Annotated in this window: 55 protein-coding genes and 2 pseudogenes (2 of these 57 running past the window's edge); 42 read left to right on the forward strand and 15 right to left on the reverse strand. The window is 50.7% G+C overall.

Annotation, left to right across the window (positions count from 1 at the left end; all coding sequences use genetic code 11):
* From SPTER_RS23050 to SPTER_RS23070, 5 genes are all read left to right on the forward strand, one after another.
* Positions 1-120: the 3' portion of a DUF1257 domain-containing protein gene (locus SPTER_RS23050; protein ID WP_144352525.1), read on the forward strand. Its footprint begins 261 nt before the window's first position; only the last 120 of its 381 coding nucleotides appear in the window; its start codon lies beyond the left edge, outside the window; the stop codon is at positions 118-120.
* A 27-nt stretch (positions 121-147) separates the two neighbouring features.
* Positions 148-1,695 carry an AAA family ATPase gene (locus SPTER_RS23055; RefSeq protein WP_144352526.1) on the forward strand — a complete coding sequence of 516 codons (1,548 nt, stop codon included), beginning with the start codon at positions 148-150 and terminating at the stop codon, positions 1,693-1,695.
* A 20-nt stretch (positions 1,696-1,715) separates the two neighbouring features.
* Complete coding sequence (locus SPTER_RS23060; RefSeq protein WP_144352527.1) at positions 1,716-1,916, forward strand: DUF2997 domain-containing protein; 201 nt, start codon at positions 1,716-1,718, stop codon at positions 1,914-1,916.
* Positions 1,913-2,497 (forward strand): 4Fe-4S single cluster domain-containing protein, encoded by a 585-nt coding sequence (locus tag SPTER_RS23065; protein ID WP_144352528.1) that lies wholly within the window; start codon positions 1,913-1,915, stop codon positions 2,495-2,497. Before SPTER_RS23060 ends, SPTER_RS23065 begins: the two co-directional genes overlap by 4 nt.
* Before the next feature lie 232 nt (positions 2,498-2,729).
* Entirely contained in the window at positions 2,730-3,200 is a 471-nt protein-coding gene (locus SPTER_RS23070; RefSeq protein WP_246105407.1) for a GNAT family N-acetyltransferase, read from the forward strand.
* 155 nt (positions 3,201-3,355) lie between these two features.
* On the opposite strand, the gene SPTER_RS23075 is transcribed toward SPTER_RS23070, so the two are convergent.
* Positions 3,356-3,736: a hypothetical protein gene (locus tag SPTER_RS23075; protein ID WP_144352530.1), complete on the reverse strand. Its 381-nt coding sequence runs from the start codon at positions 3,734-3,736 to the stop codon at positions 3,356-3,358.
* Positions 3,737-4,384: 648 nt separating this feature from the next.
* Complete coding sequence (locus SPTER_RS23080; protein ID WP_144352531.1) at positions 4,385-4,657, reverse strand: hypothetical protein; 273 nt, start codon at positions 4,655-4,657, stop codon at positions 4,385-4,387.
* Positions 4,658-4,841: 184 nt separating this feature from the next.
* On the opposite strand from SPTER_RS23080, the gene SPTER_RS23085 reads away from it, so the two are divergent.
* The 12 genes and pseudogenes from SPTER_RS23085 (at position 4,842) to SPTER_RS23130 (ending at position 17,896) form a co-directional block, all read left to right on the forward strand.
* Positions 4,842-5,096, forward strand: a complete 255-nt coding sequence (locus SPTER_RS23085; RefSeq protein ID WP_144352532.1) for a hypothetical protein — start codon at positions 4,842-4,844, stop codon at positions 5,094-5,096.
* Positions 5,096-5,224, forward strand: a complete 129-nt coding sequence (locus SPTER_RS25760; protein WP_281289477.1) for a hypothetical protein — start codon at positions 5,096-5,098, stop codon at positions 5,222-5,224. The genes SPTER_RS23085 and SPTER_RS25760 overlap by 1 nt, the downstream gene beginning before the upstream one ends.
* Positions 5,221-5,370, forward strand: a pseudogene (locus tag SPTER_RS24955) (hypothetical protein); the annotation flags it as partial. The gene SPTER_RS25760 and the pseudogene SPTER_RS24955, both read left to right, overlap by 4 nt.
* A gap of 46 nt (positions 5,371-5,416) precedes the next feature.
* The gene (locus SPTER_RS23090; RefSeq protein ID WP_144352533.1) at positions 5,417-5,611 is read left to right on the forward strand and encodes an H-type small acid-soluble spore protein; all 195 of its coding nucleotides are present in this window, start codon (positions 5,417-5,419) and stop codon (positions 5,609-5,611) included.
* Between the two features lie 183 nt (positions 5,612-5,794).
* Complete coding sequence (gene cydD / locus SPTER_RS23095) at positions 5,795-7,516, forward strand: thiol reductant ABC exporter subunit CydD (RefSeq protein WP_246105408.1); 1,722 nt, start codon at positions 5,795-5,797, stop codon at positions 7,514-7,516.
* Positions 7,509-9,236 carry a thiol reductant ABC exporter subunit CydC gene (gene cydC, locus SPTER_RS23100; RefSeq protein ID WP_144352535.1) on the forward strand — a complete coding sequence of 576 codons (1,728 nt, stop codon included), beginning with the start codon at positions 7,509-7,511 and terminating at the stop codon, positions 9,234-9,236. Before cydD ends, cydC begins: the two co-directional genes overlap by 8 nt.
* Before the next feature lie 43 nt (positions 9,237-9,279).
* Positions 9,280-9,960 carry a DUF2225 domain-containing protein gene (locus SPTER_RS23105; RefSeq protein ID WP_144352536.1) on the forward strand — a complete coding sequence of 227 codons (681 nt, stop codon included), beginning with the start codon at positions 9,280-9,282 and terminating at the stop codon, positions 9,958-9,960.
* 325 nt (positions 9,961-10,285) lie between these two features.
* Entirely contained in the window at positions 10,286-13,528 is a 3,243-nt protein-coding gene (locus SPTER_RS23110) for an ATP-binding protein (protein WP_170233378.1), read from the forward strand.
* An 82-nt stretch (positions 13,529-13,610) separates the two neighbouring features.
* A complete protein-coding gene (locus SPTER_RS23115) occupies positions 13,611-14,285 on the forward strand; it encodes a response regulator transcription factor (RefSeq protein WP_144352538.1) in 675 nt (224 codons plus the stop codon).
* Positions 14,286-14,972, forward strand: coding sequence for a response regulator transcription factor (locus SPTER_RS23120; RefSeq protein ID WP_144352539.1), 687 nt, complete (start codon positions 14,286-14,288; stop codon positions 14,970-14,972). It begins immediately after the preceding gene.
* 198 nt (positions 14,973-15,170) lie between these two features.
* Complete coding sequence (locus SPTER_RS23125; RefSeq protein ID WP_144352540.1) at positions 15,171-15,392, forward strand: hypothetical protein; 222 nt, start codon at positions 15,171-15,173, stop codon at positions 15,390-15,392.
* A 47-nt stretch (positions 15,393-15,439) separates the two neighbouring features.
* Positions 15,440-17,896, forward strand: coding sequence for a diguanylate cyclase (locus SPTER_RS23130; protein ID WP_144352541.1), 2,457 nt, complete (start codon positions 15,440-15,442; stop codon positions 17,894-17,896).
* A 106-nt stretch (positions 17,897-18,002) separates the two neighbouring features.
* Here the strand turns inward: SPTER_RS23130 and larA are convergent, their stop codons facing one another.
* Complete coding sequence (gene larA / locus SPTER_RS23135; RefSeq protein ID WP_144352542.1) at positions 18,003-19,262, reverse strand: nickel-dependent lactate racemase; 1,260 nt, start codon at positions 19,260-19,262, stop codon at positions 18,003-18,005.
* 240 nt (positions 19,263-19,502) lie between these two features.
* Between larA and SPTER_RS23140 the strand changes: the two genes are divergently transcribed.
* The 4 genes and pseudogenes from SPTER_RS23140 to SPTER_RS26015 form a co-directional block, all read left to right on the forward strand.
* Positions 19,503-20,129 (forward strand): DUF3793 family protein, encoded by a 627-nt coding sequence (locus SPTER_RS23140; RefSeq protein ID WP_144352543.1) that lies wholly within the window; start codon positions 19,503-19,505, stop codon positions 20,127-20,129.
* A gap of 153 nt (positions 20,130-20,282) precedes the next feature.
* Positions 20,283-21,446 (forward strand): type III PLP-dependent enzyme, encoded by a 1,164-nt coding sequence (locus SPTER_RS23145; RefSeq protein WP_144352544.1) that lies wholly within the window; start codon positions 20,283-20,285, stop codon positions 21,444-21,446.
* A 113-nt stretch (positions 21,447-21,559) separates the two neighbouring features.
* Positions 21,560-22,036, forward strand: coding sequence for a helix-turn-helix domain-containing protein (locus SPTER_RS23150; protein ID WP_170233379.1), 477 nt, complete (start codon positions 21,560-21,562; stop codon positions 22,034-22,036).
* Between the two features lie 11 nt (positions 22,037-22,047).
* Positions 22,048-22,356, forward strand: a pseudogene (locus SPTER_RS26015) (transposase); the annotation flags it as partial.
* A gap of 136 nt (positions 22,357-22,492) precedes the next feature.
* On the opposite strand, the gene wrbA reads toward SPTER_RS26015, so the two are convergent.
* Positions 22,493-23,104 (reverse strand): NAD(P)H:quinone oxidoreductase, encoded by a 612-nt coding sequence (gene wrbA / locus SPTER_RS23160; protein WP_144352547.1) that lies wholly within the window; start codon positions 23,102-23,104, stop codon positions 22,493-22,495.
* Positions 23,105-23,419: 315 nt separating this feature from the next.
* On the opposite strand from wrbA, the gene SPTER_RS23165 reads away from it, so the two are divergent.
* A complete protein-coding gene (locus tag SPTER_RS23165) occupies positions 23,420-24,235 on the forward strand; it encodes a methyl-accepting chemotaxis protein (protein ID WP_144352548.1) in 816 nt (271 codons plus the stop codon).
* Positions 24,236-24,342: 107 nt separating this feature from the next.
* On the opposite strand, the gene SPTER_RS23170 is transcribed toward SPTER_RS23165, so the two are convergent.
* From SPTER_RS23170 to SPTER_RS23205, 8 genes are all read right to left on the reverse strand, one after another.
* Positions 24,343-25,200: a 3-hydroxybutyryl-CoA dehydrogenase gene (locus SPTER_RS23170; RefSeq protein ID WP_144352549.1), complete on the reverse strand. Its 858-nt coding sequence runs from the start codon at positions 25,198-25,200 to the stop codon at positions 24,343-24,345.
* Between the two features lie 12 nt (positions 25,201-25,212).
* Positions 25,213-25,632, reverse strand: coding sequence for a MaoC family dehydratase (locus tag SPTER_RS23175; protein ID WP_144352550.1), 420 nt, complete (start codon positions 25,630-25,632; stop codon positions 25,213-25,215).
* Positions 25,633-25,663: 31 nt separating this feature from the next.
* Positions 25,664-26,863, reverse strand: coding sequence for an electron transfer flavoprotein subunit alpha (locus tag SPTER_RS23180; protein WP_144352551.1), 1,200 nt, complete (start codon positions 26,861-26,863; stop codon positions 25,664-25,666).
* Between the two features lie 12 nt (positions 26,864-26,875).
* A complete protein-coding gene (locus tag SPTER_RS23185) occupies positions 26,876-27,661 on the reverse strand; it encodes an electron transfer flavoprotein subunit beta/FixA family protein (RefSeq protein WP_144352552.1) in 786 nt (261 codons plus the stop codon).
* Positions 27,662-27,772: 111 nt separating this feature from the next.
* The gene (locus SPTER_RS23190; RefSeq protein WP_144352553.1) at positions 27,773-28,912 is read right to left on the reverse strand and encodes an acyl-CoA dehydrogenase; all 1,140 of its coding nucleotides are present in this window, start codon (positions 28,910-28,912) and stop codon (positions 27,773-27,775) included.
* 74 nt (positions 28,913-28,986) lie between these two features.
* Complete coding sequence (locus tag SPTER_RS23195; RefSeq protein WP_144352554.1) at positions 28,987-30,168, reverse strand: acetyl-CoA C-acetyltransferase; 1,182 nt, start codon at positions 30,166-30,168, stop codon at positions 28,987-28,989.
* A gap of 38 nt (positions 30,169-30,206) precedes the next feature.
* On the reverse strand, positions 30,207-31,760 hold the full coding sequence (locus tag SPTER_RS23200; RefSeq protein ID WP_144352555.1) for an acyl CoA:acetate/3-ketoacid CoA transferase: 1,554 nt from the start codon (positions 31,758-31,760) through the stop codon (positions 30,207-30,209).
* Between the two features lie 362 nt (positions 31,761-32,122).
* Positions 32,123-33,523, reverse strand: a complete 1,401-nt coding sequence (locus tag SPTER_RS23205) for a GntP family permease (RefSeq protein ID WP_144352556.1) — start codon at positions 33,521-33,523, stop codon at positions 32,123-32,125.
* 422 nt (positions 33,524-33,945) lie between these two features.
* Here SPTER_RS23205 and SPTER_RS23210 point away from each other — a divergent pair, with 422 nt between their 5' ends.
* The 5 genes from SPTER_RS23210 (at position 33,946) to SPTER_RS23230 (ending at position 40,193) form a co-directional block, all read left to right on the forward strand.
* Positions 33,946-34,686, forward strand: coding sequence for a beta-ketoacyl-ACP reductase (locus SPTER_RS23210; protein WP_144352557.1), 741 nt, complete (start codon positions 33,946-33,948; stop codon positions 34,684-34,686).
* Positions 34,687-34,953: 267 nt separating this feature from the next.
* Positions 34,954-36,720, forward strand: a complete 1,767-nt coding sequence (locus SPTER_RS23215) for a sigma-54 interaction domain-containing protein (RefSeq protein ID WP_144352558.1) — start codon at positions 34,954-34,956, stop codon at positions 36,718-36,720.
* 316 nt (positions 36,721-37,036) lie between these two features.
* Positions 37,037-38,242 carry a CpaE/TadZ family protein gene (locus SPTER_RS23220; protein ID WP_144352559.1) on the forward strand — a complete coding sequence of 402 codons (1,206 nt, stop codon included), beginning with the start codon at positions 37,037-37,039 and terminating at the stop codon, positions 38,240-38,242.
* Between the two features lie 157 nt (positions 38,243-38,399).
* On the forward strand, positions 38,400-39,533 hold the full coding sequence (locus SPTER_RS23225) for a sensor histidine kinase (RefSeq protein WP_144352560.1): 1,134 nt from the start codon (positions 38,400-38,402) through the stop codon (positions 39,531-39,533).
* Positions 39,534-39,773: 240 nt separating this feature from the next.
* The gene (locus tag SPTER_RS23230; RefSeq protein ID WP_144352561.1) at positions 39,774-40,193 is read left to right on the forward strand and encodes a TadE/TadG family type IV pilus assembly protein; all 420 of its coding nucleotides are present in this window, start codon (positions 39,774-39,776) and stop codon (positions 40,191-40,193) included.
* 64 nt (positions 40,194-40,257) lie between these two features.
* On the opposite strand, the gene ppnP is transcribed toward SPTER_RS23230, so the two are convergent.
* A complete protein-coding gene (gene ppnP, locus SPTER_RS23235) occupies positions 40,258-40,575 on the reverse strand; it encodes a pyrimidine/purine nucleoside phosphorylase (RefSeq protein WP_144352562.1) in 318 nt (105 codons plus the stop codon).
* Positions 40,576-40,762: 187 nt separating this feature from the next.
* Between ppnP and SPTER_RS23240 the strand changes: the two genes are divergently transcribed.
* The 7 genes from SPTER_RS23240 (at position 40,763) to rsmI (ending at position 46,959) form a co-directional block, all read left to right on the forward strand.
* Entirely contained in the window at positions 40,763-42,256 is a 1,494-nt protein-coding gene (locus SPTER_RS23240; protein WP_144352563.1) for an aminotransferase class I/II-fold pyridoxal phosphate-dependent enzyme, read from the forward strand.
* 10 nt (positions 42,257-42,266) lie between these two features.
* On the forward strand, positions 42,267-42,944 hold the full coding sequence (locus SPTER_RS23245) for a dTMP kinase (RefSeq protein ID WP_144352564.1): 678 nt from the start codon (positions 42,267-42,269) through the stop codon (positions 42,942-42,944).
* A 131-nt stretch (positions 42,945-43,075) separates the two neighbouring features.
* The gene (locus tag SPTER_RS23250) at positions 43,076-43,528 is read left to right on the forward strand and encodes a YaaR family protein (protein ID WP_425474301.1); all 453 of its coding nucleotides are present in this window, start codon (positions 43,076-43,078) and stop codon (positions 43,526-43,528) included.
* On the forward strand, positions 43,529-44,557 hold the full coding sequence (gene holB, locus SPTER_RS23255) for a DNA polymerase III subunit delta' (protein WP_144352565.1): 1,029 nt from the start codon (positions 43,529-43,531) through the stop codon (positions 44,555-44,557).
* The gene (locus SPTER_RS23260; RefSeq protein WP_144352566.1) at positions 44,529-45,338 is read left to right on the forward strand and encodes a PSP1 domain-containing protein; all 810 of its coding nucleotides are present in this window, start codon (positions 44,529-44,531) and stop codon (positions 45,336-45,338) included. Before holB ends, SPTER_RS23260 begins: the two co-directional genes overlap by 29 nt.
* Complete coding sequence (locus tag SPTER_RS23265; protein ID WP_144352567.1) at positions 45,338-46,087, forward strand: tRNA1(Val) (adenine(37)-N6)-methyltransferase; 750 nt, start codon at positions 45,338-45,340, stop codon at positions 46,085-46,087. Before SPTER_RS23260 ends, SPTER_RS23265 begins: the two co-directional genes overlap by 1 nt.
* Positions 46,088-46,158: 71 nt before the next feature.
* Positions 46,159-46,959, forward strand: coding sequence for a 16S rRNA (cytidine(1402)-2'-O)-methyltransferase (rsmI, locus tag SPTER_RS23270; protein ID WP_144353056.1), 801 nt, complete (start codon positions 46,159-46,161; stop codon positions 46,957-46,959).
* Between the two features lie 6 nt (positions 46,960-46,965).
* Here the strand turns inward: rsmI and SPTER_RS23275 are convergent, their stop codons facing one another.
* Positions 46,966-47,214 carry an AbrB/MazE/SpoVT family DNA-binding domain-containing protein gene (locus SPTER_RS23275; protein ID WP_144352568.1) on the reverse strand — a complete coding sequence of 83 codons (249 nt, stop codon included), beginning with the start codon at positions 47,212-47,214 and terminating at the stop codon, positions 46,966-46,968.
* 286 nt (positions 47,215-47,500) lie between these two features.
* Between SPTER_RS23275 and metG the strand changes: the two genes are divergently transcribed.
* From metG to rsmA, 6 genes are all read left to right on the forward strand, one after another.
* Positions 47,501-49,435 (forward strand): methionine--tRNA ligase, encoded by a 1,935-nt coding sequence (gene metG / locus SPTER_RS23280; protein ID WP_144352569.1) that lies wholly within the window; start codon positions 47,501-47,503, stop codon positions 49,433-49,435.
* A gap of 1 nt (position 49,436) precedes the next feature.
* Positions 49,437-50,204 carry a TatD family hydrolase gene (locus tag SPTER_RS23285; protein WP_144352570.1) on the forward strand — a complete coding sequence of 256 codons (768 nt, stop codon included), beginning with the start codon at positions 49,437-49,439 and terminating at the stop codon, positions 50,202-50,204.
* 231 nt (positions 50,205-50,435) lie between these two features.
* Complete coding sequence (locus SPTER_RS23290) at positions 50,436-51,425, forward strand: resuscitation-promoting factor (RefSeq protein ID WP_246105410.1); 990 nt, start codon at positions 50,436-50,438, stop codon at positions 51,423-51,425.
* 368 nt (positions 51,426-51,793) lie between these two features.
* The gene (locus SPTER_RS23295) at positions 51,794-53,512 is read left to right on the forward strand and encodes an ABC transporter ATP-binding protein/permease (protein ID WP_246105411.1); all 1,719 of its coding nucleotides are present in this window, start codon (positions 51,794-51,796) and stop codon (positions 53,510-53,512) included.
* 131 nt (positions 53,513-53,643) lie between these two features.
* The gene (gene rnmV / locus SPTER_RS23300) at positions 53,644-54,213 is read left to right on the forward strand and encodes a ribonuclease M5 (protein WP_144352571.1); all 570 of its coding nucleotides are present in this window, start codon (positions 53,644-53,646) and stop codon (positions 54,211-54,213) included.
* A gap of 1 nt (position 54,214) precedes the next feature.
* Positions 54,215-55,069 carry a 16S rRNA (adenine(1518)-N(6)/adenine(1519)-N(6))-dimethyltransferase RsmA gene (gene rsmA, locus SPTER_RS23305; protein ID WP_144352572.1) on the forward strand — a complete coding sequence of 285 codons (855 nt, stop codon included), beginning with the start codon at positions 54,215-54,217 and terminating at the stop codon, positions 55,067-55,069.
* Positions 55,070-55,103: 34 nt separating this feature from the next.
* Here the strand turns inward: rsmA and SPTER_RS23310 are convergent, their stop codons facing one another.
* Positions 55,104-55,910 (reverse strand): glycosyltransferase family 2 protein, encoded by an 807-nt coding sequence (locus tag SPTER_RS23310; RefSeq protein WP_246105652.1) that lies wholly within the window; start codon positions 55,908-55,910, stop codon positions 55,104-55,106.
* 180 nt (positions 55,911-56,090) lie between these two features.
* On the opposite strand from SPTER_RS23310, the gene yabG reads away from it, so the two are divergent.
* Both yabG and SPTER_RS23320 read left to right on the forward strand, forming a co-directional pair.
* Positions 56,091-56,966 carry a sporulation peptidase YabG gene (yabG, locus tag SPTER_RS23315; RefSeq protein ID WP_144352573.1) on the forward strand — a complete coding sequence of 292 codons (876 nt, stop codon included), beginning with the start codon at positions 56,091-56,093 and terminating at the stop codon, positions 56,964-56,966.
* 339 nt (positions 56,967-57,305) lie between these two features.
* Positions 57,306-57,671: the beginning of an N-6 DNA methylase family protein gene (locus SPTER_RS23320; protein WP_144352574.1), read on the forward strand. 1,395 nt of this gene lie beyond the right edge of the window; the window shows 366 of its 1,761 coding nt (coding positions 1-366); its start codon is at positions 57,306-57,308; its stop codon lies beyond the right edge, outside the window.

Genomic DNA, 57,671 nt, shown 5'->3' on the forward strand with positions numbered 1-57,671 from the left:
CAGCAGCAGTACGCGCTGGCTACGGTTATGCAGCAGGTTAACCGGCAGGGCTTTAATGTTGTGGAGCAGCAGCAGGATGCCAGCGGCCAGATCCGGCTGGTTGTCAGACGCTGGGTATGAGGGCGGCGATGAAGGAGGCGGAAGTAAATGAATCACTTTGCCGAGCAATTTGATACTTATATAAGAGCGCGGGTAACACTGATTGTTATCGTAACCCCTGAGGAAGAACGGGCTATTGAGCATGTTAAGACAGTGTGCGAGCAGAAAAACCGTACCTGCCTGTCCTGGGATGTTGCCGACGGCTTTGTTGTATTGACCGGCCGGACCGGGCTTGACCTAAAGTGCAGGGACCCGCTGGTCGCCCTTGATTTGATGGAAAAGACCGGCATGGATAATACGGGGACCATCTTTGTGTGTAAGGATTTCCACGATTTTTGGGCGAACCCGCCGGTGCGGCGTAAACTGCGCAGTGTGGTACAGCGCCTGACGCAGACCCGGACGTCCATCGTAATTACAACTCCCACCGGCCAGATTCCGGACGAGCTGCAGGATGAAGCGGTAATTATTCATTTACGCCGTCCCAATGGGGAAGAGCTTGATGCGGTTTTGGAAGGGTTGCTGAAAGGGGCCAATGTTAAGATCAATCTCACCGAGCCCGGCCGGGAAAAGGTGGTCCAGGCCGCAATGGGGATGACTGCCGGCCAGGCCCGGCGGGTATTTTCTAAAGCCATTGTTACCTGTGGCTGCCTGGATGACCGCAGCATTACGCTCATTACCGAAGAAAAAGCCCAGCTGGTCCGGCAAAGCGAGGCGCTGGAGTTCCTGAGCACCACGGAAACCGCCGACAGCGTGGGCGGCCTGGGGGTGTTAAAAGACTGGCTGCGCCTGCGGGAAAAAGCGTTTACGAAGGATGCCCGTGACTATGGCCTGCCTGCCCCCAAGGGGATTGCGATGGTAGGAATCCCGGGTACGGGCAAAAGTCTGACCGCGAAAATGATCAGCGGTTTGTGGCAGCTGCCTCTGCTCAGACTGGATGTGGGGGCTTTATTTGGCTCCTATGTCGGGGAGTCGGAGGACCGGACCCGCCGGGCTTTGCATATTGCCGAAACGATCGCTCCCTGCATTTTATGGGTGGATGAAATAGAAAAGGCTTTTGCCTTTGGTTCAGGCGATGCCGGTACCAGCCAGCGGGTATTCGCCACCCTGCTGACCTGGATGCAGGATAAAAAAGAGCCCTGTTTTGTGGTGGCCACGGCCAATAATATCGCGGCGTTACCGCCTGAACTGATGCGTAAAGGCCGCTTTGATGAAATCTTCTTTCTTGATTTGCCCCATATGGCGGAACGCCGGGAAATTTTTATCACCCATCTTAAGCGGCGGAACCGGTCACCCCGCGACTTCGACCTCAAGCGTCTGGTGAAAGAAGCGGACGGTTATGTGGGGGCTGAGATCGAGCAGGCCATTATTGATGCCATGTATCTGGCCTTTAGTGACCGAATGCGGGAGATTACCACCGAGGATATTGTGATATCGCTTAAGCGTCAGGTGCCGCTGTCAGTTTCCCAGCGGGAAAATATTCAATACCTCCGGCAATGGCTGCAGGAAGGCCGGGCCCAGTCGGCGTCTTATCCCGGCGAGGTTGCCGGTGAACCGGGTCCGGGCCAGGTGTTACTGGAAATCGAAACCAGGGATTAAGCGGGAAAGGGTGGTGTGTTATGGAAAAAGAGGAACTGGAAATAACGATTGCCGCCGACGGCAAAGTCAATATTAAAGTGGCCGGGGCCAAGGGCGGCAAGTGCCTGGATATTACCAGACCCCTGGAAGAGGCCCTCGGTGAGGTCAAAGTCCGGGAAATGACGCCTGAGTATTACCAGCAGCCGGAGGATCTCACTAAAGTTAAGGACAACCGGCGATGAATACCGCCGGCGGGGGTTTGCCGGGCGGCCTGATTAACATGGCCGCCTTTTTGCCAGCATCCAGCGTTAACGGACCGGGGCGGCGCGCCGTAGTCTGGGTGCAGGGCTGCCACCGCCGCTGCCCGGGCTGCTTTAATCCGGAGATGCTGGCGCTTACAGAAAACCAGCTGGTGACGGTAGCGGAACTTGCCGGCCGGATTCTGGCGGCCGGCGGCATTGAAGGGGTTACCTTTTCCGGCGGCGAGCCTTTTCGGCAGGCCGCGGCCCTGGCTGAACTGGCGGCGATTATGGTTAAACACGGCTTAACGGTAATAGTCTTCACCGGTTATGAATATGAGGAGCTTACCCAGGCCGATAATCCCGACTGGAATAAGCTGCTGCAGGTAACAGACCTGCTGGTGTCCGGTCCCTATCTTGAGCACCGGCCCTCTTGCTCTTATCTGCGGGGTTCAGCCAATCAGGAACTGGTTTTTCTTAGTCCCCGCTTGCGGGATCACCCCGATATTAACAAGCAGGCGGGCCAGGCGCGGGAGTTTATTATTGATGCCGCCGGCAACATTATTATTACCGGTTTGGGCTGATTATGGTGCTGTTTATTTTATAAAAAATTACCGACTTGCCACAGCCAGGCTTTACTTTTTTTTGATAATGTTAGATAATGAAGGATACCATACTTAGATAATAAAAATTGGCGTTGATACATATATTTGCTAAGGAAGGTGTGGTAGTGTGAGGTGTGGCTGTGTGCTTCAGGGCAAAAAAGTCTGTATGCGGACTGTACGGGAAAGTGATCTTGAATTAATTTATAGATTAATGACAGATGTATCCGAAAAGGGTATGTACTGGTTGCTCGATATTCCGGCGGAGCCGGCCTTTCGCCGGGGGTTTGCCGACAAAGGGTTCTGGTCGGAGAATTTTGGCCGGATGCTGATTACCGATAAGGAGCAGGCGGGGAAGATTGTCGGCGAGATTATCTACTTTAGGAATGCCGATTACCGGGCCGGCTATGAGGTCGGCTATCAGGTTTTCCGGCGTGAGGACCGGGGGCAGGGCTATATGTCCGAAGCCCTGGCCTTGTTGTCGGCTTTTTTGTTTGAGTCCAAACCCATTCCCCGTTTGCAGCTTACCCTGGTCGCCGGCAATGAGGCCAGCCGCAAGGTAGCCGAGAAATGCGGCTACCGTTATGAAGGCACCCTGCGCAAGGCGGCTTTTCTGGCCGGCGAATATGTCGACCTTGAGATGTTTGGTTTGCTGAGAGAAGACTGCCCGCCCCTGCGGCTGTAAAGCCTGGCCGTGACTGCTCAAAGGGCGCGTTCTTTTTTACCGGGCAGATTTTAGATAGTTTAGAGCCGGGTTCAGGGGCCAAGACAGTGTATACAGCTGAGGGGATGCCGGCCGGCATCCCCTGTTTTTACGAGCTGTGTGATCCGGCCGGATAATCAGGCATTGCTGCGGCCAGGCTGCTGCTGCAGGATGGCCATAAATTCCTGCTGCACATGGCTGCTGTCCCGCAGCCCCTGCCGGTAGGCAATTTCCGCTGTCTGCCCGGACTTAAGCGCCGTAAGGGCCTCGAAATCCATGACCAAACCGAGCAATTCCGGCTGCCGGGCCTTCAACTGCCGGGCCAGTGTCAGCAGCCGGTCCAGGGCGGCGCTGACTTCCCGGGCCGTTTTACTGTAGCGGGCATTCCTGGTACCGGCCAGGTTGAGGATATGGTCCACTCTGGTAAAGATGTACTGGTCAAAAGCCTCGTTTAACATTCTTTTTAGCACCGTCGGGCCGTCCGGTCCCCGGCGCCGGGCTTTCTTTTTATTAGACACATGTATACCCCCCATACTTAAGCTGGGGCGGAAGGCTGCGGGCAGCACCGCCGCCAGCTTTTTTTACAGGGGAAATTAAAAAACGCATGCGCAGGTTTTTACCCTACACATGCGTTTGGCGTTGATGTCTGCTAAAAGCCCCAATAGCAATAAGCCGGACATAGCCGACCGGTCAGCCAGGGCGGTCACACCGGCAAGCGGTTGGTGCCCTGCCGCGGCAGTTGCGTATCAAGAAAGGCTGAATGCTTTGCTGCGTCCAGTCGCACTCACAGCCCGGCGCCGCCGGCGGCATCCCGTTAACCCCCGCGCCTGCTCCCCTGCTTGTGCTGGGGCGGAAGCCCGGTGTATAATAGAAATGTCGTCGTGGACAGTCTGACTGTTACGTGTAGGTGCTCTGTACACCTTGCGCGGGCCCGGAGGTGCTTGCGACACCTTCAGGTCACGGCGACTTTTTAATTTCCACCTATTTTTAATTATAGCCTGTTTGCAGTAAAATGCAAGTACCGATGAATAGCCGGCAGGGAGTTTCTAGCGGCGATGGGGGCACCTTTTAAAAGGAATTCCCTGATACTATGGCCCGAACCGATGAACGATTAGCAAGATTGAGCGAGGAACCGGCCTCTCCCGTGGCATTGGCAATATTCAAGCTTAAACAGGACGACGCGATAGGGAGCGAATTTTCATTTCATGTTCGCCGGTAACTTCGGCCAAAGACTTTAAATCTTCATGGATAGAATCGACTTTTTTGCTGGTTAGTTCGAGAAGGTGGTATACGTCCTTTTGTTGGACTTCGCCATATTGCTCCATTTTGGTTTCTAAGCGGGTAAGGTCGGCTTTTGTTGCCATGTCTGACTTAATAGAGATAACCTCTTTCTCTATACCATCAAGCCGGACAAGTATTTGTTTTAACAATTCTTCCATACTGACACTTCCTTTAAGGCTATTATAGACTGCTGGGGCGGGGCAGACAAGCCAGAACTATTGTTTGCGTCAATTTTTATTATAGCATAATAATCTGGACATTCATGTTTTGGGGTTAGTTTTATTGAGGTAATTTTCAGGATTTAATTTCGACAAAAAAATACAAAATTCCAACCAACGGTCGATGCTGGCGGCCAAGGCCGGAAATGAATACACCGGCGCGGTCCTGGAGATCAGGCGGTTCATTGCTGACGGCGACGACCAATACAGTAAAAATTTTGCGGACAAGCTGAATCAGGTTATGGCCCTGGAAGCACAGCTGCTGGAGCTGACCGGCGCCGGTCAACGGCCGGAGATCGAGAAGCTGATCCAGGATACGGCCAGCTACAAACAGGGGGTAGCCGACCAGCTTATATTGCGGTCGGCATTATCTCATTAGTGGCAGCTATCGTCCTGAGCGTTGCCCTGACCACAATGATTATCCGGCCTGTGCAGGCCGTGACAGGCCAGCTCGATAAAATGGCGGCAGGCAATTATTTACGGCGGTCCGGACGGTTGAGGGTGTGAGCAAGGCTACGGCCGGTCAAACCCAGACTGTGTCTGCCGCTACCGAGGCGCAGGCGGCCTCGATGCAGGAAATTGCCTCATCCAGCCAGGTGTTGGCGAAAATGGCGGAAGAATTGCAGGCCGCGGTAAAAAAAATTGCCGTATAAACCAGTCGGCCGGGGAAAATACTACTCTAAGAAAAGGGGTGGTAGAATGAAAGCCACAAGGGCTGAGGAAATCTTAAAATCCCAGGAGATTATCGGCGTAAAATACCGCAACAATGATGTCTGGATTGAGAGTGTGGATAAAGAACGCAGTACCGCTTATGTTACCTATCTGGAACAGCATAATACAGTTCATGTTGCTATCGGCCAGCTGGAAGAAACAGGGCCGGTAAAACCTCAGTAAGAGGCTGGCCGGTACTGGTCTTGGCCGGCCGGCGGCAGGTGTGTTTTATCAGGATTAGATTACTTCAGAAGCAGGAATCGGGCCGGTAGTTGTAGTATATATTTATGCAGGTTCATAATTAAACCGCCTTTTATCGGCGGTTTTCTCTTTATAGGCAGGTGAAGGAAGCTGATTGACAGATATTTGGGCAAACAGGCTTGGCAGCAGCGCGGGCTGTTGGTTAGGGTTGCCGGCTTAGGGATAAGCAATGGCCTGTTAGCGATTGGTCAGGCCTATTACTTAGCGGGGGTAATCGATATGGTTTTCCTGGGCGGACAGGAGTTAGCCGCGGTTGCGGGCAGCTTATGGCTGCTCGCCGGTTTGGCCTGTGTGCGGGCCCTTCTGACATATTTGGAAGGGGTGCTGGCATTCGAGCTGGCAGCAAGGGTAAAAACAGACCTCAGGGAACGCCTGACACGCCATTTGTTCAGTCTGGGGCCGGTGGCTCTTGCCAATCAGCCGGCCGGCGAGCTGCTTACTGTCATGAGCGAAGGAATAGAAAATCTGGAAGCCTATTTCGCCAAATATTTGCCGCAATTATGTAAAGCCTGTTGTATACCGGTATTGATTCTGGCGGTGGTGTGGCCGCTTGACAGGGCTACGGCCGCCATCATGCTGGTGACGGCGCCCCTGATACCGGTATTTATGGTCCTCATCGGCAAAGCGGCTGAGCGGATGAATCACCGGCAATGGGAGACTTTAAATAAGTTGAGTGCACACTTTCTGGATGTGCTGGCCGGGTTGACAACCCTGAAACTATTTGGCAGGAGCCGTGAGCAGATTGCCATTATTACCAGAATCAGCCGGGAGTTCCGGGATGCCACTATGGATGTGCTCCGGGTCGCGTTTTTGTCGGCCCTGGCGCTGGAGCTCTTAGCTACGATCAGTACGGCCTTGGTGGCGGTAGCCCTGGGACTCAGGCTGCTGTACGGGGAGGTCGCTTTTATGCAGGCTTTTTTCCTGCTGCTGCTGGCACCGGAATATTATTTGCCCCTGCGGCTGCTGGGCAGCCAGTTTCACGCCGGCATGGCCGGGAAAACGGCGGCGGCTGATATTGTCCGCTTGCTGTCCCTGACGGGCGGGGAACGGGTTCCCGGGACTGAACGGCTGCTGTCTCCCCAGCAGGTTTCGCTGGCCTTTAACAGGGTACATGCGGCTTACCAGGCGGGGAGCCGGCCGGCCTTAAGGGGTATCTCCTTTACCCTGGCAGCCGGGCGGCATTTGGCTATTGTTGGCCCGAGCGGCGCCGGCAAAAGCACGGTGGCCGCCCTGCTGCTGGGCTTTATAACGCCTGCGGCCGGCAGCATTCTTGTTAATGGACAGGATCTCGCGACGCTGCGTTCCTCTGAGTGGCTACGCCATGTTGCTTATGTTCCCCAGCGGCCGCACTTATTCCAGGGGACGGTGGCGGACAACATCCGGCTGGCCAGGCCTGATGCGCCAATGGCGGCTGTTATGCAGGCAGGAAAGGCAGCCGGAGCCCACGAGTTTATCAGCCGTCTCCCTAACGGCTATGATACGCTGGTGGGGGCCGGGGGCCGGGGCTTGAGTGGCGGTGAATGCCAGCGGCTGTCAATCGCCCGGGCCTTTCTGCAGGATGCCCCCCTGCTTATTCTGGATGAGGCGGCCCGGGGTCTGGATGTTAGTGCCCAGGCAAGGCTGGACAATACCCTGGCCCGGCTGCTCCAGGGCCGGACGGCAATTATTATCGCCCACCGTTTGTCGACCGTGCGGCAAGCCGATCAAATTCTGGTGCTGGCCGAGGGCCGGCTGGCTGAGATTGGCCCGCCGGCTGAATTGATAAAGCGCCAGGGTGTGTACAGCCGGCTGCTGGCGGCTCAGGCCGGGGAGGGACAGCATGTTTAAGCTGTTACTGGGCAGCCGCCGCACGCTGGGGCTGGCGGCTGTTGCCTGCATACTGGGCAGTTTGACTGTTTATGCCGGTATCGGCCTCATGGCGGCTTCGGCCTGGCTGATTTCAGCAGCTGCTCTGCAGCCGCCGCTGGCGACGTTATCGGTAGCGATTGTGGGGGTGCGGTTTTTTGGCCTGGCCCGGGCCGGCTGCCGTTATCTGGAACGATATATGAGCCATAGTGTTACCTTCCGGCTGCTGGCCGATATCAGGGTCTGGCTGTATACCCGGCTGGAACCGCTGGCCCCGGCCGGGTTGCAAACTTTTACTAAAGGCGATGTTTTTAGCCGCCTTGTTGCCGATGTGGAGACTCTGCAATATTTTTATTTACGGGCGGCTTTGCCGGCGCTGATTGCGGTACTTACGGCAACGGCAACCCTGCTGCTGCTGGGGGCGATGGCTCCGGCGCTGGTGTGGCCTGTGGCGGGAGCTTTTCTGGCGGCAGGCGGCCTCCTGCCAGCCCTGATCGCTCGTCTTGCCCAGCGGACCGGACGACAGGCGATTAGGGCCAGGGCGGCTCTGAACGGTGCGCTTACTGATAGTATTGAGGGCCTAACCGAGTTGGCCGCCTTAGGCCGGGCTGAACTGCAAACCGCCAAAGTAACGGCTTTAAACCGGGAGTATATGGCCAGTCAGAAACAAGGGGGACAGATAATCGCCCTGGCAGACGCCCTGGGCACAATGGCAATGCAGCTGGCGATTATCGCGGTTGTGGCTCTGGCTGTGCCGCTGGTCAGCAGCGGCAGTCTGGGGGGGATTTATCTGGCCGTGGTGGCTCTGACTGTGCAGGCCAGCTTTGAAGCGGTGCTGCCGCTGCCGGCTGTCATTTATTATTGGCGCGAGTGTCAGGCGGCTCTGCGGCGGCTTCAGGCCATCAGCGGCCTGACGCCTGCTGCCGGCCATGCGGGCACTAAAGAGGTAGAGCCAGGGTCAGCTGCGCTGGTCGCCCGCAGCCTGACTTTTACCTATCACGCTGCGGCAGCACCGGTATTGGCGGATATAACGTTTAGCCTGCCGGCCGCAAAACGCCTGGCGATTGTCGGGGCAAGCGGGGCGGGGAAAAGTACGCTGGCCGGGATTATTTTACGGTTCTGGGATCATAACAGCGGGCAATTACTGTTAAACGGGGTTGATATCAGGGACTATGACCCGGCCAGTGTGCGGCAGGCGTTAAGTGTAGTTAGTCAGGATACCTATCTTTTTAATGCCACAATCAGGGATAATATTCTATTGGCCAAACCGGCGGCGACAGAGACAGAGCTGAAAAATGCCCTGATCGGCGCTCAACTGGAGGAGTTCCTGGCCCGGCTGCCGCAGGGGCTGGAAACCAGGACAGGTCAAAATGGACTGGCTTTATCGGGGGGAGAGCGCCAGCGTATTGCGCTGGCCCGGGCCTTATTAAAAGCGGCGCCAATATGGCTGCTGGATGAGCCCACGGCCGGGCTTGATGCCTGTGCGGAAGCGGCGGTTATGGAGAATATCCTGCAGGTGTCCAGTAACCGGTCGGTGATTCTTATTACACACCGGCTGACAGGCCTGGCAGCGATGGATGAGATCCTGGTATTAGAAAATGGCCGGATTGCCGAACAGGGCACCTGGGCTGAATTACTGGCTAACAGAGGGGTATTCTTGCAAATGTGGACGATTCAGCAGGATTTGCTAAATATTTCTTGAGACCTAAGACCTGGTATGGTAAGGTATATATGGAGGCGATAAGATGGCAGAGCCAACCTACTCGGTAGAAAAAACATGTCCGATATGTGAGAACAATTTTACTGTTACCCGGTTGCGCGGCCGGCAGGTTATGATAAAGCAGGATACTGATTTTTGCGCCTATTTTCAGGAGGTCAAACCTTATTATTACACAATTTGGGTGTGTTCCCACTGCGGCTATGCAGCGGAAGACACCTGCTTCGACGTGGCGTCTTCTGCCGCCAGGGATAAGATTGCCGCCTTTTTGGCCGGGCGGGATGTCAAGGTTAACTTTGAGGGCGAGCGCACACATACCCAGGCCATTGCCACGTACAAGCTGGCGATTTTCTTTGCCGACCTTATTTCTGCCCCGGCCAGCAGGCTGGCGGAATTATACCTGAAACTCAGCTGGGTATATCGTGAGGGGGAAGAGCAGGAGGACGAACAAAACGCTCTGGCCAAAGCCGGTGAATACTATGAGCAGGCCCTGATGCGGGAGCGCTTACCCATAGGTACGCTGAGTGAAGCGGCAGTTACCTATTTAATTGGTGAATTGGCCCGGCGTACCGGTCAGACCGACAAAGCGTTATTATATTTGTCTAAGGTTGTCGGCAGTCCGGCCGCTAAGCTCGAACCACGGGTAACAAACCTGGCGCGGAATGCCTGGCATGAAGCCAGGGCGGTCCGGGATCAGGCTGACAGTTAGCGGCCAATTAGGCAACCAGGAGCGCTGGCGGAAATGACCGTCACGCTCCTTTTTTCTAACCCAGCAGAATTTATAAAATTCAAGGCCATAATCTAAGGGATAAGCAGAATCTATACCCTAAAGGGCACCGGCGGCATCTGCCGTCGTCTTAAACGACTTGGCATAAGCCAAGTTTTTCTAATGATAACTAAGTTGCGCTCTGAAACGGTCGAGAATGGCTTTCAGGTAAATAATTCCTGAAAGCCATTTTAATTCAAGCGGCTATTACTCATCCTTGTCAGGGGCGAAACCGGTCTAAATCAGCGATTCCTATGATTTTGGCAGCGTGATAGAGGGTATTGTCGAAAAATGTTTAATTAAAAATAGCGAAAACCGTAATGTATTAACATTTAAGGGGATAAATGGCAGGGAAGTTAATGAGACAATAGGAAGAAGGGTGACTACTTGCGTGGACGATAAACTCCGGGAATTAAAAAAGAGTTGTAAGTCTGACTTGGCGATTGGCAGCTTATATGACCAGCTTCAGGTCACGCGGTCTTTGCTGCATATTCTTAGTATCGCCGAATCTACACAAGAATTCTTAGATAAACTGGTCGAACTCATCCGCCAGGCCTGTCAGTGCAACGCTGCCGGTATCCGGGTGCTGCAGGGCAGCGGGTATTTACCGTATCAGGCCTATAGTGGTTACCGCTGCGAGTTCGTGACGGCGGAAAACCGGCTTCATATACGGGAAGAGTGCATCTGCTCGCGGCTTGTCAGGAACGGATTATTGCCTTGCGAGCAGGCGCTGGCGAGTCCTGCCGGCTCTGTGGTGATTCATGATGCTGCCGTTTTTGCCAAGACTTTATCCAAGGCTGAGCGAAAAATGTACAAGGGTGCCTGCGCTAAAGCCGGCTATTGCAGTGGTGTTTTTGTACCTATTGTTTATCATACGGCGGTGCTTGGTCTAATTCAGGCGGTTGATGTACATGCTGACCATTTTAATCCGGCAATGATGGAGTTATTGGCAGCAATCGGCTTACTGGCTGGTAAGGTGCTCCATGAGGATAAAAAAAAGCTGTTACAGGACATAAGCCCCATGAGCCAGGCTATGTCGGCAGGTGCCGCCGGCGGCAGCCAGGCCTGCGTTATTGACAATGAAGCCGGACAGGCTCAAAGGGCGGGGGAGCTGCAACGGCTTAGCACGCTGCTGGCAGCTGAGGCTGCGGCCAGGCAGGCTGCTCAGGAAGAGTTACGTAAGTGGCGGCTATTTTTTGTCCACAGCCAGGATAGCCTGTTGCTGATTGACCCTGAAGACGGCAGGATTATGGAGGCTAATCCTGCGGCCGAATATAGCTATGGTTACTCGCGCGCAGAGTTGGTAACTATGAATATTGCTGCATTGCAGGCTGAACAGCAGCAGGAAATCATGGCTGCGCGGCTCGGTATGGCTGCCAGAGGCGGGATTACCTTCAGCAGCCTTCACCGTTGTAAGAACCATAGGCTGTTTCCGGCCCAAGTGAATCTTTATAGTGAAAAGATAGGCATGAAGCCGGTTATAGTTGGGGTTGTCCGCAAGCTTGCGGAGGGTGAACCGGAGTGGAAGCCGGGTCAGCCGGTGCAGGCTGAGTCTAAGGCCCGGTTAGCCCAGCGCGTTAAAAATAAGGGGGCTCTGGCCGCGTTAGCGACGGCAATTATTAATCCCGATATTACAAGCGGTGAACTATATCAGCTGGTGCTGGCCCAGGCAAAATTGTTAACAGGCAGTACCCAGGGCTGTATTGCTTTAGTTGATGACCCGGCCGGGGACGCTCTCCGCCCGCTGCGGGAGGAGACCGGGACTGCTGCTTTTTATACGAATAACCCGGGGGCCCGGCCGCTGTTAAAAGAGGTGTTCGGTGCCGCGCTCCCCTTAAAAAATTACCTGATTGTGCCGGCAATATGTAAGGAAGCCTTACTGGGCCATATTATGCTCGCTAATTCGGTCCAGGGCTATACGGAGGCAGAGCTTGAAGTTGCGGAACAATTGGGTAAAATCCTGGCCGCGGCCTTGTGGAACCGGAACCGGGAGGCGGAGCTGCAGGCTGCCAGGAACTCGGCCGAAGCAGCAGCCCGGGCAAAAACAGAATTTTTGGCGAATCTGAGCCATGAGGTGCGGACACCGATGACGGGAATATTGATCAGCTCGGAGTTGCTGCTGGCCAAGTCTTTGCCGGCCGCAATTGCCGAGCAGGTGCGGGACATCCAGGCCAGCGCCAAATCGATGGTAACAATCCTGGACGATGTTCTTGATTTTGTTCGCTTAGAAGCTGATGTAATCCGGATTGAGGAAAAAGTATTCTCCCTGGCCGACTTAATACGGTCTACTTCACTCCTGATCAAAGCCAAAGCCCAGGCCAAGGGTTTGATACTAGAAACCTCTATCGATCCCATTTTGCCGGCCTGGGTAGTGGGTGACAGTGTCCGAATCAGACAGGTTTTAACAAATCTGCTGGATAATGCCGTTAAATTTACTGTTTCCGGCCAGGTGGTGCTGCGGGTTACTCAGGCTGCCGGTCAAGCGGGCGGCTCGCCTTTGCTGGCATTTTCTGTATCAGATACGGGACCGGGGATATTGCCGGAAAACCAGGAGCTGATTTTTGAACGCTTTTATCAGATTGATGCTGCTGCGGCCAAACATTACGGCGGCATCGGGCTGGGCTTATCTATTGTCAAACTGCTGGTCGAAAAGATGGGCGGGAAATTATCTTTTAACAGTCATATGGGGCAGGGGTCTACCTTTTCGTTTTCTCTGCCGTTAAAGCCCGGCAGCCTGATTAAGGACAGTACGGCAGGCTGGTCGCTGGCTGAGGCTGTGGTTAAGGGTTTACGGGTTTTATTAGTGGATGATAATGAGATGAACCGCAGAATTGTTGCGCAATTATTAGCGCAAATGGGCGCAGATGCTGATGTTGCCGTGGATGGACGGGACGCTTTGAGCAAATTGAAAAATAAGAAATATGATGTCGTCCTGATGGACATACAAATGCCGGGCCTGGATGGGTATGAGACCGTCCGGCTGCTGCGCGGATCGCCGGAAACAGCGAATAACAAGGATGTTTTTATTGTGGCACTGACGGCAGGGGCGCTGGCTGATGAACGGGAGCGGTGCCTTAAGGCCGGTATGAATGATTATTTGGTGAAACCCTTTACGGCATTACAGCTGTATGAACTGCTGACAGATACAACGGCATGCCCGCTGGCCGCTGAGATACCGGCAGATATTGTTTTTGACGCAGCTACACTGCTTGCGTATGTAGGTAACGACCGGGCTACCTTTCAGGAATGTATCCAGCGCTTTCCAAGTGTAATAGGACCGCTGCTGACTGAGTTGACCGCAGCAATCGGGGCTGGTCAGTGGCGTGAGGGAAAACGCCTGGTTCATATTCTCAAAGGGGCGGCCGGCAGTTTTGCGGCCCCGCGTTTGCAGCAGGCGGCGATTGTTTTGGAAAAAAGTCTGCAGGCAGCAGAGGGGAAGTATAGCGGCAAATTGCAGGCTGTAGTGGCAGAATACCACTATCTAATAGAAAAAATCTATAAAGAACAGTGAAAAACAGCAGACTTTCATGATTTTATAAGATTGCGTAATTTATAATGAGTATGGTGATATATGTAAAGAAGGTGTCTAACGGATGCGTATTCTGATGGCAGAGGATGATCCCTTTACCGGCGAGATGTTGGTCTTGCAGCTGACAAAAGCCGGCTGGGAGGTTGAGTGGGTTAAGGACGGTTATGAAGCAATAATAATGTGCAGCAGTCATAAATTTGATCTGCTGCTGCTTGATTGGATACTACCAGGCTGCGACGGTATCGAAATATGCAGTTTATTACGGCGGCAGCGAAACTACGTGCCTATTATTATGTTGACTTCCCGCGACACCGTAGATGATTGTGTTACCGGCCTGAACTGCGGTGCTGATGATTATATTGCCAAGCCCTGTGTATTTCCTGAACTGTTGGCCAGAATTCAAAACCTGATACGTCGTACCCACTCTATTGATGAGGCCGTTATTACCAAGTCCGCTACAATAGAATATCGCTATGGCGAAAGGACGCTTGTTGCCGGAGAGCAAGTGGTTCATCTGTCAAAAAAGGAAGCAACTTTATTCGAAATCCTATTGCGTTGTAAGGGGCAGCCGGTTTCGCGGGAACACCTGGCGGTGGCCATTTGGAAAGAGAAATCGGTGTCACTTGCTGCTGTTGACCCGTTAGTCGCTCAATTGCGACGGCGCCTCGAACCTTTCCGTTTTTGCTGCAGCATTGAGAATGAAAGAGGAAGCGGGTTCGTACTTCGCTGGGAAGATTGAATGTTGAAGGAAAAAGAAGCCATGCGAATTTTGTTGGTTGAAGATGAACCGCTCACTGCACGCATGATAAACAATGGGTTGACGACCAATGGAATTGAAGTTGATTGGAGTGAGGATAGTGAACAAGCAAGCAGCTTTCTGTCATATGATCATTATGATGCCATTATTCTTGGCCTGGAGGAAGGAGTATCTGTTCTTAAAATTCTACGACAGCAAGGTGTAAAAGCGCCGATTTTGCTGCTTATTCACCGGAACACGGTTCAGAACCGGTTAACAGCCCTGGAATGCGGGGCTGATGATTTTCTGGTAAAACCGTTTTCCTTTATTGAACTGCTGGCCCGGCTAAACGCCTTAACACGACGGGTTTCCGGGAGCTGGACAGGCAATTATGAGTATAATGGGCTTTCCTATGTTCCCAAGGTACGAGTACTGTCGTTTGCCGCCGGCTGCATCCGCTTATCCAAAAAGGAAGGCCAGCTGTTAGAACTGTTGCTTAAGCACCGGGAAAGAGCCGTGGCCAGGGAGACTATTCTCAGCCATATATGGGGTCCTGGTGAAGCTGTGCCGAATAGTGCGGATGCATTGGTTAAACAACTGAGAAAAAAAGTCGCGGTTTTGTCCCGGGCGATCATGATCAGCACTGTACGGGGCGTCGGCTACCGGCTGAATATCACTAACCAGGGGTAGCGGCGGCACCCGGCGGCCGGGTGCGGGGCGAAGCTAATTTTTATAACAGACCAAGAAAATGGCCAAAAGCTATTTTTTGTCATGATTTTTATAGATAAAGCCTGTTATATTAATAGTGGTTCAATGTAACTTTGCGCAGAACAGAAAAGGGTACCTTTATGATATGGGGAGACAATCTATTATTAAAGGAGAGCGGTGATGGGGAGTAGGTATAGTGCAAATCAACAGGAAAATGATCTTACTGATAAGATCGAAAAAAAATTACAGCAAATCCGGGAGTGGGAAAAAGATGAAACCGCCGGTGATGTCTCGGTGCTTTATGTTGAGTTGGAAAGGCTTTTACACGAAGTTAACAAGCTGAGGGCCACAGCCAAAGCTCAGACCGCCGGCAGAAGCGGTGTTTTTTTTAAAACAGTGTAACATAAGCCCCAATACTGAGGCCGGGAGAAACGTTGGAGGATACCGGAATGATGCCAACAGAGGATAGTGTGAATATGCTCGACAGTAAGGATGTTGTATTATACAGAAGTTTAATTAAGCAGTCACGGCATATTATTTTGGTTGTCAGTATACATGGAAAAATTATGGAAGCCAATCAGGCAGCTGCCAACGCCTATGGTTATTCTATACATGAGCTCCAGATGATGAATATTTACGAATTGCGGTCTCCTGATACAATTTTTTTGATCTGTGAGCAAAGGGAAGCCGCCCGGCAGCAGGGTATTGTATTCCGAACATTCCATATGCGGCGTAATGGTGCGAGATTTCCTGTTGAGGTTAATTCTCAGCTAGTTCAATTACCGGAGGGCCATGCTGTGTTTAGTACTATACGTGATATTTCCGAAGCTGTCATGCTGGAAACGGTGCAGGCAACGGAAAAAAAATCCAGTGTTTTGCATAAAGAGCTTACCGCAGCCTATGAAGAATTACTGGCATCACAGGCAGAGTTAAGCTGCCGGTTTGATGAGTTGGCCGCAAAAGAAATAATAATTAGCCGGCAAAATGTGATTTTAACTTCATTGAATGATATTGCTGTAGGCCTGATGCATAAAATTGACCTGGACGATGTGCTGGCAATGATTGTCGAGAGTGCGACCCAACTGATTGGTACCCATGATGGTTTTATATCGCTGGTAGATGAAAAAGCGGGTGTTTTTGACCGCAAAGTTGCCGTGGGCTCTTTTGCTGAGGCGGCAACCAGGCGAATCAAGGTAACCGAAGGGCTGCTGGGCAGGGTCTACCGTACCGGGAAGCTGGCAATTGCCAGAGACTATACTACCTGGGAACACCGCTTACGCCATCCGGTTTTGGATAACACTCACTATTTTATTATTATTCCGCTCCGGCGAGGGCTAAAAGTAATTGGCGCCTTTGGGCTCGCATTCTCGGAACAGGGGCGATGCCTGGCGGAGCATGAGGTCGCTTTGTTGCAGCGCTTTGGTGATCTTGCGGCCATTGCCCTGGATAATGCTACCCTTGTCAGCTCCTACAAGCAGGAATTGCAGGAGCGCAGGCTGGCGGAAGAAGCGCTGCGGGCTTCTTCCGCCAGTAATCAGGCCCTAATCAATGCTATTCCCGATCCCCTGTTCCTGCTTAAACACGATGGTACAGTTGTTGATTATAAAGCAGGTAAAGAACAATTATTTATGCCGTCTAACCGGTTTATTGGCAAAACGGTGTTTGAAATATTTCCGGCGGAGATTGCTGCGAAAATACTGCAGAGCGCGGAATTGGTCCTGGCCGGCGGCGATATTCAGAGCTTTGAGTATCAGCTTACTGTTCATGGTAAGGTTGAGCATTATGAGGTGCGGATTGTCAGCAGCAGTGACGACGAAGTGCTGGCAATTAACCGCACTATTACCGAGCGCAAGCGTATGGAAGCGCAGCTGGAGTTTCTAAGCCTGCAGGATGCGTTAACAAAGGTATATAATAAGGCATTTTTTGAGGAACAAATCAAACGGATTCAGCTCCTGGATGATGGTGCGGCCGGGATCATCATGTGCGATGTCGATGGTTTGAAGATGGTCAACGACATGCTGGGGCATGTGACCGGTGATCAAATTCTGCAGGTGGTCGCCGGCATATTGACGAATTGCTGCAGAGCGGGCGATCTGATCGCCCGGATCGGGGGGGATGAATTTGCTATTCTCCTGCATAGCAATTCAGTAAAGGGAATTGTAAGCTGCAGCCAGCAGATCCGTGAGCGGATTGAGGTTTATAATTCCCACAACCCTACAGTGCCGATTAGCTTATCCATGGGACTGGCTGTATGCGCCCAGCCCCCCCTGGACATACATGCGCTACTAAAACAAGCCGATGACAGCATGTACCGGGAAAAACTCCACCGTCATAACAGTACGCGCAGTGCGCTTGTTAAGGCGCTGATGAAGGCGCTGGAAGCCCGTGATTATATCACTGAGGGGCACGGGGACAGACTGCAGGATCTGATAGAAGCCTTTGCCGGGCTGGTTGCGCTGCCGGCAACCAGTATTGCCGACCTTAGGCTGTTCGCCCGTTTTCATGATATTGGCAAAGTCGGCATACCGGACAGTATATTATTTAAGGCCGGCCGTTTGACGGCTGAAGAATGGGTTACCATGCGTCAGCATTGTGAGATTGGGTATCGTATAGCGATGGCGGCGCCGGATTTAGTGCCGATTGCCGATTGGATACTTAAGCATCATGAATGGTGGGACGGCCATGGTTATCCACTGGGGCTGGCCGGTGAGGCTATTCCGCTTGCCTGCCGGATGTTGTCCATTGCCGATGCCTTTGACGCAATGACCAGTGACCGCCCTTACCGCCGGGCCATGAGTAAAGAAGCGGCAGTGGCCGAACTGCTTAGCTGTGCCGGCAAGCAATTTGATCCTGATTTAGTAAATAAGTTTTGCACTCTTATCCAGGCCCTGGAAAAACGTGCCTAAACAATCTTGTCTTAAGCGAATCGCGAGTCCAGCCGCAGCCGGGGGGCCTGCTTCCTTATTTTCCCGGCTGCGGTTCAGGGGGGTGGACCGTAGCGGTAGCCGCCAATTAACTTAGATAGGGAATGGTCAGCGGCCCCAAGGGGAGTACCGCAATGCTGGCAGCAGGCTTCTTTTGCAATAGGGCTGTAAGGGCATCACCGGGGCTGGTTACCGGAATAAGCTTGGCGTCGTGTACTGTCTGGGGATCAAGGCTGGAATATAAATAGCAGTCGGCTTTACTCTGAATCATGGCCTGGGCTTGGACCTGCCATTGATCAAACACCCGAAATTCAGGGTTGTTAATCATTGCCAGCAGCTCTGGGGGCGTAGGTCTCATTTTAAGAATCCTGGCGAAATTGCCATGATCGGGTACACCATCCGAACACTCTGAACAGGATAAAATAGCGCCGCCCTGTTTAACGACCTGGGCAGCAGCACTCAGGCCTTTGACCGTTTGATACAGGTTTTGATCAAGTGGATACCCGGAATTAGTGGTAATGACAATATCAAAGGGGTGATCCACAGGGTACATGGCGTGCTGTTTTACAAAGGCGCAGCCGGCCCGATGGGCGGCAATCAGTTCACCGGCAAAGACGCCGGTAATTTCTTTTTTGCCATTTAAGGTTACGTTAAGCATGAAATCAGGCTTGGTCAGCAGGCAGTTTTGGGTGGCGGCATCCTGGACCGGATTGCCGTCGATAATACCCCAGGTACTGTGTTTACTGCCAATCATCCGGGCATTATGAAAGTCCTGGATTGTTGCTATCCCGGCAACGCCGGGACAGATCCCCTTCGGGCCGCCGGAGAAGCCGGCAAAGAAATGCGGTTCGATAAAACCGGTCACGATCTTAAATGTACAATTCACGTAGGTCTTGTTCAAATAAACATCAGAGCCGTAGCTGTTTTTTCCGGCCAGTACCAATTCTTCCGGCGCAAAGGCGTTGTGATTAATAATGCGGACCGTATTGACAACTTCCGGCCCCAGCATCTGCAGCAGTTCTGCCTGGGTATTGGCGCGATGGCTGCCAAGGCCGTTAATGATGACAAAATTTGTCCGCGGGACATGGGCGAGTTCTTCCAGCAGCCAGGGGACAAGTTTATGATTGGGCGTGGGGCGGGTCATGTCCGAAATGACAATAGCCACAGTATCGGCGGGGGTTACCAGGTCTTTGAGAGCCGCTGTTGCTGTCGGTTGGCGAAGGGCTTTCTGCACAGCGGCTTTTTCATTGCTTAATCCGGCTAAAGACTTAGGTTCAATAATGACTGCCCGATCAGGAACCATGATTTCGAGACCGGCTTTTCCGTAAGCGAGAGACACAGGTTTCATGCTGTAACACAGCCTTTCGTCAATTAATTTATTGTTAGCTTGGTGTTATAACTCTATTTTATCCGGAATGTTTAAAATCTCAATATCATTTTTAAACCGCTTCGTTATCCACACCCTGCCGATTGACAATATAACCGGTACGCGTTATACTAAATACAAATGATAATGATAATCATTACATAAGCCTTTCACTTATTTGCAGCATACTATGTAAAAAGGGATAATGGAAGGAGGCGGCGTGTGCTATACAGGCAAACCGGAGAATCCTTATTAAAGTTTGAAAACCAAAATAATCCCACTTATTTTTTTAAATGGCTGGTTGTGGAACTGGCTCCAACCATCTATGGGGAAAAGCCCGCAACGTTATTAACCTTTGCTGACAGCCGCAGATTTCACCGGCTAACTTTTTGGCGTAAGTTCGGGCCGACCTTTTTTCGGCAATCAGATATTGAGTGGGCGATTGTACGGGAGACGGTTAACAGTCTTACCGTTTTGTTCTATCATCCTGACAGCCTGTCCGGCTGTTTACAGCAAACAGAGCACTGCCGGTTTTTATCAGCATTTGGGTATCGGTCGGACTGTCCTTTATGGGAGAATATGAATTGTCTTAAGCAGCGGTATCAGCAGGGCTGCCCGCACGAAATCGGGCTTCTGCTGGGAATTCCCCTCAAGGATGTGCTGGGTTTTATGGGGCAGGGAGACGAATGTTTAAGTTGCCGGGGCTTGTGGTGTATCTACGGTGACCCGGAGCCTTCCTTGCGGGTAATGGAAAAAATTGATGAATACAAAACCTATGCCGCCGGCCTAATCAATCGTGGTGTCAGTCCCCGCAGCATTCTGCTGCAAAAGCACAGTAAAACTGCGTAGTTATTGCAGGATTAATAAGTGATTTTCCCGCGTATCCTAATGGGGTACGCGGGTTTTGTTTTTTAAAAAAATTTACTTGCACTTTGGGGCAGTTATGTTACAATCATAGAGTGCTTTTAGCGAAAATATTGTTGTTAAAAGGAGCGATGATAAGTGAAATATTTCAGGTTATCCCAGGCTGCTGTCAAGGCACTGGCTGATAGCTACGGCACTCCGTTATTGGTGCTATCTTTGGAACAAATTGAACGTAATTATAATTTGCTGGCAGAAAACATGCCTGGCGTAAAGATATATTACGCCGTCAAAGCAAATCCGGATGAGCGCATTGTCCGGAAACTTAGTTCGCTTGGCGGCTATTTTGATGTCGCCTCTGACGGCGAGATGCGAATGCTGCATCATTTAGGGATTGATGCCGAGCGTCTGGTATATGCCAATCCGGTGAAAACGGTAAACGGGCTGAAGGTGGCCTGTGAAACTGGCGTCAATAAGTTTACCTTTGACAGCGAGAGCGAAATCAGCAAGATGGCGGCAGCTGTACCTGGCGGCACCGTGTTATTGCGGATCCGGGTGGATAATCCCCGGGCCCTGGTCGATCTTAATAAAAAATTCGGGGCTCACCCGGAGGAGGCCCTGGAGCTGCTGCTGAAGGCTCAGGCTGCCGGCCTGGACGTTGCCGGGCTGTGCTTTCATGTTGGCAGCCAATCAACAGGCACTGAGGCTTACCTGGAAGCACTTAGCCTCTGCCGCCGGCTTTTTGATGCTGCCAACAAGCAGGGGCTAAACCTGCGCATCCTTGATATCGGCGGCGGTTTTCCCATTCCGACGTTAACCGAGGAACCGGATGTAGCCGCTATGGCTGCCGGCATTTACAAAGCGGTTAAACAATATTTTCCCGATACTGAGATCTGGGCGGAACCAGGCCGGCATATCTGCGGTACGGCCGTCAATCTGATTACCCAGGTTATCGGCACTACGGTGCGGAATAATCAACAGTGGTATTTCCTTGATGATGGGTTATATGGTACGTTTTCAGGGGTTATTTTTGACCACTGGGACTTTGAGCTTGAGACCTTTAAGACCGGCAAGCGTATCCAGGCTACCTTTGCCGGGCCCAGCTGTGATTCACTGGATGTTATGTTCCGGGATAAGCTGACTGTGGCCCTGGAGATTGGGGATCTGATACTTGTGCCTAATTGTGGGGCCTATACATCCGCCTCAGCAACGGTATTTAACGGCTTTGCCAAAACACAAATTGTGGTTTGGGAAGATATCTACGGAGAAATCATGGCTAAGCTGGAGCTGGCAACTGCCGGCTAGCTACATCAGTGAGAAACAACTTTAATAGAAGGCTCCCGCTTGTTTGATATGCTCCCCTTAAAGTAGACAGTGGAAATAAAAAAACACTGTATATGGAAAGGGGAGCATATTTTATGCCCCATAAAGGGAAATTGCCATCAGAAAAGAAAGTGGAATTGGTCAGAGCCTATCTATCTGGGGAAATAGGTCCGAGTGAGATAGCGCAAAAATATGGGATTAAGAAATACCGATTGAGAGAATGGACACGATTGTATGAAACACGGGGAGTTGACGGTTTAATTCCGTCTGAGCGATGGCGCAAATACGCACCAGAAATTAAGAAAGAAGCGGTAATGGCGTATCAATCTGGGCAGGGTTCTCTGAGGGATATTTGTAGACGATACGATATTAGTTGCGATGCTATTTTACAGAAGTGGATCAAGCGGTATAATGACCATGAAGACTTCAAGCAGCCAAATAGTGGGGGTGCGATCTACATGGTAAAAAGCCGCAAGACGACAATAGAGGAACGCATTGAGATTGTCAGCTATTGCATAGCCAACAATAAGGACTACGGGAAGGCCATTGAACGTTCGATGAAGCCGCCATAAAATACCCAAACGCAAAACCTCTGTTTCATAGTAACCGGGGATTCCAGTATACGAACAGAGTATTCAAGGCGAAACTTGACGCTCAGGGTATGATACAGAGCATGTCCCGCGTTGGGCGCTGCATTGACAACGGCCCAATGGAGGCGTTTTGGGGCACTTTGAAAGCCGAAATGTATTACCTTCACAGATTCCTTGACTATGACACCCTCAAAAACGCGATTGACGACTACATCCGTTTTTACAACAACAGACGCTTCCAAGAAAAGCTGGGCGGCCTCGCACCGCTGGAGTTACGTGCTTTACTCTTGGCTGCAGCATAGTGCCGTAAAAATGAAAACGGACGCCTTGGGGCATCCATTTTCAATACCATGCTTTTCTTTTTTTGCTCGGTCTACTTGACAGGGGGCACTTCAGTTGAACGGGAGCCTTCTATTTTTGTTAAATCCGGTGGATTTATTATTTATTATTAAGTTTCCGGGCAATGGTTGCCACATGTTTTCCCTGAAATGCCGCCCCGGCGAGTTCATTGGCACTGGGCAGTCTTTCACCGCGGCCGCCGGCAATGGTTGTGGCTCCGTACGGGGAACCGCCAGTCATTTCATCAATGCTGGATTGCCCGGCAAAGGTGTAAGGCAAGCCAACAATGACCATGCCATGATGCAAAAGGGTAATATGCATGCTAAGAATCGTTGATTCCTGCCCGCCATGCTGAGTGGCTGTACTGGTAAACACACTGCCCGCCTTGCCGACCAGCTTGCCCTGCTGCCATAACTGCCCGGTGGCATCCAGAAACTGGCGCATCTGTCCGCACATATTGCCAAACCGGGTTGGCGTGCCAAAGATGATAGCGTCAGCTTCTGCCAGTTCATCAAGCGTACAAACCGGAATATGGCTGAATGTCTTTTGGGCTTCAAGAGCTCCCATTTTCTCCAGAATTTCAGTGGTTAATGTTTCCGGAGCCCGGCGTAAAACGGCTTCGGCCCCAGCCTCGCGGATACCGCTGGCAACCGCTTCCGCCATACGATGCACATGACCATACAATGAATAATAGACAACTAAAATTTTCAATTGGCTCACCTCTGTATTTAATATATATTATTTTTAAATAACTTATTTCTCGGTAAACCCGCAATATCCTTCCTGAATATGTTAATTATTTATAAAAAGGTTATATTTTATACCTCGGAGCTGGGACCGTGGGTCGGATTAGCAGATCTTTGCCGGCGGCTTAAAAAAAAATAAATGATAATTGCGAATATTTTTGAAATCAGGCAGGAAAAATGGAGTAATATGACGTATTTTGTATAGGGACTTGTCTAGACGAACAAACAACTAGATAAAGCATACAGGTATTTCAGAAGATAATAAGGGAGGCGCCTAATTATGAATAAATTGGCAGCCGCAATTGCCGCCGCCGAGCTGTACCGGGATCTGAACGCGTTTGACTGTTCCGTATTGGTGGCCAATGCCGAGGGAATTATTATTCATTACACGGAAGCCAAAACATTTCAGGCCAATGTAAAAGTGGGGGAGCCGGCCCCGGGAACCTCGGTAAAAAACTGTCTTGCGACCAGGGAGATCGTAAAAACATTAATTCCCGAGCACCTGTATGGTGTTAAGCTGCGCTCCATTGTCCGGCCGGTCGTGGAGGAGGACGGGACCCTTGCCGGCGTAGTGGGTATGGCAATCAGTCTGATGACCGAAGAGGCTTTACACAATGCGGCCCATACGATTGCGTCTATGACTGAAGAAATAACCGCAACTACCGAGGAACTGGCTGCCTCGGCCAGCCGTTTGGCCCAGGAGCTGGTCAAGGTGAAGGGCGGCAGCGAGCGTGTTATCACGGAGATTAATAAGACCGATGAAATTTTAAAATTTGTGAGTGATGTTGCCGCAAATTCCAATCTGCTGGGGCTTAACGCCGCCATTGAAGCCGCGCGGGCCGGGGAGCAGGGCCGCGGTTTTGCGGTGGTTGCTGAAGAGATACGCAAAATGGCGGTTAATAGCTCCCAGTCGGTTAATGATATAAAAAAAATCCTGCAGAATATTGAGCAGGAAGCGATTGCGGTGGTTGACGTCATTGGCAGTACCGCGCAATTGAGCGAGCATCAGGCCTCGGCTACCGAACAAATTGGCAAAACGATGCAGGAGCTGACGGCTACTGCTAATGAAGTGGAGAATATTGCTAATATGGTTTAAGCCGGCGGCGTTAGTCCAAGAGCTGGCCGCTAATAAAACTACCCCTGGAGATCAGGCCGGGAGATAGCCGGCCTGGCGCAGGGGTAGTTTATTAGCATTAATTATGTTTAGCGGGAATATTCAAAGAAGCCTTTGCCGCTTTTGCGGCCAAGGTAGCCGGCCTGGACCATTTTCTTGAGCAGCGGGCAGGGACGGTATTTGGGGTCACCATAGCCGGCATAGAGGACCTCCATAATCGACAGTACGGTATCGTTGCCAATCAGATCAGACAGTGCCAGCGGCCCCATCGGATGGTTAAAACCGAGCCGGGCCACGGTATCAATGTCTTCGGCACTGGCTACGCCTTCCATCAGGGCATAGACAGCCTCGTTTATCATGGGGATCATGATGCGGTTGCCGATGAAGCCGGGGAAGTCTTCAACTTTGACCGGTTCTTTACCTAATTGGCGGGCTAATGCCTCGACCTTGTCAAAGGTGGCTTGTGAGGTTGCCAGACCGTTGATGATTTCCACAAGTTTCATGACCGGCGCGGGATTGAAGAAGTGCATACCGATGACCTTGTCGGCCCTGCCGGTCGTGGCGGCAACCGCCGTGACCGGCAGGGAAGAGGTATTTGTTGCCAGGATTGTGTCCGCCGGGCACAATTTATCCAGCAGTTGAAAGATCTCTCTTTTAATATCCATTTTCTCTACCGCTGCTTCCACAACTAAATCAACGGCGCAGATATCGGCAGTCAGCTCCACTGCACCGGTAATCCGATTCATAGTAGCTGTTTTTTCGTCAGCAGTCAGCTTGCCTTTGTCAACAGCCCGGGTAAGGTTTTTAGCAATCGAGTTTATGCCTTTCTGCACAAACTCCTCATTAATGTCTCTGATAATTACAGTAAGGCCGCCCTGGGCCATTACCTGAGCAATACCGCTGCCCATTTGACCGGCGCCAATGATTAATACTTTTCTAATGTCCATAAACTACCCCCGTTAGTCTCTTTTCATTACTGTGGCTTTGCCGTCGATAACTACAGTTCCTTCCTGGTTGGTGACTGTGGTTTTTAAGATCAGACGGTTTTTGGCATCAATTTTTTCAATAACCTCGACGGTGGCGGTCACGGTGTCGCCGATTTTGACCGGCGCCTTAAAGGCCAGCTCCTGAGCCAGGTAAATTGTGTTGGCGCCAGGCAAGGCTGTACCAAGCAAGGCGGAGATAAAGGCGGCTGACAGCATGCCGTGGGCAATGCGCTCTTTAAACATAGAATTTCTGGCAAACTCGGCATTGATGTGTACCGGGTTAAAGTCACCACTGAGACCGGCAAAGGAATACACGTCATATTCGCTTACGGTCTTAGCCATACTGGCTTTGTCGCCCACCTTGATGTCAGCAAATTTTACGTCTTGTACCATAAACAACACTCCCTGTTATAAATTCGGCATGTTAGCCGGAGGCTTTGATTTTCTTAAATTCAGCAATCAGGGCCGGAATTACTTCCAGGGCATCGCCGACAATGCCATAGTCGGCCATCTTAAAGATGGGGGCATCCGGATCTTTATTGATAGCGATAACAATATCGGCAGAGGACATGCCGGCTATGTGCTGGATAGCACCGGAGATGCCACAGGCGATATATACTTTAGGGCCGACGGTTTTGCCTGTTTGGCCAACCTGGTTTAAAGCCGGTATCCAGCCGGCGTCAACGGCTGCGCGGGAAGCACCGACGGCTCCGCCCAGAACCGCTGCCAGCTCTTCAATCAGCTTAAAGTTTTCCGGCTTGCAGATACCCCGCCCGCCGGCAACAATGAATTCGGCTTCTTCGAGATTGCAGGCAACGGTGCTGCCCTGAATCACTTCGATAAGCTTTGTCCGGATATCACCGGGCTGTACTTTGCTGGCTACCTGAATCACCTCCCCGGTGCGGGAGAAATCCTGATCAGGGCGCTTAAATACTTTCGGACGGATGGTGCCCATCTGCGGCCGGTGGTCAGGGCACAGAATGGTCGCCATAATGTTGCCGCCAAAAGCCGGCCGGGTCCAGGCAACCAGCCCGGTTGCCTCATCAATATCTAAATTGGTGCAGTCGGCGGTTAAGCCGGTGCCTACGCGACAGGCGACCCGGGGGCCGAGGTCCCGGCCGTCATTGGTTGCACCCATCAGGATAACAGAAGGCCGGTAGGTATTAATCAGGTCAGTGAAGGTAATAGTGTAGCCGTCGGTGGAATAGTGCCTGAATTCAGGGCCTTCCACGACATAAATTTTATCGGCGCCGCTGGCGAAGATCTCTTTGGTGAGGTTTGACACATTCTGGCCAATCAGCACGGCCGCCAGTTCCTGCCCCATTGCGTCGGCAAGCTTGCGACCTTCCCCTAACAGCTCGTGGCTTACATTGCGGATGCTGCCGTTTACTTGTTCAATATAGACCCAAACGCCTTTATACAGGCCTTTGTCAATCGCTACGGATTTTTCCTCCACTTCGCGGATAATAGCCCCGACCGGACAAACATCCACACAGGCGCCACAGGCCGTACACGCCTCGGTGATGACCGCTTTGTCGTCTTCCATGATGATAGCGCCGAACGGGCAGGTGCCCACGCAGGCGGTACAGCCAATACATTGTTCAGCAATTACTTTTACTGCCATTATTTAACCCCCCTAAACGATCTTGGCATCAGACAGTTTTTGAATTAACTGCGCTGCCGCCGCCCGGGCGGTATCTGCCTGAATGATTTCCCCCTGGGTACGCTGTTTGGGGGTAAAGATTTTACGTACCTGGGTAGGTGAGCCTTTGAGACCAATTTTCTCGACTTCTACCGATACATCGTTTACCGTCCAGACAGGGATTTCCCGGCGGTTGGCTTTCATTGTGCCCTTAACAGTGGGGGTGCGGGGGTCGTTAATTGATTTGACTACCGTCAGCATAACCGGTGTAGAGACTTCAATCACTTCATACCCTTCCTCCTGTTCCCGCTCTACCCGGAGCTTGTTGCCGTCGGCTTCAATCTTAGACACATAGGTGACCTGCGGAATGGCAAGATGCTCGGCAATCTCGGGGCCTACCTGGGCGGTGTCGCCGTCAATGGCCTGTTTGCCGCAGAGGATGATGTCGATATTGCCTATTTTTTTGATTCCGGCAGCCAGTGTATGGCTGGTCGCCAGCGTATCGGCACCGCCAAAGGCCCGGTCACTCAGCAAGACCGCGTCATCAGCACCCATCGCCAGGCATTCCTTCAGGGCGTCCTTGGCCTGCGGCGGGCCCATGGTAATGACGGTAACTTTGCCGCCATGTTTCTCTTTAAGCTGCAAAGCAGCCTCCAGGGCATTTTTATCGAAGGGATTGACAATGCTGGGCACGCCCTGGCGGATTAATGTATTGGTAACAGGGTCAATTTTTACTTCGGTGGTATCAGGCACTTGTTTTACGCAAACTACTATTTCCATCAGACCTTACATCCTCCTGTTTAAAAGTGGCAGTGGTTAATTTGAGGGTTGCCGGGAGAGGCGGCTGATAATTGCCTGCTCCCCCGGCTGACAAGTGTTATAGCCGGTAAATTACCGCAATATCGCGCTGGAAATAACTATGCGCTGCACCTGGTTTGTTCCTTCATAAATCTGGGTAATTTTGGCATTGCGCATGAGGCGCTCAACCGGATACTCACGACTGTAACCATAACCGCCAAATATTTGTACAGCATCGGTGGTTACGGCCATGGCCGCATCGGATGCATACAGCTTGGCCATAGCCGCTTCTTTGGCATAGGGCAGGCCTTTATCTTTCAGGTAGGCGGCCCGGTAGACCAGCAGGCGGGCCGCGTCAACCTTAGTAGCCATGTCGGCCAGCATAAAGGCAATTGCCTGGTTGCTGGCGATTGGTTTGCCAAATTGTACCCGTTCCTTGGAATACTTTACCGCATGGTCAAGCGCTGCCTGGGCCAGGCCGAGGGCCTGGGCCGCGACCCCGATGCGCCCGCCATCCAGGGTAGCCATGGCAATTTTAAAGCCGTCGCCTTCTTTGCCGAGCAGATTGGCCTTCGGTACTTTGACATCCTGAAAGACGAGTTCCATGGTCATGGAGGTGTGGATCCCCATTTTGTGCTCTTTTTTACCAAATGTGAAGCCAGGCATGCCTTTTTCAAGAATGAAAGCAGAAATTCCTTTTACCCCTTTGCTTTTGTCAGTCATGGCAAATACAACATAGGTTTCTGCTTCGCCGGCGTTGGTAATGAAAATTTTGCTGCCGTTCAGCACATAGTTGTCTCCCTCTAAGACAGCAATGGTTTGCTGGGCGGCGGCGTCAGTACCGGCGTTGGGTTCAGTCAAACCAAAGGCGCCCAGTTTTGTGCCTTCCAGCAGGGGGGCGAGATACTTTTGTTTTTGCTCTTCGCTGCCAAAGGCATAAATCGGCCAGGCACACAACGATACGGTCGCGGAGAGGGTGATGCCAATGCCGTCGTCCACCCGGGACAGTTCCTCTACGGCCAGAATGTAGCTGAGCACATCGCCGTCGGCGCCGCCGAACTGTTCGGGGAAGCAAATACCTGTTAACCCCATCTCACCCAGGGCATCATACAGCTCGCGCGAAAAAATCGCTGCTTCATCGCGTTCGGCAACACTTGGGGCAACCTGCTTCTCAGCAAATTCCCGCACCAGTTTTTGTGTCATTTTTTGATCTTCGGTAAGTTCAAAAATCATAGTATAGACCTCCTTGTAAATTATATATACCACCTCCCTTGTGGTTAAAAGGGAGGTGGCGCTAACCAATGGAACTAAATGCGTTCGACGATGGTAGCAACGCCTTGGCCGCCGCCGATGCACAGGGTAGCCAGGCCGACTTTGGCCTCTCTGGCTTGCAGGGAATGCAGCAGGGTAACTAGTATCCTGGCGCCGCTGGCCCCGATCGGATGACCAAGGGCAATGGCGCCGCCATTGACATTTACCTTGTCTTTCGTGAAGCCAAGTTCTTTACCTACGGCAAGAAACTGGGCGGCAAAAGCCTCATTAGCTTCAATTAATTCGACGTCGTTGATGCTAAGCCCTGCTTTTGTCAGTGCCTTGCGGGTTGCCGGCACCGGCCCCATACCCATGAGGGCAGGGTCAACACCGCCGGAGGCGAAGGACCGGATGCGGGCCAGTGGTTTCAGGCCCAGTTCGCCGGCCTTGTCGGCAGACATAAGGACAAGGGCGGCAGCGCCGTCATTAATACCTGAGGCGTTACCGGCAGTAACTGCACCGTCTTTTTTAAAGGCCGGTTTTAAACCGCAGAGCGATTGGGCGGTTGTGCCGGCTTTGGGATATTCGTCAGTGTCAAAAATAGTATCGCCTTTGCGGCCTTTGATCACAACCGGGCATATTTCCGCTTTGAAAGCGCCGGCTTCAATGGCGGTGAGGGCTTTGGCCTGAGACTCATGGGCAAGCTGGTCCTGTTCCTCGCGGCTGATATTGTATTGGGAGGATACATTTTCGGCCGTGATTCCCATATGGTAATCGTTGAAGGCGCACCAAAGGCCATCGTGTATCATAACATCGGTCAGCTTGCCATGACCCATGCGGTAGCCCCAGCGGGCTTTGCTGTCCAGAAGATAGGGCGCCTGGGACATGTTCTCCATGCCGCCGGCTACTACGATATCCGCGTCGCCGGTCATGATCGCCTGGGCTGCCAGATTAACTGTTTTCAGGCCGGAACCGCAAACCTTATTCACGGTATAAGAAGGAACCGTTACCGGCAGACCGGCTTTTATGGCTGCCTGGCGGGCTGGATTTTGTCCCAGGCCGGCCTGCAGCACATTGCCGAAGATGACTTCGTCCACAGCCTCTTTATTAATGCCGGCTTTCTCGATCGCCGCCTTAATAATTAAAGCGCCAAGGTCTGTTGCGGCTACGGAAGCCAGGGAGCCGTTAAAATTACCAATGGCCGTACGCATTGCGCTGACGATTACTACTTCTTGCATTGAGTGCACCATCCTTTAGTGAGTATTAGTTGTATTGATTACTGCTTATCCAGGCCCATGGGCGTTGCGCAGAAGATACGTTCGTCCATGAGTTTCAGGTCAGGGGCGATAATTGGCTTGAACTCCATCTGGGCCAGAATATCTTTTTCCAGATCGACGCCAGGGGCTATTTCAATAAGGGTCATACCAGCGGGAGTCAGCTCAAAAACGGCTCTCTCGGTGATATACATGACTGGTTGTTGTACCTTTTGGGCATAGTGACCGCTGAAGGTAATCTGTTCCACCTGCCCGATAAACTTTTTGGCTTTGCCCTCATTCAGGATAGACAGTTTGCCATCGGCAACCTGGACTTTGAGGCCGCCGGCGGTAAAGGTGCCGCAGAAGAAGACCCGTTTAGCATTCTGGGTAATGTTGATAAACCCGCCGCAGCCTGACACCCGGCCTTTGAATTTACTGACATTGATATTGCCTTGTTTATCAGTTTCAGCCAGTCCCAGGAAGGCGAGATCAAGGCCGCCGCCGTCATAAAAGTCGAATTGATAAGGCTGGTCCAGAATGGCCTCGGCATTGGTAGCTGCACCAAAACTCTGGCCGCCGGCCGGTACGCCGCCGACAGGTCCGGCTTCGACCGTCAGGGTCAAGGTATCGCCGATCCCTTCCTCGTTGGCTACCAGCGCCACTCCCTCCGGCACGCCGATCCCAAGGTTTACTTTGGCATCAGGAATTAATTCCTGCGCGGCCCGTCTGGCGATTACTTTCCGCTCATCCAGCGGCAGGGGCGCAATGGCTGAGAGGGAGACGCGGATCTCGCCCGAATAGGCGGGGTTATATTGCTCCCCGAAGGTTTGCATATGCAAGGCCGGTGATTCGGCAACCACAAGATAGTCAACGCTGATACCGGGAATTTTAACATTCATAGGCTTAAGACTACCGTTGGCCACAAGCCGCTCAACCTGGACAATGACAATGCCGCCGGCACTCTTAACCGCCTGCGCAATCGATAACTGCTCTAAGGAAACCGCTTCATGTTCAATGGTAATGTTGCCACGCTCATCGGCACTGGTGCCGCGCAGGAGTGCCACATCAACCGGGAAAGGCTTATACCATAGCCATTCCTCGCCGCCCAGTTCGATGACTTCAACCAGATCTTCGCTGGTGATACTATTGATTTTGCCGCCATCAACCCGGGGATCGACAAATGTATTAAGGCCAACCTTGGTGATAACTCCAGGCTTCCGGCCGGCTAAATTACGAAACCAATGGGTCAGCGTTCCCTGGGGGAAGTTATAGGCTTCTATTTTATTCTCAACCGCCAGTTTGCCCAGTTTCGGGGCCAGATTCCAATGCCCGCCGACTGCTCTTTTCACCATGCCTTCTAACCCGAAATGATTCAGACCGCGGTCTTTGCCGTCGCCCTGACCGGCACAGTAAATTAAGGTTAAGTTTCTCGGCGCTCCTTCGCTGACGAATCGTTCTTCCAGTGCGGCTGTCAACGCTTCCGGATGACCATTGCCGACAAAACCGCTGGTTGCAACAGTTTGGCCGTTTTGTACAAGTTTGGCGGCGTGCTGTGCACTGATTACTTTTGCCAATATGCCCACTCTCCTTGTGAATATCTCTGAAAATTTTTAATGCAAGGACCATGCCAATAGCTCGGGGGTTAGTTTCGCTGCAAGCAGGATAGTTTTTTGGGTAGGCTGTGAGCAAGCACCGATACGGTGTTGCTGCTGCCGGGACCCACCAGCGGGCTGCACATATTTTTGCCGGCCGCCAGCGGGAACCGGCCGCCTTACGCACCGGGCGAGGTTGGTTCTCGCTAGTATGTGTGTATTCTTCTAAACACATATGTCTAAATTATTAGACATATGTGCTGGCTGCCGGGAGACGATATACTGGTGTTAATAGAAAACCTGTGTTGTTGTCAACACAGGTTATTTGACTTACAATGAACCAATTACAGGATGCCGGTCATGGCGTGAATGAAAATAATTACAAATACCATAAGGGTTTTAAGGACGGTCAGGACAAAAATATCACCGTAAGAGTCTTTATGAGTTAGCCCGCAGACGGCCAGCAGGGTAATAACGGCACCGTTGTGGGGCAGTGTGTCCATGCCGCCTGAGGCCATAGAGGCTACCCGGTGCAATATTTCCGGCGACATGCCAATGGAGTTGGCCCAGGCCAGCCAGTCTTTGGCCATCAGATCTAAAGCAATAGACATACCGCCTGAGGCCGAACCGGTAACCCCGGCGAGAATATTGACTGTTACCGCTTCCGATACCAGGGGCGATCCGCCCACTTTAATGCTCATCAACGCACTGGAGATGGATTTGAAGCCTGTAAGGGAAGCGATAACGTTGCCATAGCCTACTTCCGAGGCAGTATTCATGATTGCCAGGAGTGAGCCAATGGCACCGGCATTGAGAGATTTGGCCAGCATACCGGTCGAACCAAGGTTTTTATAACCTAACACGACAGCCAGGCCAATCCCGGTAACCAGGGCAATAATCAAAGACCAGATGCTGATAACATTGCTGACAGCGGCTGCGGTCAGCGGCAGGTTCATAGCTTTAAACGGCTCGAGAATTGCCGGATCCCAGGTGAACATGCGGGTCATGGTGAAATTAACGATAAGGACGGCGAGTAGTGGCAGAATAGATACCTGCCAGGACGGGAGAGCGGTTGTGTTTTTAATTTCCGGCTCATTGACGGTATGATTACCATAACCTTCACCGGCCGCGGCCGCGCTCCGCCGGCGGTACTCCAGCCATAAAATACCTAAGGATAAAATAGCTGTGCCGCCTATAAGCCCCAGTATGGGCGCTGCATAAATATTGGTACCAAAAAAGTTTGTGGGAATCAGGTTCTGTATTTGGGGGGTGCCGGGAATACAGTCCATAGTGGCAGTAAATGCGCCGAGGGCAATCGTTGCCGGCAGCAGTCTTTTGGGGATCTCGGCTTCTTTAAATAATGCCGAGGCAAAAGGATAGATGGCAAACACAACAACAAACAGGCTTACGCCGCCATAGGTAAGTACGCACCCGGCCAGAACAATCGATAAAATGGCGCGGTCTTTGCCTAAGCTTTTAATGATGGCATGGGCAATCCCTTTGGCCAGGCCGGTGTCTTCCATCAGCTTTCCGAAAACCGCACCAAGTAAGAATACCGGAAAAAATGACTTAATATACGTAACCGCTTTGGCCATAAACAGCTCGGTATAGGCGGGCATGAGGGAGAGCCCCGACATTGAGGCGGCCAGTAAAGCAAATACCGGCGCGAATAAAATTACTGAAAAACCACGGTAGGCAAAGAACATAAGCAAAAATAAACTAAGGAGAATTCCGATTACTTCCATTTAAGTACCTCCTAAAGATATAGTAGTAGCATGTTGGCCAAATCATCGTTGATTGCTGAGATAACCTCCTTCTTACATAGTGCGCAGTTCAGCTAGATTTATAAGCAAGTATCGTGCCAATAAATATTTCTTACGGTAATAGGCCAAAAATCATTATTTTCTGTCTTCTGACTGAGGATATGGCAGCAAAATGATAGGGAAGAGTGTTCATATTCATAGACAGTGTGTGTATGAACTGCGACATATATACATAAATCTTTGGCTTACAGGTAGTTGTATTTTATTGAGCAGCGCTCAAGGTTGATCCGTAAATTTTGTCACTGGGATATTGGCATGGTTTTTGCATCATACTTAAACTGAAGATTGCACCTGATGCAGTACTACTCTAACATTGTCTTTATTAACAGGGGAGGTATTTTTCGATGAAGGGTTTGAAAAACAAGGTTGTAATTATTACTGGAGCTGCAGCCGGCATTGGCAAGGCAACGGCGCTGCGGTTTGCCGAAGAGGGCGCCAATATCGTTATCGCTGATTTTGCTGACGGCTCGGCTGCTGTGCAGGAGGTGACGGCCAAAGGGGTACAGGCTGTCTACGCCCAGGTTAATGTTACTGATCCGGAAAGTGTTAAGGCTATGGTGGCCAAAGCAATAGAGGTTTTTGGCAAGGTGGATGTATTAATTAATAACGCCGGCATTACGAAAGATGCCATGATGAAAAAGATGACAAAAGAGGCCTGGGATGCAGTCATCGATGTTAACCTGACCGGTGTATTTAACTGCACTTCGGCCGTGCTGCCCCATCTGCTTGCCCAGAAAGCCGGTGTAGTGCTTACGACCTCTTCTGTTGTCGGCCTGTACGGCAACCTTGGTCAAACCAATTACGCGGCTGCTAAGTGGGGGGTAATCGGCATGACTAAATCCTGGGCCAAGGAGATGGCCCGTCATGGTCTCCGGTTTAACTGCGTGGCGCCCGGATTTATTGCCACTGAAATGGTCAAGAAAATCCCTGAACAGGTGCTTAACGAAAAAATATTGATTAAAGTCCCGGCCGGGCGGCTGGGGGAACCGGAAGAAATTGCCGCGGCCTTTGCTTTTCTCGCCTCTGATGATGCTAAGTTCATCAATGGGGCAGTTCTTAGTGTTGACGGTGCCTGCACGCTGTAACAGAGTATTTTGCTGGTTATTTATAAAAATGATAACGCGGAGTCGGTGTACTCCGCGTTATCATTTTTTTCTGTCAGGAGCTTAGTGAATTGACAGCTTTTCTTACCTTGGCTAATATACTGCCGGTTTGATTTTTGACCTCTTTATGATGATGATGACTTTTTTTGTAGACACTAACATAGTCACGTTTTATAATTGTTGTGACAGGCGAATTTTTATAGACTAAGTTATCTGTTTTTTTAGATATTATTTACAGGAGGTCCCGGAATGCAAAAATGTGGAGTAAGCGGTCTGCTGGAAGCATTCGCGTCGGCCGGAATGACGGAAATGAGGACCGTGCTTGACTCGGTCTGCAATGGAATAGTCGTGGTCAACTACCATGGTGTTATTACATTTTTTAATACCGCTGCCGAGACGATTACCGGCTTAACCTCTGAATATGTTCTTGGGCAGATGGTTGATGACGTTATTCCCAATACTGCGCTTCTCAGAGTTATGGAAACCGGCAAGGCTGAGCTTAATCAACGGCAGAATATCGGAAAATGTGAAATATTAACAAACCGTACGCCGATTATGAAAGAGAACGCAGTGGTTGGGGCCGTTGCCGTCTTTCAGGATCTTACCGAGTTTAATGAGGTAGTTACGCAGCTTGAAGATATGAGAAGGCTCAAGAGTACTTTGGAATCGATTTTGGAAAGTATGCATGAAGGCGTGGTGGTTGTGGACAAAGCCGGTAAGATCACTATGCTGAATAAAGCATATGGTGAATTTCTTGCGGTTGATCCCAAGGCGGTGGTAGGAAAACATGTAGCCGATGTCATTCCCAATACCAGGATGCATCTTGTGGTCCAGGAGGGTAAGGCGGAAGTTACCGATATCCAGAAAATCCAGACAAATACCAGTGTTGTCACCAGAATCCCCATTATCAAAGATGGTGAAATCATCGGCGCTGTCGGCAACATGATCTTTAGGGATGTAAAAGACCTGAAGTCTCTTGCCGGCAAGATCAGCAAGCTGGAATCAGAATTAGAGTATTATAAGGAAGAATTGTTCAAGGTGTATGGCGGCAAATTCACGTTTGACAGTATTATCGGTAACAGTGAGACTATGAAATGCCTCAAAGAGGTAGCCGCTAAAGCGGCTAAAGGCATGTCGACAGTATTAATTCTGGGGGAAACCGGTACTGGCAAAGAATTATTTGCCCATGCGGTGCACAACGCCAGCAGAAGGCGTCAGGGCCCTTTTATTAAAATCAATTGTGCAGCATTGCCGGAAAACCTATTGGAAGCCGAATTATTTGGTTATGAAGAAGGCGCGTTTACAGGGGCCCGCAAAGGCGGCAAACCCGGTAAGTTTGAATTAGCTAACGGCGGCACCATATTTTTAGATGAGATCGGGGAAATGACGCTTGCCATGCAGGTCAAACTGCTGAGGGTGCTGCAAGAGCGTGAACTGGAACGCCTGGGCGGAACCAAACCTGTTAAGCTTGATATCCGTGTGATTGCGGCAACTAACCGTGATTTGGAAGCTATGATCCAGCAGAAGCAGTTTCGGCAGGATTTATATTACCGGTTAAATATCTTTACTATCAATATTCCCCCGCTCAGAGAGCGAACGGAAGATATTCTGCTGTTATGCCGGATGTTATTCCAGAAAATTAATAATCAGGTGGAACACTGGGTGGAGGGCATTACCCCGGAGGCTCTGGCTATGTTAATGCAATACAACTGGCCTGGTAATGTCCGCGAACTGGAAAATGTCCTGGAGCGGGCCATTAACCTGATGGATGATGAGATCATTATTGCCCCCGAACACTTGCCGCCGATGCTTAAAAAGGCGAATGGGCTAAAAGCTGAGTCCGGGAACGGGGACCACCCCAGCGATTTGGCCGATATAAAAGAAAATGCCGAGAGGCAGGCGATTGTGCAGGCGCTGGCGGCAGCTGGCGGCAATAAAAGCAAGGCCGCCAAAATTTTAGGTATTCACCGCTCCGGTTTTTATCAAAAAATGCAGAAGTATAATCTTATAAAATAAGCGGGTGGCAGCTGTAAATAATCCCTTGCGTTCCTGGCGAACAGGCAAGGGATTCTCTGTATGTAATGTATTGCCGGGGCTGCCGGCCGCAGGTTGATTATTTCCTGTACAGCCATTGCTGACCAATGTGGGTCTTAAGTCCTAATAATATAAACAGTAGGTCTGATAGGTCAGCGGGAAATAGTCGGTTAAAATTAATTTAGAGTGTTGGCGTTCCGGCCAGCGGAGGAAATCCCCCCTGCTGCAGTTATCTGATCCATTCAAGGCATGACAGATCCGGGAGAGTTTGTCCGCAAAAACCCTAGGGGGTAAGACAATGGTTAAGAAGATTAAGGTACTTATTGCCGATGACAGTGCGGCAACGCGGGAGAATATCTGCAAACTGATAGCGTTTGATTCCGAGCTGGTGATCATTGGTCAGGCCGAATCGGGTCTGGAAGCGGTAGTAAAGGCCAAGGAGCTGCAGCCTGATATAATCTTAATGGATATAAATATGCCGGGTATGGATGGTATTACGGCCACTGCCCGGATTACGGACGAGGTTCCTGACTCCTCGATCATTATGATGAGTGTGCAGGGTGAGCAGGAATACCAAAGACGGGCTATGACTGCCGGGGCGAAAAATTATCTTATCAAACCTTTTAGTGGCGAAGAACTGCTGCAGGTCATTAAGCAGAGTTTGAAAAATAGAAAACCAGGCAGTGTAATAACGCCTGATTGGAAAAGACAGGGTAAGCTGATTACGGTTTTTAGTGCCAAAGGAGGTACCGGCAAGACCACGATTGCCGCTAATTTAGCGGTGGCGCTGGCGGCTAAGACCGGGTTGGAGACAGGTATTGTTGATGTTGATCTCCAATTTGGTGATGTAGCTGTGCTGTTAAACCTTATGCCCCGGGTCACTATCGCTGACTTAGTGCGGGATGCTGCCCCGCTGGCTAAAGAAACCCTGGATAACTATTTGGTACCTTTTAACCCCGCTGTAAAAGTACTGGCAGCACCTTTACGGCCTGAGCAAGCGGCAATGATAACAAACCGGCATTTGGCAGCCATCCTCAATATTATGCGCGCCAACTTTGAATATACAGTGATTGATACTGCCTCTGTCTTTTCCGAGGCAATGCTGACGGTGCTTGCGGCGTCGGATATTATCCTGGTTGTGGCTGCGCTGGACCTGCCAACGATTAAGAATGTAAAATTATGCCTGGAAATGCTGGAATCCCTGGGTTATGGTGATGATAAAATCAAGGTAGTGCTGAACAAAACTACTATTGACAGCGGTATGGAGACAGGGGAGGTGGAAGAAAGTCTGGGCTACAAATTTGCTGTTACGGTGCCTGGTGATGAGCATGTGGTTGTGTCTTCTGTAAATCGCGGGGTTCCCTTTGTCAGCAGTCATCCGGAAACGCCGGTTGCCAGAGGTATTAAGGAGCTGGTTTGTCTGATTACAGGCAATGACCGGGAGCAGCCGTCCGGTCAGCCGGGCCTGGGGGTTGTAGAACGGGTTAAGCGGTTATTTGGCTAAGCAGTGAGGTTTATAGCAAAGGATAGTGGTATGACGCTGGAGGGGGGAGTGTTGCTGCCCTCTTTAGTTGTTTGCCGGCAGCAGGATATAGGGCAGGTATGACGAAATGGCTTATAATATACAGATACAATCAGAGTGGTGAGGAGCCTGGGCCGGCATGAAGAATCTTGATGTAAAAATCTTAGACAAGATTGTTAAAGGGACGGTTGCTGCGGTCGAAAAAAGTAAATCGCAGATTTTTGATATATATGAGGCAGCCCGGGGGGAGACAGAGCATGTGCGGCGGGATGTCGAGCGAATTAAGCAGGAAACGGCTGAAATCATTTTCAAGGTTGATGAACTGGAAAGAAAAGAGCGCCGTTCCCGCCTAAGGCTGATGGAGGTCAGCCGGAATTTCCGCAACTATACCGAGGTTGATATTAAAGCTGCTTATGAAGATACCAGCAATGTTCAACTGGAATTGGCAATGGCCCGTCTGCAGGAACAGAATCTGCGCCGGCAGCGCGATGATTTGGAGATTCGGCTTAAAGTACTTAAAAGCACGGTTGAGAAAGCGGAAGAGCTTGTCTCCCAGGTCGGGGCCGTGCTGGGTTATTTAGGTAATCAGATGGGAACGGTGGTCACTCAGATTGAATCTTTGCAGGCCAGCCAGATTTTTGGCGCCAAAATAATCAGAGCCCAGGAAGAGGAACGGCGCCGGGTGGCCCGGGAGATTCATGATGGTCCGGCCCAGGCCATGGCCAATATTGTTTTCCGGGCGGAGGTATGCGAGCGCCTGATTGATACCGATATTGCCAGGTCGAAACATGAACTTAAAGACCTGCGTGAGCAGGTTCGGGTAGCACTTAGAGAAACACGCAAGATTATTTTTGATCTCAGACCGATGACGCTTGACGACTTAGGGCTTGTACCCACGGTTAGACGGGTGCTGGATACCATGAAAGAGCGGTGCGGCATTTTTTCGGAGGTCATAATAATCGGCGAAGAGAAGCGTTTGGATTCGCATATTGAGATTGGCCTGTTCCGCATTATCCAGGAGGCTCTCAATAATGTGGAGAAACATGCCCGGGCATCGGCCGTATGGGTTCGGCTTGATTTTCGCCTTAGCGTAGTGGCGGCAGTTGTTGAGGATAATGGACGGGGGTTTGCCGCGGCCGAAAATCTTGGCAGCGAGAGTTTTGGATTAATGGGTATGCGCGAACGGATAAATCTTCTGGGGGGAGAGTTAACTATAAAATCCAACATAAGCAAAGGCACGCGGATTTATGCTGCCGTACCGCTGAAATCATAAGCTGCCTGTTGCTATAATAAACCAGCATACTTATCGGGAATCCTTTCGCTCACGGGCAGGAAGGATTTTTTGTTCTGATAGACAGTTATGCCGTTACAACGGCACCATCAAAGAATGAAATGTAATGCCTGTATAGGACTATCTGCCTATGCGCTGAGACTTAGGTATGATAGCGCCGAGGGTGCCTGCATGCTACAATTAAACTACCGGTAGTAAATCCAACTGTTGGCCTGGGGTGATATGATGAGCATTACCCGTTATTGCAAACAAAAGCGCGGACAGGTTTCGCTTCAGACTGCTGTTGTGTTACCTGTACTGGTATTGTTTTTACTCAGCCTCTTCGAGTTCGGGCAGGTGATGAATCAGTATCTGGTGATTACCGCTGCCGCCCGGGTAGGCGCACGCTCCGCGGCCGTAAGCGATGATTTCGCAGCCAGGGCGGCTGTTAATCAGGCTGTGGCCAGTATCGGCAATAACGACCTGCTTGTTTCTATTGGGTATGCAAACGGTAAACGAGCCCAGGGCGAGTCGGTCACGGTAACCGTCAGCAAGCCCATTACGGTAATCACACCGGTCCTGCGGGATATTATCAACCAGGCCTTTATGCCAGAGCCGCTGACACTTAGCGGTCAGTCGGTTATGAGAGTGGAAGTACCATAATAAATCATCCGGGAGCCCTGCCGCTTGTAATGCGTCAGGGCTCTCTCGTCGTTCAAGACCGCGGTCAGCCCGGAATATAGGAACAGCAGTAGTCTGCAATTGTGGTTACCTTAAGTTTAAAGCGGGAGTCTGCCGGCACCTGGAAAGTGTCGCCTGTTTTATAAGTTCTCCATTCGCTTTCTCCAGGCAGTAATACCGTCATTTCACCGGCCAGGATTTCCATAAGCTCAGCCGCGGCGGTGCCAAACTCATAGTCTCCCGGCAGCATAATGCCCAGGGTTTTTTTGCTGTTATCGTCAAAAATTACTGTGCGGCTGGTTACTTTGCCTTCAAAATATACATTTGCTTTTTTAACAATAGATACCTTTTCAAACTGCTCCATATAAGTAATCCTCCCTTATTGGCGTTTACCTGTGAATTGCCGTTATGGCTATTTCATTATTATAATTTATTACAATACTTTAGTAAAACATAAAAAGTCTATGGGGGCAGTTCTTTTGTCTTTAAAACTTGTACCATACACGGCAGTGTGTTAAAATATTTACAACTTGCCTGGGTATAATATAGCAATGAATTTAAAGGTGGTGGGCTGCGTGCTTGATCAGAAGGCAGTACCCTTGTTGGCGGCGATGAAGGGTTATGTAAATGATAAGGTAATACCGTTCCATACCCCGGGGCATAAAATGGGAAAAGGTATGCACCAGGCGCTGGCTGAGCTGGTACCGCCACAAACGCTGGCCCTTGATTTGGCGCTTATGGAGGAACTGGATGACCTGCATGAGCCCCATGGGCCGGTAAAAGCGGCGCAGGATCTGGCAGCCGATCTGTATGGCGCTGATCATAGCTATTTTGTGGTTAATGGTACAACCGGCGGAATTTATGCAATGATACTGACTATTGCCGGCCCAGGGGACAAAATTATTGTGCCACGCAATGCTCACCGTTCAATTATCGGGGGCATTATTTTAAGTGGCGCAATCCCTGTATTTATGCAGCCGGAAGTGGATAATGAATTAGGACTGGCGATGGGGGTTACGCCGGAGACTGTTGCCGGTGCTTTAGAACAGCACCCGGAGGCCAAAGGGGTATTGGTGATTAATCCAACCTACTATGGGGTTGCAACCGATCTGAAGAAGATTGTTGATATTGTCCATGGGTATAACATTCCGGTTGTTGTTGATGAGGCCCATGGTCCGCACCTTAAATTTTCCGACCGTCTGCCGATACAGGCCTTAGATGCCGGTGCTGATATTGTTGCCCAAAGCACACATAAGATCATTGGGGCCATGACGCAGTGCTCGCTGGTGCATTGCCGGGAAGGACGTATCCGTGTCCCCCGCCTGAAAGCCATGCTGCAATTAGTGCAGTCGACCAGTCCTAATTATATTCTCCTGGCTTCGCTGGATGTAGCGAGAATGCAGATGGCAACTGCCGGGCAGACCCTAATTGAGCGGGCCGTCGATCTGGCGAACCAGGCCAGACAGGAAATTAATAAAATTCCCGGCTTATATTGCTTCGGCCAGGAAAAACTGGGTAAGCCGGGTGTCCACAGTTTTGACCCGACTAAGGTAACTGTGACTGTTAAGGGCTTAGGCTTAAAAGGGGCAGAGGCTGAACGTATTTTGCGCCACCAATATAAAATTCAGGTGGAATTGTCTGATGTTTACAATATACTTTTCCTCATTACTTTAGGCGATTCGGAAAGGGAAGTGGCGGCGCTGGTGGCGGCACTGCGGGACCTGGCTGCCACTCACCACGGAACCCGCGATTTTTCGGATATTCATGAGATCTATCTGGCAGGCAAGTACCCCCAGCCGCCGGCCCAGGTGATTTCACCGCGGGAGGCCTTGTTTGGCAATACCTGTATGGTTCCTTTCCAAGATGCCAATGGTATGATCTGTGCTGAAATTGTTACTTTTTACCCGCCTGGCATTCCTATGCTGTGCCCGGGGGAACGGATTACTCAGGAAATCATTGATTATTGCCATGTTTTGCAGAATGCCGGCCTGCATATTTCCGGGCCCGAGGATTACCTGCTGAAAACGATTAAGGTAGTTGACTGACGGAGGCTGTATGCGAGGAAAACTAATTGTTATTGAAGGTACTGACGGGAGCGGCAAGGCAACCCAGGCGGGGATACTGGCAGGGCGCTTACAGGCCGAGGGCATTGCCGTACGCAAAGTCGACTATCCTAACTATCAGAGTCAATCGTCGGCGTTGGTTAAGATGTACTTGAAGGGCGAGTTCGGCAACCGCCCGGAGGATCTTAATGCGTATGCCGCATCGGCGTTTTATGCGGTTGACCGCATTGCGTCTTATAAAAAAGAGTGGGAGAAATTTTATTTGCAGGGCGGCGTTGTTATCGCTGACCGTTATACTACTTCGAATATGATTCATCAGGCAGTTAAGATTAGTGACAGCGCAGAACAAAAAGATTATCTGGACTGGCTATGGGATTTTGAGTTTGTAAAATGTGGCTTGCCTGTTCCTGATACCGTGTTTTTTTTGGCAATGCCGCCGGCAGTTAGTGAGCAGCTTATGCGCGGGCGGGTCAACAAGGCCGGCAGCAGCCGGGATATTCACGAGCAGAATTATGCCTATCTGGACCTATGCTATAAAAATGCCTGCGGTATTGCAGACCAGTTTGCCTGGCAGAGGATCGATTGCACCCGGGAGGGACAGCTGAAAACGATTGAAATAATACATAATGAAATATACGAGCAGGTTGGCAAACTGATTGGCAGGGACTGATAGCAGCCCTGCCTTTTTACATTACCGTTTTTGTGCCAAATATTTGATTATTTCACTAAAACCATTTATAATTTATAGGATAAGAAGTATGTTATCTGCCCTGTAATTTCTAGGCAGGAGGACTATAACGCATGAGTATGAAAATAAATAAATTAGCTATGGGCAATCAACCGGTGGTCGCTGAACGTGAACAGGCCGGCAAAGCTGAGAAAACAGGTGATTATTTTGCCGCAGACCTGTTGAAAACACAGGAAAAGCAGTCAGCTGAGCGTCTAAAGGCGATGCTTTCAGAAATTGATGAAAGTGGGCGCAGATTGTCGAACATGCCTACCTATGGCGAGCTTAAAGCCTATAAAGAGCTTGTCCGTAATTTTATTGGTGAGGCTGTAGCGCGCATGTATACGCTGGAATCACGGGCCGGCTGGGACCGTCATGGCCGGCAGAAAATGTATACGACCATTCAGCAAATTGATGCCAAGCTCAGCGAGATGGCCGAAGATGTGCGCCTCGGCCAGCAGCGCCAGCTGTCAATCATGTCTAAGCATGACGCGGTGCGGGGCATGCTGGTCGATTTATACACCTAGATGATGATACATTGGCAGGAAATAATCGGACATGATGATAATGTGAGCATCATCAGGGCAATGCTGCTGGCCGATAAAGTGCCGCATGCGCTATTGTTTACCGGTCCGGCGGGTGTTGGCAAAAGTCTGGCCGCAACCTTGCTGGCTGCCGGCATCTTATGCGGCGGTACCGGTGCCAAGCCCTGCGGGGTCTGCCAGGCGTGCCTGGTGTTCAACCGCAGTGCCCACCCCGACTTTGTACTGGTGCGGCCTGACGGCCGGGCAATTAAGATTGACCAGATCCGCAGGCTGCAGCACTTTGCGGCGTTAACTCCGGCTATGGGTTTACGGCGGGTGTGTCTGATTGAGGAGGCAGAGCTGATGACGGTTCAGGCTGCTAATAGTTTACTCAAATTATTAGAGGAGCCTCCCCCCGGCTTTGTGTTTATCCTCGTGGCCGGGATAGCACAGCCGTTGCTGCCGACAATTTTATCCCGCTGCCAAAAGATTCAATTTCAGCCGCTGGCATCAAGTTTGCTTGCCCAGACCCTGATTGCCAGAGGCTATGTACCGGCAGCGGCCAAGGTTGCTGCCCGGTTAAGCGGCGGCCGCATGGGGGCGGCACTCGAATTATTGGCGCCTGAGGGTTTGATGAACCGGAATAAGGCGATTGAATTATTAGACAGTCTGCGGGAAAAGCGGCTGGCGGCTGTGTGGGAGCGGGCACTCACGCTTGACAGCCTTGACACGAAGGAAGTCGTAGGCATTCTGGAGTTTTTGGTATATTTATTGCGCGATATTGTACTGGTAGCCGGCAGGCATAGTGAGCATTTAATATATAATACTGATTGTATGGCCCAGTTAAAGGACTGGGCGGGCCATTGGCCGGAAAAACAAAATATTTTGGCGATCAGGGCCGTGAAGGATACGATACGGGCGATTCACGGTAATGCCAATACCCGGCTGGCTATCGAGGCGTTACTCTTACATTTGCAGGATTTAACGGAAAAGGAGATTAAGTATGTTGACAGTAGTGGGAATCCGCTTTAAAAAGGCGGGTAAAATATATTATTTTGATCCAGGCGGTATGGAAATAACTGCCGGGGAGCATGTCATTGTAGAAACTGCGAGGGGTCTGGAGTTTGGTGATGTAGTCGTTGGGCCGCGGCAAGTGGAAGACAGTCAGATTGTAGCGCCTCTGAAGCCGGTACTGCGTAAAGCGACACCGGAAGATGAGGAGAAAGTCAATGATAACCGGAAAAAAGAGAAAGAAGCCTTTAAAATCTGCGAACAAAAAATCCAGGCCCATGATTTACCAATGAACCTGGTGGATGTGGAATATACTTTTGATGTAAATAAGATTATTTTCTACTTTACGGCGGAGGGCCGGATAGACTTTCGCGAGCTGGTAAAGGATTTGGCCAGCGTTTTCCGTACCCGGATTGAACTCCGGCAAATCGGTGTCCGGGATGAGGCTAAATTAATGAACGGGATTGGTTGCTGCGGCCGCTCGCTGTGTTGTGCAACCTTCCTGGGAGATTTTGAACCAGTGTCCATCCGGATGGCCAAAGATCAGCATCTGTCGCTTAACCCTACTAAAATCTCCGGTATCTGCGGCCGCCTGATGTGCTGCCTGAAGTACGAAAATGACTGCTATGGCGGCTGCTGTGCAAAAAAGGTGGTGGCGCCGGCGGTTGGCAAGGAGGTTGTTACTGTCGAGGGTGAAGGCAAGGTATTAACAATTAACCAGCAGAAACGGACGGCAACCATTGCGCTGCCTGAAGGAAAAACGTTAATTATTCCGTGGGATGAGGTAGTGGAAAAAGAATAATGGCAGCTGACGAGATTCGGTTAAAACCGGGTGAACGGGTAGATGACCTTGTTATTAATAATATGAAACTAATTCAGCATCCTGACGAGTTTTGCTTCTCGCTGGATGCTGTGCTATTGGCGCAGTTTGCCAGCCTGCGCGCAGGCTGTGAGGTGATAGACCTTGGGGCCGGCACCGGGGTTATCGGCTTGTTGCTGCTGGCACGGGGCGCCGCTGCGGTTACCGGTGTGGAGCTGAATGCGGCGATGGCCGATAGGGCTTGCCGGTCGGCGACCAGTAATGGTCTGGCCGATAGGCTTACCATGATCCATGGCGACCTGCGGCAGGTGAAAGAGTTCTTGCCCGGCGGCTGCTTTGAACTGGTTGTTGCCAATCCGCCGTATCGCCCCGTAGGGAGCGGCTATATAAGCCCCAATAGCCGGGTAGCCATGGCGCGGCATGAGGTGACAGCAAATCTGGCCGATGTTGTTGCGGCCGCGAAATATCTGGTAAAGTACCGCGGCCGGTTTGCGATGGTGCACCGGCCGGAACGGCTGGCGGAAATTACGCTGGCGATGTGTGCGGCCGGCCTTGAACCGAAGCGGCTGCAGTTTGTGTATCCGGCGGCCGGCAAAAAGCCCAACATGCTGCTTATCGAGGGGGTGCGGGGGGCCAGACCGGGAATTGATGTATTGCCGGCCTTAATTGTATATACTACTGATGGGAACTATAGTGAAGATATCATGAAGTTTTATAGTCAGGACAGGTGACTTTTGTGACGATAACAACCGGCAAAGGGACTCTCTATCTATGCCCTACACCGCTCGGCAATCTGGAGGACATGACTTTCCGGGCTGTCCGGGTGCTAAAGGAGGCGGCAGCCATTGCCGCTGAAGATACCAGACATACACGTAAGCTATTAAATCACTTTGCTATCCATGTGCCGCTGATCAGCTATCATGAGCATAATAAGGAGGAACGGGGGCCTGAACTCATCCGGCGCCTGTTAGAGGGTGAAACCATTGCACTGGTTAGTGACGCCGGTATGCCGGCCATCTCTGATCCCGGGGCTGACCTGGTGAAGCTGGCCGTTAGGAACAGCGTGCCGGTCGTGCCGCTGCCGGGGCCCAATGCGGGGCTGACGGCCCTGATTGCCTCCGGACTTGACACCAATCATTTTACATTTATCGGATTTTTGCCAAAAACCAATAAACACCGGCGGGACAGGCTGGCCAGCCTGGCGAGCCAGCCCTACACCCTCATATTTTACGAAGCGCCACACCGGGTGCGAGCAACTTTACAGGAGCTAAAGAGCGCTATGGGAAACAGGCAGGCGGCTGTTGCCCGGGAATTGACGAAAAAATTCGAGGAATTTGTCCGTGGTGACCTGGACAGTATCGGCCGGCATTTTACCGAGAATCAACCCCGGGGTGAATTTACGATTCTGGTAGCCGGCTGTCCGGCGGAGGATAAACCGGCGGGAGAAGCAGCGGCGTTGACTGATGCTGATGTAATCCAGGCTGTTGCCGGGCTTATGCACCGGGGGCTACATAAAAAAGACGCCATCCGTGAGGTGGCGTCGCAGAAAGGTCTACCGAAAAGAGTGGTATACCAGGCTGTTCTCGACAGCGATTTAATCTAAACTGGCTTATACCGCTTTATTGCCCATAGATTCAAGGCACTCTTTGCAAACATTCTTGTTTTTAAAATTGGTTACATCGGCGGCATTACCACAAAATACACAGGCGGGTTCATATTTCCGCAGAATGATGCGGTCACTGTCCACATAAATTTCCAGGGCGTCTTTTTCTTCAATATCCAGAGTCCGACGCAATTCAATAGGAATTACCACCCTACCTAGCTCGTCCACTTTACGTACTATACCAGTTGATTTCATTTTTCTTTCTCCCTTCATACTCCATTATAATTTAATAACCTTTAATCAACAAGATTCGACAAAACCTACTCAACTAAATAATACCAAATATTACAATGCTTGTCAACCTAGAATTTTCCAAATGGCAAATTATTTTTGAATTGCAGGTAAACCTGTGTATAAAAACACTGTACATTGTCATATGATACTACTTTATGTCGAAAAAGGCAACTGTTGACAATTATGATAACAATGTCTATAATTGGTAAAATATACGAAAAGCGCGTTATGCTACAAGGAGGATCTTATGCCGAAAAAACCCTTTTATATTACAACCCCGATTTATTATCCCAGTGACCGGTTGCATATCGGCCATGCCTATTGCACTACGGTTGCCGATGCCATTGCCCGCTATAAACGACTAGCCGGGTTTGATGTGCTGTTTCTGACCGGCTCGGACGAACACGGACAGAAAATTCAGCGCAAGGCCGCAGAAAACAATACCACTCCGCAGGCTTATGTGGATAAGATTGTAGCGTCATTTAAACATCTGTGGGAAAAGCTTAATATATCTAATGATGATTTTATCCGTACTACCGAGCCGCGCCATCATGAGCTGGTACAGGCCGTATTTCAAAAAATCTATGATCAGGGCGACATTTATAAAGCCGAATATGAGGGGTGGTATTGTACGCCCTGCGAGACCTTTTGGATGGAGCGGCAGCTTAATGAGGGAAAATGCCCGGATTGCGGCCGGGCTGTTGAGATTGTGAAGGAAGAAAGCTACTTCTTCCGGATGTCCAAGTATCAGGAACGGTTACTGGACTATATAGAAGAAAATCCCGAATTCATTCAGCCGACATCCCGCCGCAATGAGATGATTAACTTTATTAAAGGCGGCCTGGAGGACCTGTGTGTATCACGAACTACCTTTGACTGGGGCATACCTGTTCCGTTTGATACCAAACATGTGGTGTATGTGTGGTTTGATGCGCTGACCAATTATATTACGGCGGCCGGCTACCTGCATGACCGGGAGAAATTCGCTAAATACTGGCCGGCTGATATTCATCTGGTTGGCAAGGAGATAGTCCGTTTTCACAGCATTATCTGGCCGGTTATTTTAATGGCGCTGGGGGTAGATCTCCCGAAGATGGTATACGGCCATGGCTGGCTGGTTGTGGAAGGCGATAAAATGTCCAAATCCAAAGGCAATGTCATTGATCCGCTGGCTTTGATCGATGAGTTCGGGCCTGATGCCATCAGGTATTTCCTGCTGCGGGAAATTACCCTGGGGCTTGACGGCAACTTCTCACGGGATGCCCTGATTAACCGGATTAATGCCGATCTGGCTAATGATCTGGGCAACCTGCTGCATCGCAGCCTAAGTATGATTGGCCGGTTTAACGGCGGTGTAATCGAGGCCCCCGGTGGAACGGATGCTATTGACCAGGAGCTTATCGAATTGGCGCGCATTACTGCTGCTCAGTATGAAAAACACATGGAATATCAGGATATTAACGCGGCGCTGAAAGATGTCTGGACACTGATCGGGCGCACGAATAAATATATTGATGAGACCGGGCCGTGGGCACTGGCCAAAGACCCGGCTAAAAAAGGCCGGCTTAATACGGTACTGTTTAATCTGGCGGAAGTGCTCAGAATTGTTGCTATCCTTATTTCACCGTTTACCCCTGTAACCGCGCCTAAGATCTGGCGGCAGCTTGGTCTTGCCTCTGATTTCGCCAGCGTAACCCTGGGCGAGGCGCAAGCCTGGGGACGTTTGCCGGCCGGGACTGTGGTTGCCAAGCCGGAACCCATTTTTCCACGCATTGAAGAACAGCCGGAGGAACAGGCGGAAACCAAGCCTGTGGACAAAGCGGCAGCAGTGGCAGCAGCTGATGCGCCGCAAGCGCCGGGCCTGCCGGAGATTACTATTGACGAATTTGCCAAAGTTGATCTGAGGGTGGCTAAAGTCCTGGCTGCCGAAAAGGTTAAAAAAACTGACAAACTGCTGTTATTAACCGTTGATCTGGGTACCGAACAGCGGACTATTATTTCCGGGATTGCCAAGCATTATGAGCCTGAACAGCTTGTGGGCCAGAATGTCGTCATGGTCGTCAATCTAAAACCGGCTAAGATCCGGGGGATTGAGTCCCGGGGTATGGTTTTGGCAGCCGTTGGCGATGACCGGCTGCAGCTGGTTACTGCCGATATGCCGGCCGGCAGTAAGGTGAGATAAGATGCTCTTTGACTCGCATGCCCACCTTGACGATAAAAGGTTTGCTGATGACCGGAGGGCGGTAATCGACCGGGCGGCAGAAGCCGGCCTGGTTGGGATCATTAATGCCGGGGCCTGTATGGAATCATCGGCCCGCTCCGTCGCGCTGGCAGCTGAGCATGATATCATTTTTGCGGCGGTCGGTATTCATCCGCATGATGCCCGGGATGCTAAGGATGAGGATTATGAACAGCTGGCTGCCTGGCATTCTTTGCCGAAGGTAGTGGCTGTTGGTGAGATTGGCTTAGACTATTATTATGATTTGTCACCGCGCGCGGTACAGCAGCAGGTGTTTATCCGTCAGCTTGATGTGGCCCGCCAGCTTAACAAGCCGGTTATTATTCATGACCGGGATGCCCATGGTGATATCCTGGCCATTGTGAAGAAAGAAGCTAAAGGACTGACCGGGGTATTTCATTGTTTTTCCGGCAGTTGGGAGATGGCGAAAGAGGTCATTAAACTTGGTTTCTATGTATCATTTGCCGGCCCGGTAACATTTGCTAAAGACGGTAAGCTAAAAGAGGTGGCAGCCAATATACCGTTGGAACGCCTGCTGGTTGAAACCGACTGCCCCTATCTGACCCCGCAGCCCTTCCGGGGGCGCCGCAATGAACCGGCCTATGTTACGTTTACGGCAGCCGAGGTGGCCCGGGTGCGAGGGCTGGAACCGGCGGCGCTGGCCGAGGCGGCAACGGCCAATACGAAACGCCTGTTTGGCCTTGGCTGTTAGCAAGCAGCCCGGGGCAAGGTCTAAAACATGTTGTACCAGGAATAAAATGGAAGTCGGGCGAATATCTTACAATAGTGAAGAATTTCGCCCGATTTTTTATATGTATAAATTTACCATAAACTGGTAATACTCCTAATAGAGAGTGGATAATTATGGTTATGTTCTGTCAGTTTTTTGACAGATTGACCATGTTATGATATAATTGATTGGCTCGCAGAAAGGGGGGTATTCATGAGTGATGAAATGTCTGTACTGACAAAGTACAGGAACAGGAAAGCGGTAATTGTTATCGCGCTGCTCCTAGCATCACTAGTGGCAACCGGATTTGTTTGGGCGTATAAAAACGTACATATTGTAGCAGATGAGCAAACGTATAGTGTCAATACACTCTATAAAAGTCCGCACAAAATATTAAATCAAGCCGGCATTACGCTTAGCCCTGAAGACGAAATCAGATTGTCGACAGCCAGTGTAACTACCGGGACCGTTATCGAGGTATTCCGGGCTATACCGGTAACAGTAACTTATCAGGGTAAAACCACCAGTATCCTTACCGGTAAGCCGACTGTCCGGGAGGTTGCCGACCAACTGGGAATTCCTCAGGCCAAAATCAGATTAATGCCTGAGGACAGCACCAGGCCTGTTGCCGGGATGAGCATCCGGGCCGTCACGTTAAGTGAGAGCATTGAAGAGCAGGAAACTCCTGATTTGTATCAAATTGTCCGTCAGCCTGACGCTACCCTGGAAAAAGGCGTGGAGGAGACTGTACAGGCCGGTGAAAACGGCGTAAAGAAAGCTACCGTCCGCGTCCGCTTTGAAGATGGAGCTAAGGTGGCGGCCGATGTGCTGGCCGAAACTGTGGCCGTAAGCTCGAAGCCGCAGATCATCCGGGTAGGTACCCGGGATATTGTCGACACCTCACGCGGGACTATGCGCTTCCGGGACGTCCGCTACATGGAGGCCAGCGCTTATCTGCCGACAGATGGTTCGGCCCAGGGACTGACAGCAACAGGTATTTACGCCCGGCGGGGGATTGTGGCCGTCGACCCGGCGGTAATACCGCTCGGCACCCATGTGTATGTTCCCGGTTACGGGATGGGACTGGCCGCTGATACCGGCGGCGCCATTGTGGGCGACAAGATCGACCTGTGTATGGAGAATGCCAGTGAGGCCTGGCGCTTTGGGCGCCGGATGGTAAAAGTATATGTGTTAGCCGATTAGCGACAACCGCCTGTAACCCTGGAATTTGGGGTCGCAGGCGGTTTTTGTGTGCCTGGGTGAAGCCGCAGTCGATAAAAAGAAGCATGGGGACGTTCATTTTGCTTCGCGGGAGAAGCCTTGGATATTGAAAAAAATTAGGCAACGGGATTTGTAAGCATAACTGCAGCAATACTATAGGAGAGTTGTGACTTGTCTAGCATTGTAGGCTATAATGAGTGCTTTTGCCTCAGCAGATGGTGAGGATGCCTGGTGCCGGCAGACGCTCTTGCTGCCGGTGAAAACTGTTGCAAGGACAGCGGGCAGGAGTCAGGCTATAGGGCAGCGAATTCTAAGAGGATTATTATTATATAGCCGAAGGGATGATGTACTTGGCTGTCTTAGATCGTAAATTTTTACAGGCTACCTGGAGCCTGATCCGTGAATACTGGCATTCGGAGGAGAAATGGCCGGCCCGGGGCCTGTTGGCCGTAATTGTAACCCTGAATCTGACTTATGTGTATATTTTAGTACTGATTAATAAGTGGTTCAACCGGTTTTATAACGCCCTCCAGAATTTTGACAAGGAGGAGGTTTTCAGCGCCCTCGGCGAGTTTTGCCTGCTGGCGGCCTGTTATATCATTGTCGCCGTTTATCAGCTTTACCTGCAGCAGATGCTTGAGATCAAATGGCGGCGCTGGATGACCCATAAATACCTTAATAACTGGCTTACAGACCGGATGTTTTACCGGCTGCAGCTGACAGACAGTTATACAGATAACCCTGATCAGCGTATTAGCGAGGATTTAAGATTATTTACGAATTATACCCTGGCTTTATCATTAGGCCTGCTGAAAGCGTTTGTGACCCTGGTATCGTTTATTGCTATTTTATGGCAGCTATCCGGAATCCTGGTGATTCCACTGGGCAGCCAGCAGCTGGTTGTATCCGGTTATATGGTATGGGTGGCTATTATTTATTCCGTGATTGGCACCTGGCTGGCCCATAAAATCGGCAAGCCTCTGGCCAGGCTTAATTTTGATCAGCAGCGCTATGAGGCGGATTTCCGGTTTAGCCTGGTCCGGCTGCGGGAAAACAGCGAAAGTATTGCCTTTTATGGCGGTGAGGCCCGGGAGGAGCGGTCTTTTATCGCCCGGTTTGGCAAGGTGTTCAATAATTACTGGCAGATCATGCAGCGGCGCAAGCAGCTGACCTGGTTTGCTTCCGGCTATGGGCAGATTGCTATTATTTTCCCGCTCGTGGTGGCGATGCCCCGCTATTTTGCCAAAGAAATACAACTCGGCGGCTTGCTGCAGATAGCTAAGGCCTTTGACAGTGTGCAGGAATCGCTTTCTTATTTTGTCAGCAGTTATGCCTCTATAGCCGAGTGGAAGGCTGTGGTTGACAGGCTTACCGGTTTTATTAGCAGTATGCAGCAGGTGAGCACGCTGCCTCAGGGCAATTCTGTTATCGAGGTGGGTCCTGAAGCGGCTTTGGTTGTCAGTGACTTAAGCATTGACCTGCCTGACGGCCAGAGAATCCTTTCCGGCCTCAATTTGACAATCCAGGCCGGTGAATCGCTGCTGGTGGCAGGCCCGTCCGGCAGTGGTAAAAGTACCCTCTTAAGAACCTTGTCCGGGTTATGGCCTTATGCGCAGGGCCGGATAACGATTCCCGCAGGGCATACTTTTTTGTTTTTGCCCCAAAGGTCCTATCTGCCGCTGGGGACGCTGCGGGATACATTATTATACCCAGGTCTGAACCGCCCGGTAGCTGATGAAGAAATCATAGCGGCTATGTCCATATGTAAGCTTGAGGGATTAAAAAGTTATCTTGATAAAACTGAGGATTGGTCTCATATTTTATCTTTAGGTGAACAGCAGCGGATTGCGTTTGTCCGGGTATTTATCCATCAGCCGGACTGGCTGTTTATGGATGAAGCCACATCAGCACTGGATGAAGCCACAGAACGGCAGCTGTACGGTTTGGTGCAGGAGCGTCTGGCAGGAACTACGCTGGTTAGTGTTGGCCACAGAAATACCCTGAACAGTTATCATAAGAAGAAGCTGTCCCTTGATGGCCGGGGTCACTGGAATTTGCTGGTCATGTAGCCCAGAGAAGTGTAAAACCGCCTGACCGGCGGTTTTATTTCCCTATTGCGGCTCCGTTATTGAACTATATAGATAAAAGCCCACCAAATGTGATAAGATAGTCATATTGTTTAGGTAATGGGGTAGATTAGATGATAAAAGAAGTAATTGTGGTGGAAGGCAAGCAGGACATTGCCGCGGTCAAGCGGGCTGTCGATGCTGAGTGTATTGCTACAGAGGGGTTTAACTTATTGCCGCGCTGCTTAAGCCGGATTGAACAGGCCTACCAAAAACGGGGTATTATTATTCTGACCGATCCTGACAGTGCCGGGGAACGGATCAGGAAGTTTTTGTCTGAACGGTTTCCTGAGGCCAGACATGCTTTTGTACCCCGGGAGCAGGCCAATGCCAATAATGATATCGGTATTGAACAGGCTTCCCCTGCGGCTATTAGGGACGCATTGAGTAAAGTGCGCCTCCATGAGTGGGAGCCAACTAATGAATTTAACTGGCAGGATATTATGGCTGCCGGTTTAAGTGGTGTGCCGGCCGCTGCCGGCCGGCGCGCCGCTGTGGGGGAAAAATTAGGTATAGGGTATGCCAATGCCAAAAGCTTTTTGTACAGACTGAATCATTATGGGGTCAGCCGTGATGAATTTATGGCAGCAATAACCGGCTTGGCGGCCGCAGCCGGCCAAAACAGCGGCGGGGAGGAAGAGTAATATGGGGATAAAACCATGCATTGCGCAAAAGGATGTAACGTTACATATCTTAAAGACCTTTGGTATTCATATGAGCAAACGGCTGGGGCAGAACTTCCTTATTGACAGCAATGTGGTTGCTGGTATTGTTGCCGCTGCAAAATTAACACCGGGTGATGCCGTACTTGAAATCGGCCCGGGAATCGGTACCTTGACCCAGGGACTGGCTGAAGCCGGGGCGGCAGTTACGGCAATAGAACTGGACCGGCGCCTGTTGGACGTACTGGCTAAAACGCTGGCAGGGTATGATAATGTCAAAGTAATACATGGCGATATATTGAAAATCGACATTTCCCGGGAAATTAACCAGGAAAAGTACAAAGTTGTCGCTAATTTGCCTTATTATATTACAACTCCAATTATTATGAAGTTTCTGGAAGACCGTTTGCCAATCGACATCCTGGTTACTATGGTGCAAAAAGAGGTGGCCGAGCGTATGGTTGCCGTACCGGGAGGGAAAGACTATGGGGCACTGTCGGTGGCCGTGCAATATTATACCCAGCCGGAAATCATGTTTTTAGTGCCGCCCCGGTCATTTATTCCGGCCCCGGCCGTGGAATCTGCGGTTATCCGCTGTACTGTGCGTTCAGAGCCGCCGATACAGGTCGCCAGTGAAAAGATGTTTTTCCGGGTGGTGAAAGCCGCGTTTGCCCAGCGTCGCAAAACTCTGGCTAACAGCCTGAAGGCTGGTGGTCTGGATAAGGATGAGATCATTCAGGTATTAGAGCAGGCCGGAATTGACGGCCGGCGGCGGGGAGAGCAGTTATCCCTTGCTGAATTTGCTGCTATCGCTAATGCCTGGACAAATCTTAAATAATAAGAATCTTAGCTAATAAAACTTGAAGCCCTGCTCATTTCGAGCAGGGCTTTTCGCTTAAGAACAGGTCTAATAGGTCAAAACGGCGCTCAATATGGTACCCTAAGTAGGTCTTGGTTTGCCATTGGCGGTTGCGGCTCTGGTCATGGAAAGCGGCAATTGCTTCAAGGCAGTCACCGACAATGGTATCAATGATTTTATTGGTATGAATTTGATTCTTTACCGATGAACCCAGACGGTAGTGCGGAATCGTTGTTGCTATATCAATTTTTAGTTTATTGAGGCGTGCGAGTGCCATTGTGACCGGAGGAACAGCCAACTCGCGCAAAGAAATTGTTTCCAGCAGGCGGCGGGAGACTGCATGCGGCCCATGGGCCGGACTGGCTAGGTTGATTTTTTTGTCTAATCCCAGTTCTTTATTGAGGTTCAGCCGCCACTGGAAGGTTGGATTATAACGCTCAATATGGCGCGGTGGAGAGGGATAACAGTTTGTTAGTGCCATATCCATATGTTTTAGTAATACACCGTCGACCAGTTCCATCAAGTTTTCATTAAAGGTGCCTACCATGTCACCGTCCACAAAGACGACGACGTCGCTGCCCAGAGCCAAAGCCGCTTTAGCACCTACGGCGCGGGGAGTGTCAATTCCTAAACATTCGTGAAAATAAATAATCTGCAGTTTGGGAAGACGCATCGCTAAAGCTTCACGCATTGTACTGTCTTTTGAACCGTTTGCCACCAGAATGATGTGATCAATCGGTAAAGTTCCCAAATTTTGCAATACAGTAGTAATGCGTCCCCCTTCGTTTTTGGCCGGTACGACCACGCAAATCACGTCCATCACCTCGGAGTAAGCATGCGTGTGCTGTGCTATCAGTAAAGCGGTCTCCACGGGGGCTCACTATAGTATATAGTGGGGATTAGGCGTTTGCTACTGCGCCGGCAAGGATAATTTTGTGGCACTTCAGATCGGCGATACATAGTATGTAATAGTCACAGCGATAGCTAAGGGGGGGAGTACATGGACATTCAAGTCGGCGATCTGGTCGTCAGAAAGTCTCATGGCGGCGATATAGTGTTTAAAGTAACCGATGTGTTCGAAGATGATGACCGGCATATTCATTGTGTTTTGAAAGGGCTGCACCTTCGCTTAATTGCCGATTCGCCGATAGATGATTTAATGCCAATTGAAGCCGAACATCTGCGCAATGAAATTGTGCGTATGGAAGGCATGCATAATGATACACTAAGACGGGTGTTAATGCGCCGCAGTCGTGAACGCGAGCAAGTCGAGTTAAGACGCTCGGAGGCAACCAAGAAGTTCACTTTTTTCGATTTGCCGGGCCGGGTTTTACATTTGGACGGTGATGAGGAATATCTGAGAATGTGCTTAAAAACATATAACCAGCTTAATATCCAGGCCGAGGGGCGCTGGGTGGAAGAAAGTAAACAGGCTGAGGTAATTGTCAACTTATTGGAAGAGTTCAGACCGGATATTTTAGTACTTACCGGCCATGATGCCTTGACCGGCAATGGTAAAAAAGATTTTGCCGATATCAATAACTACCGGAACTCCAAGCATTTTATTACCGCTGTAAAAAAAGCCAGAATATTTGAGCCTTCCCGCGATGATTTAGTCATTTTTGCCGGTGCCTGCCAATCCCATTTTGAAGCTATATTATCATCCGGTGCCAACTTCGCCAGTTCACCTAACCGTATTTTTATTCATGCTTATGATCCGGTTTTTATTGCCGAAAAAGTGGCATTCACCCCTATCAACAGAACTGTTGAGGTAAGTGATGCGATTACAGCCTCCGTAACAGGTATTGACGGTGTAGGCGGTCTGGAAACAAGAGGCAAGTTCAGACTGGGCATGCCTAAAACACCGATTAAGTAATGCTGAGAATACGCCCTTACCAGGCGTATTTTTTTGCCCCATTCAGAATTTATAAAAATTCGAGGCTATGATCCAAGGGATAAGAAAAATCTAGCCCCTAAAGGGGCACCGGCGGTTTCTACCGGCGCCCTAAAGGACATGGCATAAGCCAAGTTTTTCTAATCCTGATAGAAAGTATACCTTTCCCCTGGCTAAGGGCAACAGCGGCTTCCGCTTTCACCACAGGCTCGGCGCAAGCCGTGTTTCGTTTATTCCGGTCTTAGGCAAATTACTGGCTATTAAAGGAAAGTCAAATGGTTTTAGCGAAATATAGGTGAAGAACTTAGCCATGGAGGCGCTATGGTGTTGAAAGCTGAGAAACGTCAGGCCTGTAAAGCTGCCGGGGTTTTTTATACGCCGGAACCTATTGTTAACTATATTCTCAAACATACCCTGGCCAAGCATGATGTTGTGGCTAACCCGGCCCCCCGGGTTTTGGACCCGGCCTGTGGCTCCGGTAATTTTCTGGTAGCAGCCTACGAGCTTTTATTGGAAAAATTTACCGCTGACCTTGTTCTGCTCAGGCAGCGCTATGGCAGGCACCAATATACTATTAAAAGTGGCAAAGGCGAAACAAGGCTTACCGGCATTCAGTACTGGCAGCCGGAAAACCTCCATTATCATATTATCAGTTGCTGTTTATATGGTGCTGATGTTGATGCTGAT

The organism is Sporomusa termitida, assembly GCF_007641255.1.
In the GTDB taxonomy this organism is placed as follows: domain Bacteria; phylum Bacillota; class Negativicutes; order Sporomusales; family Sporomusaceae; genus Sporomusa; species Sporomusa termitida.

Bases quoted from the DNA above. Each gene is read 5' to 3' on its own strand.
- SPTER_RS23195 (WP_144352554.1), bottom strand. From the start codon at position 30,168: ATGCAAGAAGTAGTAATCGTCAGCGCAATGCGTACGGCCATTGGTAAT.
- rsmA (WP_144352572.1), top strand. From the start codon at position 54,215: ATGGGGATAAAACCATGCATTGCGCAAAAGGATGTAACGTTACATATC.
- SPTER_RS23080 (WP_144352531.1), bottom strand. From the start codon at position 4,657: ATGGAAGAATTGTTAAAACAAATACTTGTCCGGCTTGATGGTATAGAG.
- SPTER_RS23085 (WP_144352532.1), top strand. From the start codon at position 4,842: ATGCTGGCGGCCAAGGCCGGAAATGAATACACCGGCGCGGTCCTGGAG.
- holB (WP_144352565.1), top strand. From the start codon at position 43,529: ATGATGATACATTGGCAGGAAATAATCGGACATGATGATAATGTGAGC.
- SPTER_RS23170 (WP_144352549.1), bottom strand. From the start codon at position 25,200: ATGGACATTAGAAAAGTATTAATCATTGGCGCCGGTCAAATGGGCAGC.
- SPTER_RS23120 (WP_144352539.1), top strand. From the start codon at position 14,286: ATGTTGAAGGAAAAAGAAGCCATGCGAATTTTGTTGGTTGAAGATGAA.
- SPTER_RS23090 (WP_144352533.1), top strand. From the start codon at position 5,417: ATGAAAGCCACAAGGGCTGAGGAAATCTTAAAATCCCAGGAGATTATC.
- SPTER_RS23190 (WP_144352553.1), bottom strand. From the start codon at position 28,912: ATGATTTTTGAACTTACCGAAGATCAAAAAATGACACAAAAACTGGTG.
- SPTER_RS23260 (WP_144352566.1), top strand. From the start codon at position 44,529: ATGTTGACAGTAGTGGGAATCCGCTTTAAAAAGGCGGGTAAAATATAT.
- larA (WP_144352542.1), bottom strand. From the start codon at position 19,262: ATGAAACCTGTGTCTCTCGCTTACGGAAAAGCCGGTCTCGAAATCATG.
- cydC (WP_144352535.1), top strand. From the start codon at position 7,509: ATGTTTAAGCTGTTACTGGGCAGCCGCCGCACGCTGGGGCTGGCGGCT.
- SPTER_RS23060 (WP_144352527.1), top strand. From the start codon at position 1,716: ATGGAAAAAGAGGAACTGGAAATAACGATTGCCGCCGACGGCAAAGTC.
- metG (WP_144352569.1), top strand. From the start codon at position 47,501: ATGCCGAAAAAACCCTTTTATATTACAACCCCGATTTATTATCCCAGT.
- SPTER_RS23130 (WP_144352541.1), top strand. From the start codon at position 15,440: ATGATGCCAACAGAGGATAGTGTGAATATGCTCGACAGTAAGGATGTT.
- rsmI (WP_144353056.1), top strand. From the start codon at position 46,159: ATGACTTTCCGGGCTGTCCGGGTGCTAAAGGAGGCGGCAGCCATTGCC.
- SPTER_RS23150 (WP_170233379.1), top strand. From the start codon at position 21,560: ATGCCCCATAAAGGGAAATTGCCATCAGAAAAGAAAGTGGAATTGGTC.
- SPTER_RS23165 (WP_144352548.1), top strand. From the start codon at position 23,420: ATGAATAAATTGGCAGCCGCAATTGCCGCCGCCGAGCTGTACCGGGAT.
- SPTER_RS23185 (WP_144352552.1), bottom strand. From the start codon at position 27,661: ATGGAAATAGTAGTTTGCGTAAAACAAGTGCCTGATACCACCGAAGTA.
- SPTER_RS23250 (WP_425474301.1), top strand. From the start codon at position 43,076: ATGAGTATGAAAATAAATAAATTAGCTATGGGCAATCAACCGGTGGTC.
- yabG (WP_144352573.1), top strand. From the start codon at position 56,091: ATGGACATTCAAGTCGGCGATCTGGTCGTCAGAAAGTCTCATGGCGGC.
- SPTER_RS23310 (WP_246105652.1), bottom strand. From the start codon at position 55,910: ATGGACGTGATTTGCGTGGTCGTACCGGCCAAAAACGAAGGGGGACGC.
- SPTER_RS23240 (WP_144352563.1), top strand. From the start codon at position 40,763: ATGAATTTAAAGGTGGTGGGCTGCGTGCTTGATCAGAAGGCAGTACCC.
- SPTER_RS23215 (WP_144352558.1), top strand. From the start codon at position 34,954: ATGCAAAAATGTGGAGTAAGCGGTCTGCTGGAAGCATTCGCGTCGGCC.
- SPTER_RS23245 (WP_144352564.1), top strand. From the start codon at position 42,267: ATGCGAGGAAAACTAATTGTTATTGAAGGTACTGACGGGAGCGGCAAG.
- SPTER_RS23070 (WP_246105407.1), top strand. From the start codon at position 2,730: ATGACAGATGTATCCGAAAAGGGTATGTACTGGTTGCTCGATATTCCG.
- SPTER_RS23175 (WP_144352550.1), bottom strand. From the start codon at position 25,632: ATGGTACAAGACGTAAAATTTGCTGACATCAAGGTGGGCGACAAAGCC.
- SPTER_RS23065 (WP_144352528.1), top strand. From the start codon at position 1,913: ATGAATACCGCCGGCGGGGGTTTGCCGGGCGGCCTGATTAACATGGCC.
- SPTER_RS23205 (WP_144352556.1), bottom strand. From the start codon at position 33,523: ATGGAAGTAATCGGAATTCTCCTTAGTTTATTTTTGCTTATGTTCTTT.
- SPTER_RS23105 (WP_144352536.1), top strand. From the start codon at position 9,280: ATGGCAGAGCCAACCTACTCGGTAGAAAAAACATGTCCGATATGTGAG.
- SPTER_RS23055 (WP_144352526.1), top strand. From the start codon at position 148: ATGAATCACTTTGCCGAGCAATTTGATACTTATATAAGAGCGCGGGTA.
- SPTER_RS23115 (WP_144352538.1), top strand. From the start codon at position 13,611: ATGCGTATTCTGATGGCAGAGGATGATCCCTTTACCGGCGAGATGTTG.
- SPTER_RS23125 (WP_144352540.1), top strand. From the start codon at position 15,171: ATGGGGAGTAGGTATAGTGCAAATCAACAGGAAAATGATCTTACTGAT.
- SPTER_RS23230 (WP_144352561.1), top strand. From the start codon at position 39,774: ATGATGAGCATTACCCGTTATTGCAAACAAAAGCGCGGACAGGTTTCG.
- ppnP (WP_144352562.1), bottom strand. From the start codon at position 40,575: ATGGAGCAGTTTGAAAAGGTATCTATTGTTAAAAAAGCAAATGTATAT.
- SPTER_RS23210 (WP_144352557.1), top strand. From the start codon at position 33,946: ATGAAGGGTTTGAAAAACAAGGTTGTAATTATTACTGGAGCTGCAGCC.
- SPTER_RS23290 (WP_246105410.1), top strand. From the start codon at position 50,436: ATGAGTGATGAAATGTCTGTACTGACAAAGTACAGGAACAGGAAAGCG.
- SPTER_RS23220 (WP_144352559.1), top strand. From the start codon at position 37,037: ATGGTTAAGAAGATTAAGGTACTTATTGCCGATGACAGTGCGGCAACG.
- SPTER_RS23265 (WP_144352567.1), top strand. From the start codon at position 45,338: ATGGCAGCTGACGAGATTCGGTTAAAACCGGGTGAACGGGTAGATGAC.
- SPTER_RS23180 (WP_144352551.1), bottom strand. From the start codon at position 26,863: ATGGCAGTAAAAGTAATTGCTGAACAATGTATTGGCTGTACCGCCTGC.
- rnmV (WP_144352571.1), top strand. From the start codon at position 53,644: ATGATAAAAGAAGTAATTGTGGTGGAAGGCAAGCAGGACATTGCCGCG.
- SPTER_RS23225 (WP_144352560.1), top strand. From the start codon at position 38,400: ATGAAGAATCTTGATGTAAAAATCTTAGACAAGATTGTTAAAGGGACG.
- SPTER_RS23275 (WP_144352568.1), bottom strand. From the start codon at position 47,214: ATGAAATCAACTGGTATAGTACGTAAAGTGGACGAGCTAGGTAGGGTG.
- SPTER_RS23285 (WP_144352570.1), top strand. From the start codon at position 49,437: ATGCTCTTTGACTCGCATGCCCACCTTGACGATAAAAGGTTTGCTGAT.